Genomic DNA, 56,137 nt, shown 5'->3' with positions numbered 1-56,137 from the left:
TTCCTCGCCCTCGCGTATCTCCTCCCGCGGCCCGCCCGGGGCGGCGCCGCGGAGAACAGTCTCCGCGCTCTCCTCGTGCCCATCGCGGCTTTCACCGTGATCGCCGGATACGCGCAGTACGCGGGCCGTATCGCGCGATCGAAGCTCGGGTACTCCTTTGCGGAGTCGCTGTCCCCGGGCCGGTTCGGCGCCTACCTCGACCTGCCCGCGGAGAAGGGGGCCTGGATCTCGGGACCGGTGATGGCGACGATCCAGCTGGGCCTCTTCGTCCTCGCCGCCGCCCTGCTCGTGGTGCTCCGCGGGCTGCGCGGCCGATCGATGGCGGTCACCGCGGGCGTGGGTTTCGCCCTCGTCCTGCTCGCCGCCACCGCACCGAGCCTCACGTCGTCGGTGGTCGGCATGGACGCCGCGGCCAACCGGGTGCTCAAGCTCGCGCACATCCTGGCGTGCGTCATCTGGCTCGGCGGACTCTTCGTGCTCGCGGCGGCGGGCCTGCGTGCCCGCCGCTCCGGGATCGACGGCGCCGGCGCCTTCGAGCGCATGTGGGTGCGGTTCAGTGCCTGGGCGATGGGCGCGGTGATCGCCGTGGGCGTGAGCGGGCTCTGGCTCACCTGGGTGCACGTGGGCTCGTTCGCACAGTTCGTCACCACGCCCTACGGGCGGTACCTCTCGATCAAGCTGATCCTCGTCGCCGCGATGGTCGGCGCGGGCGCCTACAACGTGCGGGTCCTCATCCCCGCCATCAAGCGGGCGCGTCTCGCCGGCGACGACGACACGGTGATCCGCCTCGCCCTCCATCACTTCCCGAAGGTCGTCGCCGCCGAAGCCGTGGCCGGCGTCGGGGTCCTGCTCATCGTTCCGTTCCTGTCCGGATCGGCGCGCAAGCAGGCCGACGGGGCCGCCGCCGGTCCGTTCGACTGGGAGACCTTCGGGATCGGAGCGCTCCTGGTGGCACTGCTGATCGCCGCGTGCACGGCGGCGGTGCGGGTCGGTGAGCGGCGCGCCGTCGCCGCGTGAGCGCTACCGCCCCGGTGCCTGCAGAACGTCGGCGAGTGTGACGAGCTGCAGGTTCCGGGACCGGATGATTTCGGTGAGCTGCCCGTAGACGTGCGTGACCGGCGCGTGGTTCGCGTGCCCGATCACGATCGCCTGCTCCCGGAAGTACTTGCGGGCGCACTCGAGCAGGTACTTCTCGGTGATGAGGCCGGAGTCCGACAGTGAGCCGTACCAGAGGGTCGGGACCGTGTAGCCCAGGTCGGCCGCCACCGCGTCCACGGCGGCGTTCCGATAGCCGAACGGCGGGCGGTAGAAGGGCGTCCCGTCGACCCCGAAGTTCTGGCGGAGGAAGTCCTTGGTGCGCTGCAACTCCCGCGCCACGCCCTGCCCGCCGAGCGAGACCAGGGAGGGATGACTCCAGGTGTGATTGCCCAGCTGCACCTGCCCGGAGTCGACCAGCGGCCGCAGGATGTCCCGGTGCGCCGTCCATCCGTCGAAACTGCCGGTGACGAAGAAGGTCAGGCGGGCTCCCGTATCGCGCGCGAACCGCGCGTACGCGCCCACCACGTCGGCGTCGGCACCGTCGTCGACGGTCAGTGCCAGGTTGCGGCCCGGGCCGGGGAGGTGCGTGATGGGCGCCGAGGGGATCGCGGTGCGGGGCGTGCCCGGAGCCGGCGGACCGAAGGGCTTCGACGGTGTGGGCGGTGCCGGCGGAGCGCTCGACTTCCCGCCGCCGTTCGGGCTCGCGGTCGTCTCGGTCGCGCATCCGCCCAGGGCGCCGACGGTGCCGGCGGCCAGCAGAGCGAGCAGGGCGCGGCGATCGATCCGCGGGTTCACCGGCCGGCCCCGACGTGAACGACCTCGAGCGGGACGGTGCTCGTGTGGACGAAATCCATCGACTCGTAGAGCCGCTGCGCCGGATTGTCGTCCGAGGTGTGCAGGAAGGGCCTCTCGCCGCGCTCGCGGATGCCGTGGGCCACAGCGCGGATCAGGCGTGAGGCGAGGCCGCGGCCGCGCGCCTCGGGCGCGGTGCACACGGCGCTGATCTCGGTCCACCCGGTCGGGTGCATGCGTTCGCCGGCCATGGCGATGAGAGCCCCGTCGGAGTCGCGGATCCCGAGGTACGTGCCCAGGTCGATGGTGTGCGGGAGGAAGGGGCCGGGCTTGGTGCGCTCGACCAGTGCCGTCATCTCGGCGACGTCCTCGCGCGTGAGCCGGACGGCCTCCGGTTCCGGCGCGGTGTCGATCGCGCCGCCGTCGTACTGGACCAGCCCGATCGTCTCGCGCACCGTCCAGCCCGCGGGGAGTGCGCTCGCCCGGTCGCGGAGCAGTGCGATCCTGTCCGGACCGGCGAGCCGGGCGACGTCGGCGTAGTCCTCGCCGGTGAGCTCGCGCGGGTGGCCGAAGAAGACCGAGACGTCCGGCCGGTACCGCTGGATCCTGCCGCTGACCTCGCGGAACCGGGCGTGCGGCCCGGAGAGTGAGGCGTTCACGGGATCGCTCAGGACGCATTTCTCGGTCACCCGTCGATCATTCCAGACGCCTGCGGACTACGCCTGCGCGGCGACCGTCGCCAGGCGCGGCAGCACCGTGTCGCGCCAGCCCGGTCCCATCCGCTCGAAGGCCGCGGCCATCCGCTTGTCGTCCAAGCCGAACCCGCTGTGCTCGAGGAAGACGCGGGTGCCGCGGCCTTCGGCGCGCAGCGTCCAGGTGAGCGTCCATGCGGTGGTGAAGGTGTAGACGAAGCGCCTCGGTGGCTCCGACTCCAGCACCCGGCAGGGCTGCGCGCCGAAACCGGGCATGTCGAGCGTGAACTCGTGCCCTACCTCCGGGGAGATGTCGCCGTCCGCCCACCATCGACGTACCAACTCGGGCTCCGTGAGGGCGCGCCACACCGAGGCCGGTGTCGCAGCCACGAACTGATCGAGTGAGATCGTGCTCATTCCAACTCCTCGGCGACGTCGGCGAGCGCGGACAGCCGTGCGCGCCAGAATTTCTCGAACGGATGCAACCACTCGCCGAGCTCCGCCAGCGGTTCTGCCGTGAGTCGGTAGATCCGGCGGCGGCCGTCGGGGGAGTCCGTCACCAGTCCGGCGTCGCGGAGCACCTTGAGATGCTCCGCGATCGACGGCCGGCTGAGCGCGAACTTCTCGCTGAGCTCCCCCGCGGCGAGCGGGCCCGTCCGCAGGATCTGCAACAACTCGCGCCGGACGGGATTCGCGAGCGCCAGGAAGACGCGGTCGACGTTGTCCGTCTCGGTGGTCACGGCGTCCACGATATGTCGGAGATCTCCGACGTATCAACTCCTCCCGACGCTTCGAGTGATCGAGATGTCGATTCAGTCGAAGCTGACGCCCTCGAAGTCCTCGGGCGTGTACTCGCGGGCCTCCACCAGCACCATCCAGTTGCCCGAGTTGTCGCGCATCAGGGCTTCGACGCCGTACGGGCGCTCCTCGGGAGGCTGGATGAACTCGACGCCCTTGGCCGTCAGTGCCTCGTACGTCGCGCGGCAGTCGTCGACGGCGAGCCCCAGGCCGGGGAGGCCGCCGTCGGCCTGCGCCCGCTGCATCGCGGCGATGAGATCGTCCGAGAGCGGCTTCGACGGGGTCGTGAGGTGGATCTGCAGCTCCGGCTGCGCTGGGTGACAGACGGTGACCCAGCGGAAATCCGGGCCCATGGTGATGTCGTCCTTGGGCTCGAAGCCGAGGATCTCGGTGTAGAACTTCAGGGATTCGTCGAGGTCTTTGACCCACACCGATACGAGCGAGATGTTCTTGATGATCGTCATGTCGTCGACACTAGGCGGGCTCCGCCGGCGGCGGCTTCTCCTCGATTGCGGAGCCGTGCCGCTCCGCCAGACCCGCCATGAAGACGAAGCAGCTCGGGATCCGCGGCGCACCGTCGGACCACCGGGCCCGGAACTGCGTGGGCGACTCGCCCACCAACTCCCGGAACCGGCTGCTGAACGACCCGAGGCTCGTGAAGCCCACGGCCGTGCAGATCTCGGTCACCGTGAGATTGGTGGCGCGCAACAGGTCCTGGGCGCGTTCGACGCGGCGACGGGAGAGGTGTTCGGCGGGGGAGACGCCGTAGGTCGCGACGAAGAGCCGCTGGAAGTGGTACTTGCTGATCCCCGAGATCGCCGCTAGCGCGGCGAGGTCGAGCGGCTCGGAGAAGTTGCGGTCGGCGTGATCCCGCGCCCGCCGCAGGTGGGGAAGCAGGTCGTCTGAGGCGCGCACCGTCACCGGGATCACCTCCGCGCTCGCTCAATGAGTGGAATCCCCGCTGATCCTCTCACCTCGCGCCCTACGATGGGCGGCTATGGACCTCAAGGGCATCGTCACCACACCGCTGCGCGTCGTCTTCTCCACGGCCGACGCCGCGATGTCGGCGGTCGAGGGCGGCGTGGCCGTGACTCGTTTCGCCGTGCAGAACGTCGAGTCGGAGGTGAGCAACGCGCTCCACGTCGACGCGGAGGTCAGCTCCGTCACGCCCATGCAACTGCTGCAACGCCTGGCGCAACTCCTCGAACCGGATCGACCCGTGGGCATCATCCTCTCCCGCGGCGGGCCGCTGGATCGCGTCCTCAAGCCCGGCGGGGTCGTCGACCGGCTCACCGAGCCCGGCGGCATGCTCGAGAAGCTCACCGCCCCGGGCGGGCTCCTCGATCAGGCCACCAAGGAGGACAGCCCCGTCACCCGGCTGACCACGGAAGGGGGCCCGCTGGATCGGCTCACCCGGCCCGGCGGCGTCGTCGACCAGATCACGGAGTCCGAGGGCGTCCTCGAGCGTCTCACCTCCGAGGGCGGCGTGATCGACAAGCTCACCGCGCCCGACGGCGTGCTCGAGAAGCTGATGTCCAAGGACGGTGTGCTGGACAAGCTCACCGAGAAGGGCGGCGTGCTGGACAAACTGGCCGCCAAGGACGGTGTCCTGGACAAGCTCACCGGCCAGGACGGCCTCATCGACAAGCTCACCGAGCCGGGCGGGGTGATCGACCGCGCGATCGCCGACGGCGGCATCGTCGACCAACTGCTCGGCCAGGAGGGCGCCATCGAGCGCGCGATCGCCCCCGGTGGCACGCTGGACGCCGTCTCCCAGCTGCCCGACGTCGTCGCCGAGCTGAATGAGGCCGTCGCGCTCATGACCGCCGCCGTGAACCCCATGAGCGACCTGGTCAACCGCCTGCCCAAGCGCATCCTCAAGGGCAGGGAGGGGCGCGAGCCCCGGCGCGGCGCCGGGTCGTACGACGGTGCCCCGCCCGCCCGCGCCGACGGCGCACCGTCGGACGGGCCCGAGCTGATCTGAGCGCTCCGGGTGACCGGGCGGGGAAGGCCGGGCGAACACCCGGCGAACGCGACGGTGTCACCGCCGCCCTGCGTGTGAATCCCCGTGTAACCCTTGCCGAACTCCGGCTCGGCGCCCTTCCGTGTCGTGTCCTCCCGCGCTTACCTTCGGCGCATGAAGATCACAGTGCTGGGTACGGGGTACCTGGGAGCCACGCACGCGGCGTGCATGGCGGAGCTGGGCCACGAGGTGCTCGGCGTCGACGTCAACCTCAGCAAGATCGCGGCGCTGTCCGAGGGCAAGGTGCCCTTCCACGAGCCCGGGCTCCCCGCCGTGCTCAAGCGGAACATCGAGGCGGGACGCCTGCGTTTCACCGACTCCTACGAGGAGGCGGGCGCGTTCGGCGACGTGCACTTCATCGCGGTGGGCACCCCGCAGCGCAAGGGCGAGTTCGCCGCCGACATGACCTACGTGAACTCCGTGATCGATTCGCTCGTGCCGCACCTGCACCGCGACACCGTGATCTTGGGCAAGTCGACCGTCCCCGTCGGCACCACCGACCTGCTGCGCGCCCGCGCCGCCGAGCTGGTCCCCGCCGGCGTGAGCGTGGAATTCGCCTGGAACCCCGAGTTCCTCCGGGAGGGGCATGCGGTCAAGGACACCCTCGAGCCCGATCGCCTGGTGCTCGGCGTCGAGCCCGGAGGCCGCGCCGAAGAGGTCGCCCGCGAGGTGTACGCGGAGATCCTGGCCCGCGACACCCCGTTCTTCGTCACCGACACCGCGACCGCCGAGCTGGTGAAGATCTCCGCGAACGCCTTCCTGGCCACGAAGATCTCGTTCATCAACGCCGTGGCCGAGGTGTGCGAGGCGGCGGGCGCGGACGTGGTGGCCCTCGCCGACGCGATCGGCGTCGACTCCCGCATCGGCCGCAAGTTCCTCGGCGCCGGCATCGGTTTCGGCGGTGGCTGCCTGCCCAAGGACATCCGCGCCTTCATGGCCCGCTCGGGCGAGCTCGGCGCCGGCCACATGCACGGCCTGCTCCGCGAGGTCGACGCGATCAACATGAGCCGCCGGACCCGCATGGTGGACCTGGCCCGGGAGGCGTGCGGCGGCTCGCTGCTCGGCGCGAAGGTCGCCGTGCTCGGCGCCGCCTTCAAGCCCGACTCGGACGACGTGCGCGACTCGCCGGCGCTCAACATCGCCGGCCAGATCCAGCTGCAGGGCGCCGCGGTCTCGGTGTACGACCCCGAGGCCATGGACAACTCGCGCCGCGTCTTCCCGACGCTGGACTACGCCACCACTGCACTCGAGGCGTGCGAGGGCGCCGACGTGGTGCTGGTGCTCACCGAGTGGAAGCAGTTCCGCGAGCTGGACCCGGCGGTGGTCGCCGCGGTCGTGCGCAACCCCGTGCTGCTCGACGGCCGCAACTGCATGCCGTCGGAGGCCTGGGTCGCCGCCGGCTGGGAGTACCGCGCCTGACGGAGCCGCTGGACAGTTCGAGTGCACACTCGTACACTCGATCTTCGTGAGCACGCTGGTGGAACGACGACGCGCGGAGGTCCGGGCTCTCGCTGAGCTGGGCTGCACCGAGATCGCCGGCTCCGTCGACGGCGTGCACGGCGTGCACCGGGCGATCTCCGACCGGGTCTTCCGCTCCGTCCGGCTCGGTGTCGGCCCCGCGGTCGCGCCGGTGCGCGCGCTGCACGACGGCATCACCGACGGCGTCTACGCGACCATCAGTACCGTGGCGCGCACCGTCGGGCGGGTCGCCGCCGTCGGCGCGGACTGGCCGGGAGAGCGCCCACCGTCGGAGACGCCCCGCGGCGCAGCGCTGATCGGCGTGCTGCTCGGCCTGATCGGTGACGATCTCGAGGCCACGGGGTCTCCGCTCGCTGCCGACCCCGTGACCGTCCGGGTCGACGGGGCCGTCGTCCATCTCGGCGACGGACCCGTGCCCGCGGATCGGCTCGACCCGGGCGAGGTCTTCGACGGCGCCACCGGTCGCGTCGTGGTGCTGCTGCACGGACTCACCGAGACCGAGCACGCGTGGGGCGTCGGTGGCCTGGAGGCCGAGGACTACGGGGTGCGGCTCGCGGTCGATCTGCGCGCCACTCCCGTGTACGTGCGCTACAACAGCGGCCGGCACATCAGCGAGAACGGACGTGATCTCGCGGACCTGCTCGAGGCGCTCGTCGCGGCGTGGCCCGTACCCGTCACGGACCTCGTACTGATCGGGCATTCGATGGGCGGTCTGGTGGCGCGCAGCGCAGCGCATCGCGCCGACGAGGCGGGGATGGCCTGGCCGGCGGCCGTCTCCGCCACCGTCAGCCTGGGGACGCCGCACCTGGGCGCTCCGCTGGAGCAGGCCGCGCACTACGGCAGCGCGGCGCTGGCGGCGGTGCCCGAGACCGCGCCCTTCGGAAGGCTCCTCCGGCGTCGCAGCGCGGGGATCCGCGACCTGCGCGCCGGCTCGATCGTCGACGAGGACTGGCGCGACCGCGATGCCGATGCCCTCGGGGCCGCGGCCGCAGCCGAGGTCCCGCTGCTCGACGGAGCGGAGCACTTCTTCGTCGCCGCCACGTTCACGCGCGACGCGCGCCACCCGCTGGGACGGCTGCTGGGCGACGGCCTGGTGCTACCGGCGAGTGCGGGCGGCCGCGGGAAGGCCCGGCGGATCGGATTCACCGACGACGCCGGAATGCACCTGGGTGGGGCGCACCACTTCACCCTGCTGCAGTCCGACGTCGTCTACGAGCGGATCCGCGCCTGGCTCGATCAGCCCCGCGAGCGCGCGGGGGTCACGGGCGAGTAGTCCGAGGCGTCGCCCTTGAGCGCCACACCCTCCCGGCCGTCGACGCCGACGGGGAGATCTCCCGCGAGGGTGACGCGGTGCAGCAGGCGCTTGTGGTCGCCGTAGTCGTTGATCCCGAAGTGCTGGGTGGAGCGGTTGTCCCAGATCGCCACGTCGCCCGGCTGCCACGCCCAGCGGACGGTGTTGTCGGGGTTCTCGATCCGGCGCTGCAGGAGCGCGAGGATCGGCGCCGAGTCCTGCGTGCTCAGGCCGGCGAAGGACTTCACGAAATGGCCCAGCAGCAGCGAGCGGCGACCCGTCTCCGGGTGCACCCGCACCACGGGATGCTCGGCCTCGAAAATGTTCCGGATGAACTCCTGGTGGTACTCCGCGCGCTGGTAGGTGGCGTTGTGCCCGGCGTAGTCGTAGTCGTTGGTGTGGATCGCACGCAGGTTCTCCGCCAGCGCCTTGAGCGGCGCCGGCAGCCGGTCGTAGGCGCGCGTGGTGGACGCCCACGTCGTGTTCCCGCCGTGCGGCGGCAGCACGACGGGCCGCAGGATCGACGCCTTGGGCACACGATCGACGAAGGAGACATCTGTGTGCCAGCTGTTCGCCGCTCCCTCGATGGGCAGCAGATCGGAGTCGGAGCGGACCGTCGGGTGCGGGGTGGTGGGCACGCCCAGGCGGTGGGCGAGCGCGTGCTGGCCCGCATCGTCGAGGTGGTGCTGGTCGCGGAAGAAGATCACCTCGTGCTCGGCGAGCAGATCGAGAACGGTGTCCGCCGTCGCGTCGTCGAGGTCGCCGCCGAGCCGCACGCCATGCACGATCGCGCCGATGTGCTCGCCCAGCCGGGTCACGGTGATCTCGGGCGCGGTGGTGGTGGGCTCAAGCGTTGCGGTCATGGCGGCCTCCGTCGGTGGTGGTTGCGGTGTGCCCTCAGCTCACTCGATCCGCGCCGACGGTGCCAGGGTTGCGTTCACCGGGACGCAATCCGCTCAGTCCGCCTCCTCCTCGGCCTCCTGCTGCAGTCGGTCGATGTCGTCCGACGGGACGCCGACAGCACCCGGTGTGTACGTGACCGAGTGCAGCGCACCGGAGTACGGGAAGGCGCCGCGGCGCTCGCGCAGCTCCCAGGCCACCGGACCGCGGGCGTCCAACCCGACCGAGATGCCGGTCCACGGCGCCATGCCGATGAGCTGGACGCGGTCGGGGAGGACGGTCGCCTCCGCGCCGTCGATCTCGACGGCGAAGTCCCACCGGAGGTTCGGGCGCACCGATGCGATGACCGAGACGATCCGTCTACCCGGCGGAACAGGGTCCGTGCGGGTCTCCGTGTAGCGGCCGTAGGCGTTGTAACCGAGCACGACGGACCCGCCCTCGGCGTACACGAGGTAGCCGCCGAGGGCGTCCCCGTGCGCGACGAGGACGCCCTCGGCGCCGCCGGTGATGTCGCTGCCGATCTCCACGTCGATGTCGATACGGAAGTCCCGGTACTGCACGAGCTTCGCCGAGCGGTACCGCTCCAGCACGGGGGTGCCGGTGAGCAGGCGCACGGGCGCGGACAGCCGCTGTTCGGCCGGATTGCGGGTGGAGCCGTCGATCACGATCGGGAAGACGGTGTTGCGCCAGGCCTCGTGTTCCCATTCGGCAGCGAGCTCCGCGACGAGGTCGGGGTGTTCGGCGGCGAGGTCGACGGTCTCGGCCGGATCCGACCGGTTGTCGAAGAGCTGCCAGCGCGGCGCCAGTGGATCGTCGCCGCGGCCGTGCAGGCTGAGCAGCTTCCAGCCGTCGCGGTAGTAGCCGCGATGCCCGCGGAACTCCGAGTACTGGCGTATCCGGGCGGAATCCGCGCGGGGGTCCGCCCACGCGGCGCGCTGCGACACCCCGTCGCGCTCCTGCGCGGGTAGGCCGTGCCGATGCGAGGGCGTCGTGACTCCGGCCAGGTCCAGCAGCGTCGGCGCGACGTCGGTGACGAAGGAGAACTGCTCCCGGACGCCCCGGGCGTCGGGCAGGCCGGCGGGCCAGGACAGCACGAAGGGCACGCGCACGCCGCCCGCGAAGGTCTGTCCCTTGTAGAACCGGAAGGGCGTGTTGGACACCTGCCCCCAGCCGCGCGGGTAGTGCACGCCGAGCCGGGCGGTGCCGATGAGCTCCTCGGGGTGATCGACGTCCCCCTCCCAGCCCTCGGGCCCGACGCCGTCGGCGAACTTCACGAACTCGGCGAAGTAGCTGCGCGTGCCCTCCGGCCCACCCTCGGCGGTGCCGCCGTTGTCGGAGGTGAACACGACGATCGTGTTCTCCAGCTCGCCCGACTGCTCGACGGCGTCCAGCAATCGGCCGAGGCTGTCGTCGACGGTGCGCACCATCGCGGCGTAGACCTGCATGTACTTCGCGAAGCGCCGCTGCCGCTCGGGATCGAGCTCGTCCCAGGCAGGCACGTCGTAGCCGGGCTCACTGTTGCGTCGGGCGGGGCGCACGTCCGGGCCGAAGAGCCCCAGCTCCTGCTGGCGGGCGAACCGCTGTTCGCGCACGACGTCCCAGCCGCGCGCGTAGTCGAGGTCGCCGCGGGGCAGATCCTCGTCTTTGACCTGCAGCGGTCCGTGCATCGCGATGTGCGCGAAGTACAGGAAGAAGGGCTTCTCGGCGTCGTGCGCCCGCAGGTCCTTGATCCACGAGACCGCGGTGTCGGTCAGGGCGTCGGTGACGTAGAAGCCCTCGGGGTACTCGGTCACCGGGTCGACGGTGTTGTCCCGCACCAGCTGGTTCGGGTGGAAGAAGGAGTTCAGGCCCTCGAGGGAGCCGTAGTAGTGGTCGAAGCCGCGCTGCAGCGGCCACGACGACCGGTCGGCGTCCGGGCCGAGCCGGGAGTCCTTCGCGAGGTGCCACTTGCCGACCGCGTACGTGGCGTAGCCGGACGCGCGCAGGATCTCCGGCAGGGTGAGCACGTCGTCGGCGAGGCTCAGTCGCAGATTGGGGAAGCCCGGGTCGGAATTCGCGACCGAGCCGTAGCCGGCGCGGTGCGGGTTGAGGCCGGTGAGCAGCGCCGCGCGGGCGGGCGAACACACCGGAGTCGTGTGGTGATTGGTCGACACGACGCCGCGCGAAGCGAGCGCGTCGAGGTACGGCGTCGGAATCTCGGAACCGTACGGACCGATGTCCGAGAAGCCCATGTCGTCGACCAGGACGACGATGATGTTCGGGGCATCGGGCCGGGCACGGGTCTCGACGGGCCAGGCCGGTTCCGACTCGGCCTCGGAGCGGCCGATCCGCCCGGCGAAACCCTCGTACCCGCGGGCGTGATCGGGGATGCTCATGCGGTCGCGATCACCGCCGCCTCCTGCTCCACGCCGAGCGCGTCGAGCAGCCGGCTCCGGAGCTGCGCGAAGCCGGGCTCGCCGGGACGGCGACCGTCACCGTCGCCGAGGGTGCGGTCCACCGACAGGATCCCGTGATCGAGCACGAGGATCCGGTCGGCGAGCGCGATGGCCTCGTCGACGTCGTGGGTGATGAGCAGGACGCCGGGGCGATGCCGGGCGACCAGCCGTTTGAGCAGGTCGTGCATCTTGAGTTTGGTCAGCGCGTCGAGCGCGCCGAAGGGCTCATCGGCGAGGAGCACCGCGGGCTCCCGGACCAGGCTGCGCGCGAGGGCGACGCGCTGCTGCTGCCCGCCGGACAGCTCGCGCGGCCACGCCTTCTCACGCCCCTCGAGGCCGACCTCGCGCAGGAGCGCACGGCCCACCTCCTCGGCGTCGGCGCCGCCCAGGCCCAGGATCACGTTGGCCAGGACGCGGGACCAGGGGAGCAGCCGCGAGTCCTGGAAGACGACGGCGCGCCGCGGATCGACTTCGAGCACACCGGAACCGGGTACCCCGTCGTCGAGGCCCGCGATGGCGCGCAGGAGCGTCGACTTGCCCGAACCGGACCGGCCGAGCAGGGCGACGAATTCGCCGCGGCGGATGGTGAGGTCGACCCCGCGAAGGACCGCCCGGCCGTCGAAGCCGCGCACCAGGTTCCGCGCCTCGATGACGGGAGCGGTGGTGTCCGGCGAAGCGGTGGGTGCGGTCAGCGGGCCAGGGTGCTCTGCCATGAGAGGGCCTTTCGTGCGGAGAAGCGGACGAGGAGGTCGGTGCCGAAACCGAGGAGCGCGTAGACGGCGAGGCCCACGACGATGACGTCGGTGAGGCCGTACAGGCGGGCCTTGTACATGAGGTAGCCGATGCCGTCGGAGGCGCCGACCTGCTCGACGACGACCAGTGCGAGCCACGCCACCGTCGCGCCGAGGCGCAGCCCCGTGAAGAACCCGGGCAGCGCCCCGGGGATCGCGATGTGGCGGACGAACCCGGCGCGGCTCAGGCCCACCGTCTCCGCGAGTTCCACGTACTTGCGGTCGATTCCGCGTAGGTCGGCGTGTGTGTTGAGGTAGACGGGCGTCGCCACGGCGAGGGTGATGAGGACGATCTTCATCTCCTCGCCGATGCCGAACCACACGATGAACAGCGGCAGCAGCGCGAGGGCCGGGATCGCGCGGTAGATCGTCACGGTGCCGTCGATGAGGGCCTCGCCGGGTCGGGTGAGGCCCGAGAGCAGGGCCAGGACCACCGCCAGGGTCACACCGAGGACGCCGCCGACGATCGCGCGCTGCGCGGACGCCCAGATGTTGGACCACAGCGAACCGTCGAGCGCGAGGTGCCACGCGGTGTTCACCACCGTCCACGGCGCGGACAGGACGGTGTCGGGGATGATTCCGGTCGCCGAGCCCGCGGCCCAGAGCGCGATCACCAGGGCGGGGCCCGCGAGGATCCAGGCCCCGATCGGGCGGGAGTCGACGAGTGCCCGACGGGTGGCGGCCCGCGGGAGGAGCTCGTGATCCGGATCGAGGGCGCCGGGGCGCTGCTCCGGAGGTGTGTCGGCGGCGAGGCCGCTGCCGAGGCGGCCGAGGGGAGGTGAGGTCACGGGAAGGCCTTAGGTCGTGGGGGCGGTGGCGAAACGGAAGTCGACGGAACCGTCGGCCGAGATGCGGCCGCCGGGGATCTCGCCGAACGCGGCGAGGGTGTCGATGGTGTCCTGCTGGCGCGCGACGAGCGCGCGGTCGAGGGGGATGGACCGCCAGGAGCCCTGACCCTCGTAGGCGAGACGGCCGACGGCGGCAGGGATCTTGAGCGCGCCCGCGTAGTAGGTGTCGATCCAGCGGTTCTTGTCGGCGTCCACCCACGCCCGTGCGCGGTCGACCGCGGCGGAGAGCTTCTTCAGCGCGGCAGCGCGCGCGGGATCGGCGAGCGCCGACCGCGGTGAGTAGAGGAACATCAGCCCGGACTGCGCGGCCTGGGACGTCGCGTCGGGGAGCACCTGCGCGTCCGGGTGCGCGAGCCGGTACTTGGTGCTGATCGGTTCCATGAGCGGGGCGATGTCGATCTGCCCCGCCCCGAGCGCCTCGCCCACCTCGGTGAGCTGCAGCGGTACCAACTGCACATCGTGCTTGGTCAGGCCCGCGGTGCGGAGCAGACGCAGCACCATGGCCTGGTGCGCGGTGCCCTCCGCGTAGCCGATCTTCCGTCCGCGCAGGTCGGCCGGGCTGCGGAGCGTGACGCCCGGTCGCGCGACGGTGGAGACGCCGCCCCGCTCGAGCTGCCAGGCCTTGATGATGGGGCTGGGGAAGCGGGCGATCTGCGCGTGGATCGGCGGGACGTCGGCGACGATCGCGACCTGTGTGGCATCGGCGCGGAAGGACTCGAGGATCGCGGGCCCGCCCGCGAAGTCGGCGAACTTCACGGGGAAGCCGAGCTTCGCGGCCTCCCCCGAGGCCGTCAGCATCGTCTTGAGGATGGACTGCTGATCGGCGACGGTGATGACGGTGCCCGCGGGAACGCCGTCGGGGATCGGCGCGGACGGGTCGTAGGCGGGCCCCGTCGACTGCGCGCACGCGGCGACGCCGAGGACGGCGACGAGCGCGGTGGTGAGCGCCGCGGCGCGGCGGGGGAGGCGAAAAGGCATGGGGGCCATTGAAGGGGAGCGGGGCCGCCGCCGGAACCGTTGGACGCAGGCTGAGTGTAGGGCGGCACCGATAGAATCGACTCCGTCATGGGCAAGATCGTGCTGTTCTACGTGTTCGCCCCGCTGGCCGACCCGGACGCGATCCGGCTCTGGCAGCGGGCGCTGTGTGAGGCGAACGGTCTCCGCGGCCGGATCATCGTCTCCCGCCACGGGATCAACGTCACCGTGGGCGGGGAGATCCGCGCCGTCAAGCGGTACGTCCGCGCCACGCGGGAGTACCCCGCCTTCAAGACCGCCGACGTCAAGTGGTCGGACGGCGGCGCCGAGGACTTCCCGAAGCTCTCGGTCAAGGTGCGCGACGAGATCGTCACCTTCGGCGTGCCCGACGAGATCGAGGTGGACGGTTCGGGCGTGCGCGGTGGGGGCGTGCACCTGACCCCCGACGAGGTGCACGCCCTGCTCGAGGAGAAGCCCGACGCCGTCTTCTTCGACGGTCGCAACGCCATCGAGGCGGAGATCGGCCGGTTCGCGGGTGCGGTGGTGACGCCGGCCCGCACGACCCGCGACTTCGTGGAGCTCTTGGATTCGGGGGAGTACGACCACCTCAAGGGCCGCCCCGTCATCACCTACTGCACGGGTGGCGTGCGCTGCGAGGTGCTGAGCGCGGTGATGCGCACCCGCGGCTTCGGCGAGGTCTATCAGCTCGACGGCGGCATCGCGCGCTACGGCGAACGGTTCGGCGACCGCGGGCTCTGGGAGGGCTCGATGTACGTCTTCGACCGGCGGATGCGCATCGACTTCTCCGACGGGACCCGGCGGATCGGGCGCTGCACGCAGTGCGGTGCACCCACGTCGAACGTCGCGAACCTCGCGCCGCCGCAGGACCGCGAGCTCGCCGTCCTGTGCGAGGGCTGCGCGCCGTGAGGACCGGCTCGTGAGAGGCGGCCCCGTCCCCGTCGTCGTGGTGGCCGGGTACCTCGGCGCGGGTAAGTCGACGCTGCTCAACCACCTGCTCTCGGGCGCGGGCGACGCGCGGATCGGCGTCGTCGTCAACGACTTCGGTGCGGTGAACATCGACGCGATGCTGGTCTCCGGCGCCACGGGCGGCGGCTCCGTGCGCAGCGTCTCGCTCAGCAACGGCTGTGTGTGCTGCACCGTCGACGACGAGGAACTCGAAGACGTCCTCGGCACGCTCGCGGCGCGCGGCCTCGACCTGATCGTGGTCGAGGCCTCCGGTCTCGCCGAGCCGGCCGCGATGGTGCGGCGGGTGGTGCTGGCGCAGGAGCCGCGGATCGACTACGGCGGACTCGTCTACGTCGCCGATGCCGCGCACCTCGCCGGAACCATGGAGCGGCATCCCTCCTTGCGGCACCACCTGGCGCTCGCCGACCTCGTCGTCCTCAACAAGGTCGACCTCGCCGCCGATCCCGACGCGGCGCGGGAGCTGGTGCGCCGCTACGCGCCGTCCGCCCCGGTGGTGGCGACCGTCGACGCCGTGGTGCCCGTTGAGCTGCTCATCGACGCCGAGGTGCTCGCGCGCCGCGCGGCGGAGCGGCGCGACTCACCGCGTCAACTCACGCTCGATGAGGCCCTGCGCGAACACGCGCATGACGACGGCGGGGCGGAGCACCGGCACGCGCACCTGCACGACGCGTACACCGCGGTGACGGTCGAGACCGGCCCGCTGGACGCCCGGGCCACTGCGGCGCTGCTCGCCGATCCGCCGCTGGGCGTCTTCCGGGCCAAGGGCTTCGTGACCGTCGCGGACGGCACGCGGTTGGAGGTGCACGCGGTGGGTAGGCACGTCCGGACCGCCGTCGAGCGCGGCCGGAGGGGAGGGGCGGCGTCGGTGCTGGTCTTCCTGGGGATCGGGCTCGACGAGGACGCCGTTCGCGCCCGGGTTCAGGGTTGCGTGGCAGATCCTCATGCTCCCGCTGATCCGCAGGCGGTGCTCTCGCTCTTGCGCTACTCGGCTGCAGCACAGTCGGATTCGGCGATCCTCGAGGACTGACGTCCGCTCGAATCGGATAACGTTTCGGTAACGATCGAGGATGGGATTTTCCTAAAGTCTCAATTGATGGTTGACTGTTTCTCGTGTGACTGATGTGACGAAAGTTGCACAAGAGACTTGGAAGGAGAGCGGCGCCACTTCCCCGGCGCCCAGCTACCCATGAAGAAGACCCGTGTTCTCGCAGGCTCGCTCGCGACCGCGGCCGTCGCACTGTTCGGTGCGCCCGGCTTCGCGTCCGCCGACCCCGCCCCCGCAGCTCCGGCACAGCCGCTGTCCGGCAAGACCGTGTTCCTCGACGCCGGTTCCTCCGTCGCTTCGGCCGTCGACCAGGCCCGCAAGGTCGCCGACGGCCGCGGCGGCCAGGTGCCCTGCGTCAACCCCGTGGCGATCGCCTCGAACGGCACGCCCGATCACTCCGTGAACTTCGCCGTGGCCAAGATGGTCGAGGCCGCGCTCAAGACCCAGGGCGCCAAGGTCATCATGTCCCGCGCGGACGACGCCGGCTTCGGCGGTTGCGTCGACCAGCGCGCCACCGCGGCCAACAAGTCCGGCGCCGACCTCGCCGTGAGCATCAACAGCGCGGTGCAGGAGGCCACCCAGCGCGGCTTCCTGCTCGAGACCGCCGCCCCCGGCGCCACCGACCCCAAGGTGACCGCGCAGCAGGCGGTCAGCGATCCGGCCACCACGGTGCTCCGCGACGTCTCCCGTGCGGGCGGCTTCGTTCCCGCCCAGTACCTCGGCGGCCAGGACGGCATCGCGAAGACCACCAATGCCTTCGCGTCGCTGGTCAACATCCCGCTCGTCTACGCCAACCTCGGCAACCTCGCCAACGCGGACGATGCCGCGCTGCTCACCTCCCGGGAGGGGCAGACCCAGTACGCGTCCGTTCTCACGAACGGTGTGATCCAGCAGCTGACCGGCAAGATCAAGCCGGGTGGCGTCGTGGATCAGCCCGTCGCGGCGCAGCCCGTCGCGCCGCAGGTCGATCCGGCTGTGCCGGTCACTCCCGCCGCCCCGGCGGCTCCGGCAGCGAGCCCCGTCGCCCCCGCCGCGGCTCCCGCCGCTGCAGCGCCGGCCGCCCCGGCGGCCACGGTGCCGACGGCACCGGCGCAGACGCCGCTCGTGCCCGCCGTGCCCGGTGCTCCCGCCGCGGCGGCGCCCGTGACCCCGGCCACCGGGACGGCGGCCTCGCCGATCGTCGCCGGCGTGCCGATGCTGCAGGGCGGTGCGCCTCAGGCCGGCACCGCTGTTCCGCAGGCGACGGCGCCCGCGGCGGGCGCGCCGCAGGGCACCTCCGTGACCATTCCCGGTCTCGGCCAGCTCGCACTGCCGCAGCTGCCCACCGTCTCGATCCCCGGGCAGGCCCAGCCGCTGGGTGTGAACACGCTCTTCGAGATGGGGCCCAAGGCCGCTGAGTTCCTCACCAGTGCGCAGGGGACCCAGCTGGTGAACACCCTGATCTCGAGCCCGCAGGCGTTCAACTCCCTGCAGGCCGCGCAGGGGCCGGCCGCCGCCCAGGAGATCCTCAAGGCGATCCTGAGCGCCGGCGCGATCCTGCCGAAGTAGGGATCACACCGCACCGACTTCCGCCGGGGACGTCACGCCCCGGCGGGAAGCGGTAGCGCGGCCCGATCTGGCAAGCTGGCTGATATGGCACTCCGCGATATCGTCCGGCTCGTCCACATGGCCCCGCCGATCAAGGACCTGAAGGGGAAGAAGGTCCTCGTCACCGGCGCGGCCAGCGGGATCGGCCGTGCTACCGCGAATCTTCTCGCGGCGCACGGCGCCGAGCTGGTGTTGACCGACATCAACGCCGAACAGCTCGACGCCGTCACCCGCCACGTCACCGCCCTGGGCGCGAAAGTCATCGCGTCCAGGGCGTTCGACGTTTCCGACTACGACGCGGTACGTGCTTTCGCCGAGGAGGTGCACGCCGCCGCGGGGGCACTGGACGTGGTGATGAACGTCGCCGGAATCGCCGTCTGGGGCACCGTCGAGAACCTCACGCACGAGCAGTGGCGCAAGACCGTGGACGTGAACCTCATGGGCCCGATCCACGTGATCGAGACCTTCGTCCCGCCGATGATCGCCGCCGGGCGCGGTGGCCAACTCGTCAACGTCTCGTCCACGGCCGGCCTCATCGCCCTGCCCTGGCACGCCGCGTACTCCGCGGCCAAGTTCGGCCTCGTCGGCGTCTCGGAGGTGCTCCGGTACGACCTGCGCCGGCACGGCATCGGCGTCTCGGTGGTCGTGCCCGGGGCCGTGGAGACCGGGCTGGTGAAGACCGTCGAGATCAACGGGGTCGATCGCTCGAACCCGAAGGTGAACAAGGGGATCGACGCTTTCCCCAAGGTCACGGCCGAGAAGGCGGCGCAGGCGATCATCGACGGGGTGCTGCGCAACCGGTTCATCGTCTACACGTCGTTCGACACCCGCTTCGGCTACTTCTGGAAGCGTAAGTTCGCGCTGCCCTACGAGATCGCGATGCGCATCGCGAACGACCGGTTCGCGTACCTGGCCAAGATCTCAGAGCGCGGTCAGTAGACGCACGTGCTCGGCCCACACCGCCTCGAGGGCGTCCTGTGAGACGCCGCTCGCGAGTTGGTGGAGCACCCAGGCCGGGCTCAGCGTCGCCATCAGCGCGGCGGCCCACACCTCGGCGTCGGCGGTCCGTCCGGCCTCGACGAGCATCGACCGCACCGTCATCGCGGAGACGCGCCACGGCGGCTCGTCGTAGGGGTCACGCGCGGCCTGTTCGGCGCCGCGCAGCAGGTCCCCGTGGCGCGCGATGAGCTGCATCCGCGCCGCGCCGTACTCGGTGAGGCGGTGCACGGGATCGCCGCCCGGACCCAGCGGGGGCGGGCCGAACATGAAACGCTGCTGCAATTCGGTCTCGTCGTGGTCGAGCAGGGCCTGCAGTAGGCCGGCCCGCGAGCCGAACCGGCGGAAGACGGTGCCCTTGCCCACCCCGGCCGCCTGAGCGACCGCGTCCATGCTCACGGCGTCGACCCCGCGCTCGGCGAACAGCCGCTGCGCCGCGTCGATGAGCAGCTCGCGGTTGCGCGCGGCATCGCGCCGCGGCTCGGCGGGCGGCTGTGCGAGAGGGAGGAGTGGTCCGGTCATCGGGAGGAGCCTACCGTGCGGGTATTGGAGTCACCATGATCCCGGGGAAGAAATCCGGACCGAAGTCCGTTACTTTGTTCCGGGATGCGATCCGGGAGGGTCGCCCGAGAACGCCAGGAGAACTGAGGAATCATGTCGGACATCACCGTGCTCGCCGTCGTCGGATCGCTGCGCAGCGGCTCGCTCAACCGGGAACTGGCCGAAGTGGTCGCCGCGAACGCCCCCGAGGGCGTGCGGGTCGAGATCGCCGAGGGTATCGGGGACGTGCCCTTCTACAACGAGGACATCGACGGCGACGCCGCCCCGGCCACCGCGGCGGCGCTCCGGGACCGGATCGCGGCGGCGGATGCCCTCCTGTTGCTCGCCCCGCCCAACAACGGCACCGTCAGCGCCGTCCTGAAGAACGTCATCGACTGGGGCTCGCGGCCCTACGGTGCGAGCGCACTGTCGGGCAAGCGCGTCGCGCTCGCGGGTGTGGGGCACCGCCTGGACACCACCCTCGCGGATGCCGAGCGGGCCGTGACCATCGCCGGCGGCGAGGTGCCGGAGGGGCTCGTCGAGGAGTTCCCCATCTCCGGTCTCGACGGCAAGTCGGTACGAGAGCACGACGTCGTCGCGCAGCGCGCGGGGGACCTCCTCGAGCGTCTCGTGGCACCCGTCCGATAGGGCCTCGGAGCGGTACTCGGGTGGTGTCGGGCGTGTCCGATCGGCGTGTCGTCGATCCTCGGCGTGTCCTGGGGATTCACGATGAAAAACGGCCGAAAGAGCGTCTTGCGAGCTGGTAATTTCACGAATGTGGTTCGCAAGTGCTTGTGTCGCTTCCCGGTGGGCACCACTAGGTGTAGTGTTCTCTCCACTGCGCGATCCGAAACCCCGCCGGGGCGATCGGAAGGCTCGAGGGTGATCTGAAGTGCCCGGTCGGCTGTCCGAGTTCACGCAGGCAAAGCTCGCTGAAAACTTGTCAGTCGTCAGGTCCATACTGGAGTTCCGAGGCAGCCTCCGTGCTGCCGGGCGCTCAGTCGAACGAAGGGGAGCCACCATGAGCCAGGCCGAGATCACCGTCTACACCAAGCCCGCCTGCGTGCAGTGCAACGCGACCTACAAGGCTCTCGACAAGGCGGGACTCGAGTACCGCGTGGTGGACATCACCGAGGACTCGGACGCCCGTGACTACGTCATGGCTCTCGGCTACCTGCAGGCCCCCGTCGTCGTCGCCGGCGATGCGCACTGGTCGGGTTTCCGCCCGGACCGGGTCAAGGCGCTCGCCGCCGTCGCCGCCACGGCGTAGCGATGGCTTCGCCGCTCGTCGTCTACTTCTCTTCGGTGTCGGAGAACACGCACCGATTCGTGGAGAAGCTGGGTATGCGCGCCCTGCGCATCCCGGTGGCGCGGGCAGCGGAACCGCTCACCGTCGACGAGCCCTTCGTCCTGATCACCCCCACCTACGGCGGGGGGAAGCAGGCCACCGCGGTCTCGGGCGGGGGATACGTCCCCAAGCAGGTGATCCGGTTCCTCAACGACAAGCACAACCGCTCCCTGATCCGCGGCGTGGTCGCGGCGGGGAACACGAATTTCGGCGAAGAGTTCTGCTACGCGGGCGACGTGATCTCCCGCAAATGCCGGGTCCCGTACCTGTACCGCTTCGAACTGATGGGCACCAGCGAGGACGTGGACCGCGTCCGCACCGGCCTCGAAGAGTTTTTCTCCAGCAACAACAGCAAGGAAAGTGCGCACGCATGACCGCCACCCAGGAAGACCTCGTCCCCTCGGCAAGCCAGTCCGGTGTCCACACCGGCCCCGGCCACAGCGAGCTCGATTTCCACGCCCTGAACGCGATGCTCAACCTGTACGACAAGGACGGGCGCATCCAGTTCGACAAGGACCGGGAGGCCGCGCGGCAGTACTTCCTGCAGCACGTCAACCAGAACACGGTCTTCTTCCACAACCTGGACGAGAAGCTCGACTACCTCGTCGAGGAGAACTACTACGAGCCCGAGGTGCTGGACAAGTACAGCCGCGAGTTCGTCAAGGGACTCTTCGACGCGGCCTACGCCAAGAAGTTCCGGTTCCCCACCTTCCTGGGCGCGTTCAAGTACTACACCAGCTACACGCTCAAGACCTTCGACGGCAAGCGCTACCTGGAGCGCTTCGAGGACCGGGTCTGCATGGTCGCGCTGACCCTGGCCGACGGTGACGAGAAGCTCGCCGTCAACCTGGTGGACGAGATCATCGCCGGCCGGTTCCAGCCCGCCACCCCCACGTTCCTCAACTCGGGTAAGAAGCAGCGCGGCGAGCCCGTGTCCTGCTTCCTGCTGCGGATCGAGGACAACATGGAGTCGATCGGTCGCTCCATCAACTCCGCGCTGCAGCTGTCCAAGCGCGGTGGCGGTGTGGCCCTGCTGCTCAGCAACATCCGCGAGCACGGCGCCCCGATCAAGAAGATCGAGAACCAGAGCTCGGGCGTCATCCCGATCATGAAGCTGCTGGAGGACTCGTTCAGCTACGCCAACCAGCTGGGCGCGCGGCAGGGCGCGGGCGCGGTGTACCTGCACGCGCACCACCCGGACATCTACCGCTTCCTCGATACCAAGCGCGAGAACGCGGACGAGAAGATCCGTATCAAGACCCTGTCGCTGGGTGTGGTGATCCCGGACATCACGTTCGAGCTCGCCAAGAACAACGACGACATGTACCTGTTCTCGCCGTACGACGTGGAGCGCGTCTACGGCGTGCCCTTCGCGGACGTCAACGTGACGGACAAGTACCACGAGATGGTCGACGATTCGCGGATCCGCAAGACCAAGATCAACGCGCGCGAGTTCTTCCAGACCCTCGCCGAGCTGCAGTTCGAGTCGGGCTACCCGTACATCATGTACGAGGACACGGTGAACCGCGCGAACCCGATCGCCGGCAAGATCACCCACTCCAACCTGTGCAGCGAGATCCTGCAGGTCTCCACCCCGTCGACCTACAACGACGACCTGTCCTACGCGGAGGTGGGCAAGGACATCTCCTGCAACCTCGGCTCGCTGAACATCGCGAAGACCATGGACAGCCCCGACTTCGGCGCCACCATCGAGACCGCGATCCGCGGACTCACGGCCGTCTCCGATCAGACGGACATCAGCTCCGTCCCGTCGATCGAGTACGGCAACAAGCTGAGCCACGCCATCGGCCTGGGACAGATGAACCTGCACGGCTACCTGGCGCGCGAGCGGGTCTTCTACGGCTCCGACGAGGGTGTCGACTTCACGAACATCTACTTCTACACGGTGCTGTTCCACGCGATCCGCGCGTCGAACCGCATCGCCCGCGAGCGCGGCCAGTCCTTCGGCGGTTTCGAGAACAGCAAGTACGCCTCGGGCGAGTTCTTCGACAAGTACACCGAGCAGGAGTGGAAGCCGGCCACCGACAAGGTCGCCGCGCTCTTCGCCGACGCGGAGATCCACATCCCGACGCAGGACGACTGGCGCGAGCTCAAGGCCGACGTGCAGCAGTACGGCCTGTACAACCAGAACCTGCAGGCGGTGCCGCCCACCGGTTCGATCAGTTACATCAACCACTCCACGAGCTCGATCCACCCCGTCGCGGCGAAGGTTGAGATCCGCAAGGAGGGCAAGATCGGCCGCGTGTACTACCCGGCGCCGTACATGGACAACGACAACCTGGAGTACTACCAGGACGCGTACGAGATCGGCTACGAGAAGATCATCGACACCTACGCCGCCGCCACGCAGCACGTGGATCAGGGCCTGTCGCTGACGCTGTTCTTCAAGGACACCGCCACCACCCGTGACGTGAACCGCGCGCAGATCTACGCCTGGCGCAAGGGCATCAAGACCCTCTACTACATCCGCCTGCGGCAGATGGCGCTCGAAGGCACTGAGGTGGAGGGCTGCGTCAGCTGCATGCTCTAGGAACGACGAACACGAAGCGCCGGTCGGGGACACCCGGACCGGCGCTTCGTCGTTGCGGCGAACGGGCGGTCGTTCACCAGGGGCGACGACCGGCGGGCCCTGCGAAGACGGATAGAATCGCGGTCATGAAACCGTGGCTGATCCGTGGCCTCGCCCTTGCGGCGGTGCAGGTCGTCGTGCGCTCCGCGCTGGCGTGGGGCATCGTGGCCTTCCCGACGCAGGGGACGGCGCAGCGATTCGCCGCAGTCGCGGTCGTGATGGCCGTGGCCATCGTCTTCGGTGGCTACGACGGACTCACCGACGCCAGGGCGAACCCGGTCGCGGAGCAGGGCATCGACCTCGTGGGCCGCTGGTTCAAGGCGGCGCTCTTCGCCGGGGTGGTTTCCGGCGCGGTGTGCTGGGCGGTCGGGACTTGGCTGCTGCCGGGGATCGGACAGGGCTCGTTGCCCTTCGAGCTGGTCATCGGTGCGTGCTTCACCGCGCTGCTCATCGTGATCCCCGCCTCCCTCGGCACCGTCGTCGGGCGACGACTGGCCGCGAAGCGTCCCGCCACCGCCTGATCGGCGGCCCGCTCACAGCGGCGTGATCGAGCTGACCTTCCACGTCCCGTCGAAGCGATCCAACACGAACTTCATCGGCGACTGCATCGTCGCGAAGGGGACGCCCTGCGTCGATACCTGCTGTCGTACGTTGAGCAGCACCTCGGCGTGGTCCTTGCGCGCGAGGGAGACGCCGGCCGTGAGATCGCCGTCATCGACCTTGACCTTCACGTCCTGCAGCGCGCCGGCGGTCTGGGTGATCGCCGTCCGGAGCTTCTTCGCCTCCGTGATCATGCCCGGCGTCAGCACCGCGTCGAGGCGCTTCTCCCACGGGCCGAGGTCGTTCATGTCGATCGTGTAGATGTCCTTCGCGGCCTGCTTCGCGACGGATGTGACCTGCGTCGTCAATCCGGTGTCTACGAAGGCGCGATTGTCCACCGCCGCCGCCCACGGCCGGAGCCACGCGACGAGAGCCGCGACGACCAGGATCGCCACCGCCGCCACGCCGATCGCGATCGGCAGGCGGTTCGCGGAGATCGCACGTCCCGGAACGGCGTCCTTCGGCGCCTCCTCAACGGCCTTCTCCTCGGGCTCGTCGGTGTCCGACACGGCAGCGGTACGTGCCTCGGCTGTGCCGGCCTCGGACGGCACGGGGGTGGCGGGGCGACGCAGCGACGTCCCGCGCGCGACCGGGCGCCGCTTCGCCGCTGCGGATTCCAGGTCGGGGGCTCCTTCCGGGGGGAGCGTGGTTGTGGCCTCGTCGGGGTCGGTGCTCTCCGGCTTCGCATCGTCGGTCACGGTGTGCCTCCTTCGCTCTGCGCCGGCGCGGCAGTCGACGGTGCGGCGGTCGACGGTGCGGGCGTTGCCGTCGCCTCGGGGGCGGCACCGGTCGCGGGCTTCGACGGGTCGGCGGGGCCGATCGCGGCGCGCTCCTGGAGCGGCTGCATCCCCGACGCCTTCCAGGCGCCGTCGACCTTGGCCATCGACATCACGTAGGTCCAGCGGTAGGCGTTGTCCGCCTGCTTCCCGTTCTCGGACTGGCGGACCACGAGGTACACCAGCACCTTCGCGGCGCCGCCGGCCTCGTCGAACTCGATCGGCGCGGCGGAGGCGACCACCGGATCCGTCTGCAGCGCCACGCCCGTGTACTGCTTGAGCATGTCCTCGGTGGACACCCGCTCGCGCTCGTCCCAGTCCTTGCGCAGGTCGCCGGTCATCGCCTCGCCCATGCGGCGCAGCGTGCCGTCGACGTCCTTGGTGTCGATCTTCTGGATGTCGATGACGGCCTGGCGGGCACCGTCGACGGCGGCGTCGCGGGCGGCGGCGCGCTCGTGGTCGGTATGCCGGCCCCACCAGTTCACGCCCACGACGACGGCGACGACCACGGCCACCGCGAGGAGGACGAGGGCCAGGGCGAGGGGCTTGCGGTCGGCGGCGGGCTGCGTCACTTCGGGTGCCCTCCCAGGATCGTGGCGGCGGCCTGGGCGACCGGGCCCAGATCGAGACGGTCCGGCGCGATCACCTTCGGCTTGCCGTCCCAGGGCTGCGGGACGCGCGGATCGGCGTAGCGGGCCCGATCCGCGCTGCGGACGCCGGTGGGATTGCCCTGCGGCACGTCACAGCCGACCTGCGTGTTGAACGGGAACGGATCCCGGTTGATGTCGAAATCCGGGTTCTGCTTCTTGATCGCGTCGATCATCTTCTGCGTCGATTCGTAGCCGACGGTGCACGCCGGAGGGTTGTTCACTTCGAGGACCACACCGTAGTGCAGCAGACCGTCGCCCGGCGAGGTGGCGAAAGCGCCGGACGCGATCATCGGGAACAGGATCAGGATCTGCTTGAGGTTGGGCGCCACGGGGTCGACTGCCGTCAGCTGGGCCGCCAGATCGTGGACGACCTTCGTCACGTCGCCACCGGACTGCTGGACCAGCGCGCTGAGCTGCGTCGCCGACAGGTTGCCGGTCTGGAGCAGCTTGCGCAGGTCGGGATCGCTGTTCGCGAGGGTCGCGGTGACCACCTTGAGGCTGTCCGCCCACTGCCGGATGGCCGAGGACTGCTCGGCCTGCGTCGCGAGTGCGGTGCGGCCGTTGGTGATGAGCGAGAGCGTGGGATCGAGCGTGTCGCTGCCGGTCTGCGCGAGGCGCGACAGCGATTCGACCAGGGCCCGCAGGTTCTGCCCGTTGCCGCCGAGCGCCACCGACAGCTCCGTGACCACCGTCTTGAGCTTCGCCGGATCGACGGACTCGCTGAGCACGGTCACGTGCCCCAGGAAGTCCTCGATCGGCTCCTGGACCCGGGTGTCCCGGATGACGGCGCCGTCCGCCAGCACTGTTTTCGACGGTGTGCCGCCCTCCGGCAGCTTCTTCGGCACGAGGTCGAGATACTGCTCGCCGATCGACGAGCGCTCGGCGACGACGGCCTGGACGTCATCGGGCACCGACGGCCGGCTCTTGTCGAGCTGCAGGTCCACCTGCACGCCGTCGGGGACGAGGTGCAGCTGCCCCACCCGGCCGACGGGCGTGCCGCGGTAGGTGACCTCGGCGTTGGTGAAGATCCCGCCGGAGTCCTTGAGCATGACCTTGACGGTGTAGACGCCGAATCCGAGCATCTTGTCGATGCGGGCGTACTGGGCGCCGACGAAGGCGATGCCGACCACGGCCAGCACGGCGAAGACCAGCAGCTGGCGTCGCTGCAGCTTGGGGATCATCGCGTGCCTCCCTGCGTGGTGGTCGTCGCCCGACCGGAGCCGGGACCGTACTTCGGGGCGACCGGGGTCGGGGGACCGGCACCCGCGCCGAGCGCCTCGAGCTGGTTGATCAGGCGGGTGTCGAGCGAGATGAACAGGTTCATCGAATCGCCCTTGATCGCGTCGACACCGGCGTCCGGGAACGGGAAGGTGGCGATGAAGGGCAGGGCGGTGACGATGTCGTCGGCGGCGCCGGCGAGCGCGCGGAGCGTGGGACGCAGTGACAGCAGGTCCTCGATGAGTTCCTTCTGCGACTTCGACAGCACCTCCGTTCCGACCTTGCCGAGCCGGTCGAGCTGCTTGATCATCTCGATGATCTCGGGCCGCTGCTCGTTGAGGACCGCGGTGCCGCGCGGCAGCTCCGCGAGGATCCGGCTGATCTGCACGGTCTGGCCGGCAGCCCGTTCGGACAGCTTCGCGACCCCGTCGATCGCGGTGGTGATGTCCGAGCGCTGCTTGTTCAGCCCCGCGATGAGGAGGTCGGTCTGCGTGATGAGCGAGCGCACCCGCTGCGGGTTGCTCGTCGCGGTGTTGAGTTCGTCGACGATCGGCTTGAGCTTGCCCACGCCACCGTCGTTGAGCACCAGCGAGAGAACGCCGAGCACCTGCTCGATGGACGCGTTCGTCTTGTTCGCCGCGGCCCGCAGGGTCGCGCCGCTCTGCAGTGCGGCACCGTCGGATCCGCCGGAGGAGACGAGCGTGACGTACTTCTCGCCCAACAGGTTCGACTGCTCGATCGCGGCCCGGCTGTCGGCGGGCACCTTCACCCCGTCGCGCACCTTGACTACGACGTCGGCGGTCCACCCGTCCTCCGCGAGGCCGATCGATTCGACCTTGCCGACCGTGGCACCGCCGATCCGCACGGAGGACTCGGGCACGAGATCCATCACGTTCTCGAACTGCAGGTGGAGCGTCGTCGGGTGCGCGCCGAGCGCGGGGCCGCCGGGCAGCGGCACCGAGTAGATACCGCCACAGGCCGTGAGTAGGACCGAGGTCATCGCCAGCGCGCCGCCGGCCAGGAGCCGCCGCTTCATCGCGCGCCTCCCGTCGCCGGCGGTGCCGCGGGCTTCGCCGAACCGCTCGGAGCCGGCTTCGCCGACGTGCCGGGCGCGACCGAGGTGCTGGGCGCGGCCGCGGTGGTCGACGGGCCCGTACCCGCCGGGGTCGGCGGGAGCACACCGTCGACCGACGGTGCCGTGCGCCCCGGCACCGTGCCGGGCACCGAGCCGCGCTGCAGGTTGGCGCCGGAGAGGATGCCGAGCGGCAGGTTGAGCGAGGGCACCCGCACGCCGTCGGTGATCTGCTTGGCGATGGTGGTGCACTGGGAGAGCAGCGGACCGAGCGTCGTGGTGATCTGCGCGAACTGCGGGTTCCCGGGCATGAGCTTGCCGAGATCGGCGAGCTTGCACGCCGTGCCGAGTGGGTCCTGCAGGTCGGGGAGGTTGGGGCGCAGGGTCAGCGTTCCGGAGTCGGGGTCGTAGGCCTGGTCCAGGTTGCTCGCGGCGACGGGCAGGTAGGAGAGGATCTGCGCCTGTGCGGTCTTCGTATCGTTGAGCACCTTCGTGATCTCGGTGAGACCGTGCACGTTCGAGCTCAGCGCGTCGCGGTTGTCCCGGACGAAGGCGCCCACGTCGCCGAGGGCGGTCGCCAGCAGGTTCAGCGCCTTCGTGAAGTCGTCGCGTTCACCGGCCAGGTACTTGGTGAGGTCCGCGAGCTGGGTGTTGAACGTACGCACCTGCTTGTCGTTCTCGGCCAGCATGGTGACGAAGGTGTTGAGCCCCTTGACGGTCGCCGCGATGTTGTCGCGGGAGTTCGAGAGGGTCGTGCTCGCCTTCGACAGCCCGGCGATGGCATCGGCCATCGCCCGACCGTTGCCCGCGAGGTTCTCGGCGGAGACGTCGAGCAGGTCGGTCAGCGCGCCCTGTTCGCCCGGCTTCGCCTTGTTCGCGCCCTCGGGGCCGAGGGCCTGGGCGAGCGTGCTGATCGACGCGTACACCTGGTCGATCTCGACCGGTGTCATGGTGTGGTCCTGGTTCACGACGGCGCCGCTGCTCGCGGTGGGGCCGTCGGTGTAGACGGGCAGGAGCTGGACGTAGCGGTCCGAGATGACCGACGGGGTGACCTGCGCGGCCCAGAGATCCTTGGGCAGCTTCACCCCCCGATTCACCTGCAGCTGCACCCGGACGCGGTCGCGCTCGGGCGTGACCTCGTCGATCTCGCCGACCTTGACGCCGAGGATCCGCACGTCCGAGCCGGCGTAGATGCCCACACCGCGGTCGAAGTACGCGGTGACGCGGGTGGCGCCCATCGTGCGCACCAACCACCAGCCGCAGCTCGCGATGACGACGACCGCCACTAGCGCGGCCGCGGCGTAGGCGAGCCGACGCGGGGTCAGGCCGAACTTCTCGAGGCTCGTCATTTCTGGCCTCCTGGGAAGGACGTCGAGGGGGCTCCGAACGGGTAGCTGCGCGCCATCACTTCTCGCCCCCGTTGGTCCGCAGATCAGTACGGATCGGAGGGCGGCTGCCGGGGATCACCGGCAGACCGGGCGGCGTGAGGTTGGTGACCACCGACTCCTGCCACCGGCCGTTGCCGAAGACGTTGCTGTAGACCTTGTAGAACGGCGCGAGCAGCGTGATCGTGCTCTCCAGGCCCTTCTTGTTGTCCTGCAGCAACTGCACCACCTGGCGCAACGAGGTGAGCGCCGGACCGATCTGCTTCTCGTTGTCGCGCACGATGCCGGTGAGCGTCGTCGAGAGCGACTGCGTGGTCTCGAGCAGCTGCGTGATGTCGTCCTGGCGCTGGTTCAGGGTGGTGAGCAGCGCTCCCGCGTCGCCGATCAGCTTGCGGAAGTTCTCCGTGCGGTCCGCCAGCAGCTTCGACGTCTTACCGGTCTCGGCCAGCAGGCGCTGCAGGTCCTCGTCGCGCTTGTTGATGGTCTCGGACAACCGCGTGATGCCGGTGAGCGATGCACGCACGTTCGGCGGCGTCTCGCGGAAGGCGTCCGCGAGGGTGTGCATGCTCTGCGCGAGCCGCTTCGTGTCGGTCTTGTCGATGGTGCTGGAGGCGTCGGAGACGGCGGCGACCACGTCGTACGGGGAGGTGGTGTCGGTGATCGTGTGCTTCGGGTCCAGACGGTTCGCGCCGCGGGGGTCCAGGGCCAGGTACTTCTGGCCCAGCACCGTCTTGATCTGGATGCTCGCGGAGGTGTTGTCGCCGAGCCAGACGTCCTTGGCGCGGAACTTCACCCGTGCCTTCGCGGCCTTGAGGTCGAGGTCGACGGACTGGACGGTGCCGACCTTGACGCCGGCCACGCGGACCTCGTTGCTCGGCAGCAGGCCTGCGGCCTCACTGAACAGGGCGGTGTAGGTGGTTCCCGCGCCGATCAGAGGGAGGCGGTCGATGAGGAACGCCGAGGCCGTCGCCATGAGCAGCAGGACGATGCCCATGGCGCCGGTCTGGATCGGGGAGCGCCGCTGACCGCGTCGCCGTTCGCCGGTGGAGGTCGTGGAGGAGTGGGTCATCGCGGATTCCCGTCCCGGTAGCACCGCGTGGCGGTGTTCGTGTACACGGGCTGGTTCACCGACGGGACGTCGATCGCCAGCGAGAGGCGGTCGCCCTTGCCGGTGCCCGCCACCAGGTCGACGCCGCACAGGTAGAACTGGAACCAGCCACCGAAGGAGGCGAGGCGGCCGACGGCCTCGATCTTGCCGGGGAGGAAGTTCAAGGTGTGGGCGACGTCGGCGCTGCGCCCGTTGAGCTTGTCCGTGAGGGCCTTCAGACCGGCGATGTCGTCCTTGATCGCGCCGCGCGTGGGCGTGAGGATCGATTCGGTCACCGTCGTCAGCTGCGCCAGCGAGCCGAGCGACGAGCCGATGGCGCCCCGGTCCTGCGACAGCCCGGTCACGAGCTGCTGGGTGGTGGTCAGCAGGTCGGTGAACTGCTTGTCGCGCTCGTTGATCGTGCCCAACACTGTGGTCAGGTTCGCGATCAGCTCGCCGATCACGCGGTCCTTGTCGGCGATGGTGTTGGTCAGCGACGCGGTGTTCACCAGCAGGTCGTTCACCGTGCCGCCCTGCCCCTGGAAGACGGTGATGATGCGGTTCGCGAGCGTGTTCACGTCGTCGGCGGTCAGCTGCTTGAACAGTGGCCGGAATCCGTTGAACAGGTCGGTGAGGTTCACGGCCGGCCGGGTGCGCTCGATCGGGATCGTGTCGCCCGGCTTGTAGGGCGAGGTGCGCGCGGCGCCGCGCGCGGGTTCGTCATCGGTGGGGCTCTGCAGCAGCTCCAGGTAGCGCTGGCCGACGAGGTTTTTCAGCCGCAGCGCAGCGGTCGCCGTGCCGGGGATGGAGTCGCGGTCGGTGAGGGTGAAGGCCACGTCCGCCTGGCCCCGGTCGTGGATCGTCACGTCCTTGACCTGACCGACGCGGACGCCCGCGATCCGCACGTCGTCGCCGGACTGGACCATCGTCGCGTCGGAGAAGATCGCGTGGTACGCCCGCGAGAACGACAGATCGCTCTGCGCGATCGCCGAGCCGAGGACGCCCGTCGCCGCCGCGGTGATGACGGCGAAGGCGATCAGCTTCAGCAGCGGACCGGTGATGGGTTTCATCGGATCTCCACCTCCTTGCCCGCGAGCGCGGGGACGAACGCCGCGGTCAGCCATTCGGGGACGTCGTTCGCGTCGGTGCCGGACGCCGCGGCGAAGGCGATCCGCGTCGCCCGCGAGTTCTGCGCGGCGACACCGACCGTCGGCATCTGCGACGGTGCCGAGACGTTCGGCTCGGGCAGCTGGAACCGGCCGTCCTGGGGGCCGACGTTGCGCAGCGGCGGCGCGAAGGAACCGCCGGCGTGCGGCCCGCCCTTGTATCCGGGAGTCGGCTTGCCCTTGGCGGCGTTGTAGCAGGCCGGCCCGCGATCGTCGAACCACCGCGGCTCGTCCTGGTTGGGGAGGTAGCGGCCGCGGGAGTTCGCGATGATCATCGAGATCCGGGCGCCCGGCTGGTTCGTGCCCTCGCCGACGATGCGGTTGGCCTCGGGCAGGAGCGTCGCGAAACGCTCGAAGGTGCACCCGAATTCGGGGGAGTAGCGGGCCAGGATGGTCAGCGTCGTGTGCGACTTGTTGGCGACCGTGACCAACTCGGACCGGTTCGCCTCGAGCAGCCCGGCGGTGCGCCCGGCACCGTCGGCCACCGAGGTCCAGAAGGCGTGGAAGGCCTGCCTCCCGGAGACGACGGTCGTGTTCGTGGTGCGGAAGGTGTCGAGCGCGGTGATCAGATCGGGGAGGGCGTCGGCGTAGGTGTCCGTGACCGTGGCGAGCGAGCGCAGCGATGCCTGGAGGTCCGGCATCACGGCGTTGACCCGGGTGAAGATGGTGGTGAACTGCTCGAAGGCGGTGTTCAGGTTCTTCCCGTTGCCCGATAACCCGTTCGCGAGCGCACCCAGCGTGGCGTTGAGGTCCTCCGGCGGCACGGCTCGCAGGAGGGGGAGGAGCTTGTCGAAGAGCTGGTTCAGCTCGGTCGCGTTGCCGGAGGTGTCGGTGCGGATCGTCGCGCCGTCGCGCAGCGCCGACGCAGCGGGGGTGCCGGTGCCGCCCTGCCCGGCCGGAACCTGCAGCGCCACGTAGCGCTGGCCGAACAGGGTCTTGGGCAGGATCCGGGCGGTGACGTCGCCGGGCAGCTGGCGTGCCTGCTCGGGCTTGAGGCCCATGCGGATGACCGTGTGCCCGTCGCGGACGAAGACGTCACGGACCGTGCCCACCTCGACCCCGCGAGCCCGGACCTCGGAGTTCACCGGTAGCGACGCACCGGCGGTGTCGGTGTTCAGCTCGACCCAGGTGAAGGTCTCGAAGCGCTGCTGGTACTTGCCGATGGTGACGACGAGGAACAGGGCGCACACGCCGAAGAAGGCGAGGCCCAGGAGGCGGCGGCGGAGCGTGCGCATCACGCGATCTTCACCGTCGTCGTGGTGCCCCAGATGGCGAGGCTGAGGAAGAAGTCGAGCAGCGCGATCGCGACCAGGGAGGTACGCACGGCGCGGCCCACCGCGACGCCGACGCCCGCGGGGCCGCCCGATGCGTGGTAGCCGTAGTAGCAGTGCACGAGGACCAGCACGAAGGCGAAGACCAGCACCTTGCCGAAGGACCACAGCACGTCGGCCGGTGAGAGGAACAGGTTGAAGTAGTGGTCGTACGTGCCCGTCGATTGGCCCAGCAGTGTGGTGTTGACGAATCTCGTCATCACGTAGGACGAGAGCAGACCCACGATGTACAGCGGGATCACCGCGACGAAGCCCGCGATCACGCGGGTCGCGGTGAGGAAGGCGATCGACGGGATGGCCATGGCCTCGAGAGCGTCGACCTCCTCGGAGATCCGCATGGCGCCGAGCTGCGCGGTGAAGCCGCAGCCGACCGTCGCCGACATCGCCAGCGCCGCGACCAGCGGCGTCAGCTCACGGGTGTTGACGTACGCGGACAGGAAGCCGGTCATCACGGACGCGCCGAGCTGCTGGAGGGCGGCGTTGCCCTGCAGGCCGACGACGACACCGGTGAAGCCGCAGAGCATGAGGACGACGCCCACGGTGCCGGCGATCACGGCCAGCGCGCCGCTGCCGAAGGCGACCTCGGCGAGGACGCGCCCGACCTCCTTGGGGTAGCGGCGCAGCGATTGTGGGATGAAGCCGATCGAGCGCGCGTAGAAGGACATCTGCTCGCCGGCACCGTCGAGCACCTTGAGCGGGGCCTCGACGGCCCGACGGGCCCTGCTGGGGAAGTTCGTCATGGTCTCTACGAGCCCTTCGCCGGGACGATCTGCAGGTACACCGCGGTGAGGATGATGTTCGCGAAGAACAGCAGCAGGAAGGTGATCACCACGGACTGGTTCACGGCGTCGCCGACGCCCTTCGGGCCGCTGCCCGGGTTGAGGCCCTTGTAGGCGGCCACGACGCCGGCGATGAGGCCGAAGACGAGCGCCTTGAGCTCGCCGACCAGCAGGTCCGGGAGCTGAGCCAGCGCGGAGAAGGAGGCGAGGTACGCGCCGGGGGTGCCGTGCTGCAGGACGACGTTGAAGAAGTAGCCGCCCACGACGCCGACCACCGAGACCAGGCCGTTGAGGAAGGCGCTCACCAGCATCATCCCGAGGACGCGGGGCACGACCAGGCGGTGGACGGGGTCGATGCCGAGCACCTCCATCGCCGCGATCTCCTCGCGGACGGTGCGCGCGCCGAGGTCGGCGCACACCGCGCTGCCGGCGGCGCCGGCCACGAGGAGAGCCGTGACCACCGGCGCGCCCTGCTGGACGACGGCGAGGACGCTCGCGGCACCGGTGAAGCTCTCGGCGCCGAGCTGGCCGATGAGCGACCCGGTCTGCAGCGAGACGATCGCGCCGAAGGGTACGGCCACCAGTGCCGTCGGCAGGATGGTCACGCTCGCGATGAACCAGGACTGCTCGATGAACTCGCGGAACTGGAAGGGGCGCCGGAAGGTGTTGCGGACGATGCTCGCGAACAGCTGGAAGATCATGCCCACCTGGGTGAGCGCGGAGACGCTGCCCTGCGCGACCTTGGTGACGCCGGATTGAATGATCGACACGGGCCCTCACACTGCTAGCTGCACGGAGGTATCCGGGGAGCCGGACCACCGTGCCCCGAACCTCCTCGGAGCAGGGGTAGACTAGCTCCTGGCGCTGGCGAAACACACCTTCGTTACGCGATGGAATCCCGAATGCGGAGCGCTGCGAGTGGTATCCCGTTCGCGCCGAGTCGCCGGTGTGCGGGATCGCGCCGGCGGCGCAGTCCGCTCGTCCGCCGCAGTCTCGCCCCCATCGATTTCCTTCTGACCTGCCGGATTGTCGAACAGTGTTGCTGCGCAGAGCGATCACTTCCGTCGCCGACCGGGGAAGGACGCGTGTGGTCGTCGCCGCTGAAGGGCGCGACCTGCTTGATGAGATGGGCATCACATTTGTTCTTTACGTGTGAGTAAGATCATCGTTCCGCACGGTCGGGGTGTGATCGCGCTACGCGGGTGGCGGGGTCGGATCTGCCGCCGAAATCCAGTCGATCAAGAGGCTGGCACTCTCGCCCGGAGAGTGCTAAAACTGGAACTGCACAGTTGAAGAGTCGCTCGTCAGAGTGGCGGGCGGCCTGGAGTTCACGGGAGGTGTTTGCTGTGCTGAGGTTCGATCCATTCTCCGAGTTGGATGCTGTGGCCCAGGGGCTTCTCAGTGCGGGCCGGGAAGCGGGATCGCCGCGTTCGCCGCGATTCATGCCGATGGATCTCTACCAGGTGGACGACCACTACGTCCTGACGGCCGATCTGCCCGGCGCGGACCCGGGTTCGATCGACGTGGACGTCGAGAACGGTGTTCTCACCCTCACCGGCCGGCGAACGCCGATGTCCGACACCGGCGTCCGATGGCTGACCAGTGAGCGCTTCGCGGGCGTGTACCGCCGACAGCTCACCCTCGGCGAGAGCATCGACACCGCGGGGATCGCCGCGCGCTACGACAACGGCGTTCTCACGGTGACCATCCCGATCGCCGAGCGCGCCAAACCGCGCCGGATCGTCGTCGAGCAGGGCTCCGACGAACCGCAGTGCGAGCAGCTGGCCGTCGCCTCGAGTACCGCTGTCGACGACGAAGCGCGCACGGACACAACCGGATAGTCCCGGAGCGGCGGCGGGACGACCCGCCCCGCCGCCGCACCCGACGAGGATCGGAGGGCGAGCATGCCGTACACCATCGATCATCACGAGCCGGGGGAGGGCGTGCTCGACGCCGATCCCGCGGATCTCGCCGAACAGTCGCGCGCCGTCGACCTCGACGCCGTGGTCGAGGACTATCCCTGGGTGCGCCGCGACGAGGTGCTGACCATCGGCGGCCGGCGCTTCTTCATCTAGCCGACTGCGACACGGACCACGTTGCGAGGGTCGGGGGCCCCTTGACGGGCTGGTCGGAGCCCCCGACCCGACTTTCTCCTCTCGTTCCGACCGGCCCTGGAGTCCATGAGGGAAGACGACATCATGAGAACTCTGCATCGGCTCTCCGCGACGATCGACGCCGAGCATCCGCTGCCCACTGAGGACGGCGCCCGCGTCGCCGGCACGGTGGAGGTGGTGACCGAGTGCACGCCGACCGGCCGGGCGCACATGCGCTGCCGTGTAGTGGGCGACGACGACTGGCATCGGATCGCAGGCGGGAGCGCCGATCTGGCCGATCCGGCGGACCTGCCGTTCCACCATTCGGTGACGCTGTCCCGGCTGCTGGCCCGACCGCCGCGCCCTACCCCGGTCCGGGAGGACGCGGCAGCGTTCTACTTCTGTGACGACCTCGACGGGCCGCCGTCCGCCGCGGCCTGAAACGTCGGGGCGGGGATGCCTTCTACTGCAGTCGGAATCGCAGGGTGGCGATCACGTCGTCGAGGGCCTCCGTGAGCGCGCGCACGCGGTCGGCGGGACCGGGCGCGGCCAGCGCCCGGTGGCGGTCCGCATCGGAGAGGGGGAGCGCGCGGGCGAGGTAGTAGCTGCGCTCCACCGGGTTCTCGGGGAGCGTGAGCTTCGGCCACGCCCGTGGTCGTGCGCCCTCGCTGCGCGCCAATCGCGCTGCGAGTCGCTCGATCTCGTCGCGCTTGCTCAACAGCGGGATCAGGTCGACGGCGGGTTGTACCTCGTCGGGCCAGGGCTCCGCCTCCGCGAGGGGATAGGGATCGTCGGGGAGCCACCGCGTGACGCGCACGCGCTCCGTACCCCGACAGATGAGGGTGAACTCCCCACCCATCTTCCGGACGTAGCGATCGATCAGGGCGACGGTGCCGACATCGGTGCGGACGTCCCCGCCGCCTACCTCGCTGCCGCGCTCGATCAGCACCACGCCGAACCGGCCGTCCGTCGCGAGGCAGTGCTCCACCATTCGCCGGTACCGGGATTCGAAGACGCGCAGTGGCAGCTCCTCGCCGGGCAGCAGCACGGCGCCGAGCGGGAACATCGGCAGTTCGGTCACCGCTACAGCATGCACCCCGACGGGTGCCGCGCGTCAGCGCACCTGTAGTCCGCCGATCACCGCATCGACCTTGGCGCGGGCCTCCGTGTTCGCCTTGTTGGAACCACCGAGGAAGTAGGACGTCGGCGCCGTGTCGAGGACGATGACCGTGAACCAATCGGTTTCGGCCGGTTTGCCCTGCCGAGGTGCGATATTGATGTTCAGATCCAGCCTCGTGCCGTTGACGCCACCGATGCTCACCTGGGACATCCGGCGGTCGGTCGTATCCCGCGACTTGTCCCCCGTCATCGCGCCGTCGGGGAACCTGCACAGCGAGAAGGCCAATGCCATCGCCATGGTGTCGTGGCTACCCGGCTCCACCCGCAGGCGGCCGACTTCGACCAGATTCATGACGTTGCCGCCGGGCGAGTAGCGGGCGGACGCGGTGGTCGCGGCACCGCGGGAGTATCCCGAGCCCAGGTTCCAGTCCGTGACGAGCTGGGCGGGGAAGGTCAGGGGCGCAGTGCCGAACCGGCCACCGGCGGTCGACGGTGCGCCGACATCGGGTGAGGATATGCACGAGACGCCGTTCGGCTCGGCCTGCGCCGCGCCCGGAGCGATGGTGGTCAGCGACGCTGCCGCGGCGGCCGTGCACGCAGTGACGGCGAGGTTCCGGAAACGCATGTATTCCCCCTGAGGCAGGTTCTGTTTGCGATCGAACATTCGGACGGTATCACTAAAGGGTCTATTTGTCCTCATGAATTCGCGACAGGGTCCGCGCCGCGCGCTGTGCCGCTCGTAGGGTCGTGGCATGACGAAGCAGCTCTGGCTCGACTCCATCGCGGCCGACGGCGCCCGCATCGCCGCCATCGACCCCGCCCACCTGAAACTTCCCGTCCCCAGCTGCCCGGGGTGGACGGTGCGCGACGGCATCGTCCACACCGCGGGCGCGCACCGCTGGGCGACCGCTTTCCTGCAGGCCGGCCCCGATTCGAAGGAGCGGTTCGTCCCCGACGTCTCGGACGCACCCGACGGTGACGCAGTGCTGCAGTGGTACGCGGGGGTCAACGCCGCCCTGCTCGACGAGCTCCGGCGGCACCAGCCCGACGAGCCCGCCCGTGCCTTCGTCGGCCGCACCGTCGCCGCGTTCTGGATGCGGCGGATGACGCAGGAGGTCTCCATCCATCGCTGGGATCTGCAGAACGCGCTTCCCGACGGTGCCGAGCCCCTCCCGGCGTGGACGGCCGCCGACGGCGTCACGGAGCTGACGCAGATGCAGTTCCCGCTGATCGTCGGTAAGAAGGGGCTGCCCGATGCCCTGGTGGGGAAGGTCGTCGTGATCGAGGCCACCGATACGGGCGACCGGTGGACGCTGCGCCTGCGCGCCGATGGCATCGACGTTCTCGACGAGCCCGTTCCCGGCGACGTGACGCTGCGCGGCACCGCGTCGGACCTGGATCTGGTGCTGTGGCGCCGGACCGAGCCGGGCACCGTCGACCTGGAGGGGGACCGGTCCGTGCTCGACGGCCTGCTGGACGTCGTGATCATCTGACGACACGCCGAACTGGCGCAATGCACTAAATCTTGCGCCTCACGGACTTGTCGGCCCCAAGGGGTAGTGTCATGGACGTTGAAATCCAGCTCCGCGAAAACCGAGGTGTCATGTCTGAAACCGCCGCTCACAGCCCCGCCGACGGAGCCCCGCTCAAGCTGGTCAGCCGGGTTTCGGCGATCAACTGGAACCGGGTGCAGGACGAGAAGGACGCCGAGGTCTGGGACCGGTTGACGGGCAACTTCTGGCTGCCCGAGAAGGTGCCGGTCAGCAACGACATCCCGTCGTGGGGCACGCTCACCGACCATGAGAAGCAGCTCACGATGCGGGTCTTCACGGGCCTGACGCTGCTCGACACCATCCAGGGCACCGTCGGCGCCGTCTCTCTGATCCCCGATGCGGTCACGCCGCACGAGGAGGCGGTGTACACCAACATCGCGTTCATGGAGTCGGTGCACGCGAAGAGCTACAGCTCCATCTTCTCCACGCTGTGCAGCACGCGGGAGATCGATGACGCCTTCCGCTGGTCGGAGGAGAACGAGCACCTGCAGTCCAAGGCGCGGATCGTCATGGACTACTACCGCGGTGACGACCCGCTCAAGCGCAAGGTGGCCTCGACGCTGCTCGAGTCCTTCCTGTTCTACAGCGGCTTCTACCTGCCGATGTACTGGTCTTCGCGCGCCAAGCTCACCAACACGGCCGACATGATCCGCCTGATCATCCGCGACGAGGCGGTGCACGGCTACTACATCGGGTACAAGTACCAGCGCGGCCTGGAGACGCAGAGCCCGGAGCGCCGCGAGGAGCTCAAGGACTACACCTTCGACCTGCTCATGGAGCTGTACTCCAACGAGGAGGACTACACCGAGTCGCTGTACGACGAGGTCGGTCTCACCGAGGACGTCAAGAAGTTCCTGCGCTACAACGCCAACAAGGCCCTGATGAACCTGGGCTACGAGGCGCTGTTCCCCAAGGACGCCACCGACGTGAACCCGGCGATCCTGTCGGCTCTTTCCCCGAACGCCGACGAGAACCACGACTTCTTCTCCGGCTCCGGATCGTCGTACGTGATCGGCAAGGCCGTCAACACCGAAGACGAGGACTGGGACTTCTGATCGGGTCGTTCGAAGCGCGACAGCAGGTTTCGCTGAAGACGATCCTGCTGATGGTGGTCGGGCCGGCTGCGTTCGTGGCGCTCGGCGTACTGATCCTGGTGATGCCGGACCCGGGTGCGAAGGGGATCATCGCCGGCGTGCTGTGCGTCGTCTTCTTCGGTGCGTGCCTGGTGATCGGGCCGTGGATGCTGTTCGGGAAGCCGATGATCCTCACCGTTGACGGCGACGGGATCCGTTCGCAGCGGCAGGGTTTCGAATTCGACTGGCCCGCTGTGACGGGGGTGTACGTGGTCACCCAGAAAGCGGGCTTCTCGACGCAGACGCATCTCGCCGTCGACGGGGCGCCGCGGGTCGCGCGGGGGTACATGCGCAAGCTCGGGCAGATCAATGCGAGCCTCGTTCAGATCCCCGCGAGCGCGTCCGCCGGCACGGTGACCTGGGTGGCGGGCACCGCCCCGTCGATCGACGGGGCACTCGCGGCGATCCATGCGTTCGCGCCGCGGGTTCCGATCTTCGACCGACGGTGACCGTGCTCCGTCCGACCAGAGCGGATCTCTGGTGGCTGTTCGGGGCATGTGCACTCGTGTTCGGATTCTTCGCGGTGCCTCCGTGGGGGGTCGGGACCGGATTCGATGAGCGTGCGGCACGGGAGTTCCCGCGGTACCTCCTCGCGGACTCCGCCACCCCGACCCCGGGCCTGCAGGCTCTCGTGGACGACTGGTCGCGCTACCACGCGGTCAAACTCGTGTTCGCAGGCTTGCTGGCGTTGATGGCGGTGCAGCTCGGGCACCGTCTGCTGGCCCTGGCGCCGACGGTGCTGGTACTCGCCAACGTGCAGGGCACCGTGGCACCGTTGTCGTCGGCGCTGTCGCTTCTGGATCCGCACGACCGGTTCCTCGCTCCTGACCTGGCGCGCGGGCTGTACCGGATGCGGATGGATTTGACGGGGAGCCGATCGGCGCCCGTCGACGAGCTGACCCGCGACTTCGCCTGGTACCACGCGGTGTTGGCGGGGATGGCGATCGCGTTGGCCGTTGTTCTGGTGGTCGCGGCCGTCCGTGCGTGGCGCCGGGGGCGCCGGTGGTGGTGTGCAGCGACCGTGGTCGCCGTCGTCGCTTGCGGTGTGCTCACCGCCGCGAACGTCTCCACCGCTCTCGACCCGGTCCGAGGGCTGCTGGACTTCCTCGGCGGTTCCTAGAGCCGACAGGCGGAGGTCAGTAGCCCTCTGCGTCGACCGCGACCCGCGCGGTCGCGGGCGTGCGGGCGTGCGCCGACGCGCACATCGTAGTGCGACAGCGATCACCGACACCGAATATCTCCTCGGCGCTCGCTCGTGCCGCGACCGGCTTCTACTGGATCTGCCCGTATTCGAAGGCCACGCGGGGCAACATCGAGGTCACGATCGACGTGGACGTCGCGTGAGCGGGGCGCGGATACTGATCGAGGATCACGTGGTGAAGGGGGAGCGATGAACCGGAAAGACGTCGATGTCGTCGTGATCGGCGCGGGACCGGTCGGCGAGAACGTCGCCGACCGCACGGTGCAGGGCGGCCTGACGACGGTCATCGTCGAGGCCGAGCTCGTCGGCGGTGAGTGCTCGTACTGGGCGTGCATGCCGTCGAAGGCGCTGTTGCGTCCGGGCCAGGTGCTCGACGCGGCCCGGGCGATTCCCGGCGCGGCGGAGGCGGTCACCGCCGGCCTGGACGTCGCGGAGGTCCTGTCCCGGCGCGACCGCTTCACGAGCGGCTGGTCGGACGCCGGACAGGTGTCGTGGCTCGAAGGCGCAGGCATCGAGCTCGTGCGCGGGCACGGCCGGATCAGCGGCGAACGCGAAGTGACCGTCGTCGGCGGCGACGGCACGCGGACCGTGATCACCGCGCGGCACGCCGTGGTCGTCGCGACCGGATCGGTGGCGAGCGCGCCGCCGATCCCCGGGCTCGCGGAGGCGGGAGCGTGGACGAGCCGCGAGGCCACGAGCGTGCGCACGGTGCCCGACAGCGTCGCCGTGATCGGCGGCGGAGTGGTCGCCACCGAGATGGCGACCGCCTTCGCCGCCCTGGGCAGCGAGGTCACGGTCATCGCGCGGCACGCGCTGCTCAGCGGCATGGAGCCCTTCGCCGCCGAGGCGGTGCTCGAGGGTCTGCGCGAGCGCGGCGTCACCGTCCTCACGGACACGGCGACCGCGCGCGTCGACCGCGACGAGAACAGCGTCACCATCGCCACGAGCGCTGGAACGGTCACTGCCGCGGAGGTGCTGGTGGCCACCGGCCGATCGGCCGCGACCGCGGACATCGGCATGGAGCACGTCGGCCTCACGCCGGGAGACTGGCTGGACGTCGACGACACCCTGCGCGTGACCGGCGTCGACTGGCTCTACGGCGTGGGGGACGTGAACCACCGGGCGCTGCTCACGCACCAGGGCAAGTACCAGGGCCGGGCCGCGGGCGACGTCATCGCCGCCCGCGCGGCGGGGCGTCCCGTCGACGACGGACCGTGGGGCACGCACGTCGCCACCGCGGACCACGCCGCGGTCCCGCACGTGGTGTTCACCGCGCCCGAGGTGGCGTCGGTGGGGCTCACCGCGGCCGGGGCGACGGACGCGGGCCTGACAGTCCGCGTCGTCGACTACGACCTCGGCCGGGTCGCCGGGGCGAGCCTGTCCCGCGACGGCTACACCGGGCGCGCGCGGATGGTGGTCGACGAGGACCGCCAGGTCGTCGTGGGCGCCACCTTCGTCGGCCCCGAAGTCGCTGAGCTCCTGCAGACCGCGACCACGGCGATCGTCGCGGAGATTCCGCTGAGCAGGCTCTGGCACGCCGTGCCGGCGTACCCGACGGTCAGCGAGATCTGGCTGCGGCTGCTCGAGGCGTACGGCCGGCCCGCGTAGTCAGTCCGCGAGGGGGAGATCGTCGCGGTCGGCCCACTCGACGAGGGTGTCGAGGGAGTGCGCGACGTCGTCGACCTCCGCGTGCAGGTCGCCGATCTCGGCGAAGCGCGCGGGCAGGGTGCGGATCGTGAAGTCGTCCGGGTGCACGCCGGGGATCTCGTCCCACGTGACCGGGGCGGACGCGGTGGCGATCGGGGTGCCGCGCAGCGAGTAGGCGCAGGCGATCGTGTGGTCGCGGGCGTTCTGGTTGTAGTCCAGGAACACGGTCGACGGGTCGCGGTCCTTGCGCCACCACGTCGTCGTGACCTCCGACGGTGCCCGGCGCTCCACCTCCCGCGCGAAGGCGAGGGCGCACCGTCGGACCTCCGAGAAGGTCCAGCGGGGCTCGATCCGCACGTAGACGTGCAGGCCCGAGCCGCCCGAGGTCTTGGGGAAACCGCGGATCCCCAACTCGTCCAGCACCTCCCGCACCACACCCGCGACGCGCTGCACGCGGGACCAGGAGCAGTCGGGCATCGGATCGAGGTCGATGCGCCACTCGTCGGGGTGCTCGAGGTCGCCGGCGCGACAGTTCCACGGGTGGAACTCGACCGTCGACATCTGCGCCGCCCAGATCACCGAGCCGAGCTCGGTGACGACCACCTCGTCGGCGGTCCGGCCGAACCGGGGGAAGAAGATCTCCACCGTCTCCAGCCAGTCCGGCGCGCCCGCGGGAATCCGCTTCTGGTGCACCTTCGGACCGTCGACGCCCTTCGGGTAGCGGTGCAGCATCGTCGGGCGATCGCGCAGGGCACGGACGATGCCCGGGCCCACGGCCTCGTAGTACCGGACCACGTCGAGCTTGGTCGCGCCGATCGCCGGGAAGTACACGCGATCCGGGCTGGAGACGCGCACGACGCGCTCGCCGATGGTCAGTTCGATCGGCGCGCCGTGCTCGGAGGGGGCCACGGCGACGAGGTTACGCGCCGAGGATCCTGCTCAGCGGCCGCTTGCGCTTACCCGACGGACGGCCCTTGACGATCCCCGCGGCGACGTCCTCGGCGAACTTCTCGACCGTCTCCTGCGAGTCGGTCTTGTTGGTGCCGATGAAGCCGTTGGGGCCGCGCTTGATCCAGCCCGTGACGTACACGCCGGGCAGGGGCGCACCGTCGTCACCGAGGACCCGGCCGGCCTCGTTCGGCAGCACCGCGCGGCGGTCGTCGAAGGGCAGGCCCGGAACCGGGACGCCCCGGTAGCCGACGGAGGTGAGCACCATGCCGACCGGCAGGTCGACGGCCTCGCCCGTGACCGAGTGCTTGGCGTGCAGCACCAGGCCGTCGTCGGTCGCCTCGATGGACTCCGGCGTGGTCAGGAAGCGCAGGCGGATGCGGCGGGGCACGTCGGACTGCGTCGGAAGCGACTCGAGCAGCGCCAGCTTGTGTCCGATGAGCTCGGATTCGCTGCCGGCCACGATCGTCTCGGCGACGTCGGGATCCGGATGCACGACGACGGTGCGCTCGTCCGCGAGACCGAGGGCCTCGGGAAGGGTGAAGGCGGCGTGTTCGGGGCCGCGGCGGGCGACGATCACGACCTCCTCGACCTTCGACTCGCGCAGCGCGGCGAGCGCGGCGGGGGAGATGGTGGTGCCCTCGAGCTCCTCCGGAGACGCGGTGAGAATGCGGGCCGCATCGAGCGCGACGTTGCCGTTACCGATGATGACGATGCGGTCGTGCGTCAGGTCGACGGCATCGCCCTTGTGCTCGGGGTGACCGTTGTACCAGGCGACGAAGTCGGTCGCGCTGCGGACGTTCAGCAGGTCCTCGCCGGTGATGCCCAGCTTCTTGTCGGTGCTGGCGCCGACGGCGACGACGATCGCGTCGTGCCGGTTGCGCAGCTCCTCGAGGCTGACGTCGGTGCCGACCTCGGTGTTCAGGTGGATCCGGAAGTTCGGATCGGCCGCGACCTTGTCGAACAGGCCCGAGACCTTGCGCGTTCGGGTGTGGTCCGGCGCGACGCCGAACCGAGCCAGGCCGTACGGCGTCGAGAGCTTCTCGTAGACGTCGACGGTGACGCCGGGGTAGCGCAGCAACTCGTCCGCGGCGTACATGGCCGCGGGGCCGCTGCCGATCACGCCCACGCTGATGACGGTCCCGTCGGCGATCGGGAGGATCTTCGGGGGCACCGTGTGCGCCATCGGCGGCCGGCTGCGCTCCTGCGGGTTGGGGCCGCCGAGCGACGAGTTCGCCGGGTCCGCGGCGGCGAGCGAGCGGTTGAGCTCGATGTAGACCTTGTGCTCCTCGGGCAGGCGGTGCGCCGGACCGATCGCGTCGACGGGGCACGCCGTCACGCAAGCGCCGCAGTCGACGCACGTCGTGGGATCCACGTACAGCATCTCGGCCGTCGCGAAGCCCGGCTCGTCGGGCGTCGGGTGGATGCAGTTGACGGGGCACGCGAAGGTGCACGACGCGTCGCTACAGCAGGACTGGGTGATGACGTGGGGCATGAGGAATCTCCTCCGGTGTGATCCGTAACCGGGCCGGGATACGGGTCCGGCTCGGCGGGTGACCGCCGAGCCGGATTGCGGGGTGCTTCGAGACTACTGCGCGGCGTAGGAGGGCTCGCTACGGAACCGCGAGGTCCGCCCGTGGATGCCGAGGACGCGCCACAGCACACGCGCGACCGGATTCATGAGGTTCGTGCGCTCGGCCAGCAGCCGGACGTCGCCGAAGATCTCCTGACGCATGGCCTTCGACTCGGGCGAACGCCAGAAGATGTCCTTCTTCACCTCACGCGGGATGTCGAAGGTGTCCCAGAACTGCTTCGGCGGAACCATGATCGCGCCCAGCAGGATGCGCATCACCAGCGGCATCGCCAGCGACAGCAGGAAGCGGGGGATCGGGCCGCGGGTCGGGATCTTGTGCTCGAGCAGCTGGTGCGCGAAGGAGATGTGCCGGGCCTCCTCGGCGACGTGGATCTGCATCACCGCGGTCATCGCCGGGTGCTGCGTGTCAGCGGAGCGCAGGAACTGCTTCTGCAGGTGGTCGATCGGCTCCTCGCCGGCCAGCACGCCCATGTAGAAGATGTTCGGGAAGGTCGTGGCCGCGAGCGGGATGATCGGCGACAGGCGACGGAACCACCACGCACCACCGGGCACGTCCATGCCCACCCGGTTCACGAACTCCTGGAACATCAGCGTGTGCTGGCACTCCTCCTTCGCCTCGTGCGTGGCGTAGCGGAACTCGGGGGAGTTGTTCGGCTGCACGGCGGTGTACTGCATGATGCCGCGGATCAGGATCGACTCGAACTGCAGGCCGACCTTCGCGACGTTCGCCTGGCGCCACATGCCGATCTCGATCTGCTTCTCGAGCGGCTGCGCCTGGTACCACGGGTGGCGGCCGATGGGATCGAACCGGGGGTTGCAGACCCACCGCGGATCGTCGGGGACGATCGCCAGCTCGGGCGCGTCCCAGTCGATGTCGATGTACGGGTCGAAGTTGCGGTTGACCGACGCCTCCGACAGATCGTGCAGGGTCTGCTCGTACTCCGTCTGACCGGGGAACGAGCGACCGCGCATCCGCGCCATGTGCGTCATCCGGGGCATGTTCAGCAGGGCCATGATTGATCCTTTCCTGGCACCTCTGTCGGCTCGTACCTGCTTGTTTCCGCGTGGATCCTGTGGGAAATCCCACAGGCATCTGTGCTGGTAGAAGCCGCGTATGAGATTCAATCGTCGTCAGACTATCACTTGCGACAAGCATGAATGAAGGGTCTAACGGCAGGAATCCGTGAACAGGTGTACACCGAGCGCTGGGCCAGCGGTTTTACCTGATGGATGTGAGGGGCGTCACGGAGGAACGTTCGCGTTCCGGGTGCGCGTGCGCGGTGTGTCGGGGTGAGGCGGAGCGGCTAAGAGGAGGCCTTGATCGTGTTGCTCACGTCGTGCAGCACGATGCCGGCCGCGACGGGGCCGCCCGCGGAGAACCACGCGGAGTCCTGCACCAGCAACTGCCGCTTGGCCACGACGGCGCGCAGGTCCTTCCAGGCCTTCGAGGTCATGACGGCCATGCCGTGCTCGCGGCCCTTCTCGCCCTCGTAGCCCACGTAGATCAGGTCGCCCTCGGCGGCGGCCAGGTCGCCGTCGGACATCTCGACGGCCTCCGCCTTGCGCTGCAGCTCGGGGCGCACGACCTTGAGGTCCGCGAGGACCTGTGCGGCGAGCGGCGCCGTCCCCAGGGCCAGGGACTTGCCGTCGGCGGTGAACCGCACCAGCGAGACGGTGTTGTGCACCGCGTCGATCTTCACCGACTTCTCGGCCGCATCGCGCTGGTACCTGTCGAGCACCGCCCGTGCCTCGGCGGGCATGCGGACCGCGTCGGCCAGGGCGAGGAAGCTGCGGCGCCAATCGGCCGACGGTGCCGGGATCGTCACGGTCCGGCCCGCCCGGCGGTTCGCCTCGGCGGACTGAGCGGTCCCGAGGGCCACGTCGGCCTGCACCCCGTCGGCGAGCTTCGGGGCCTTCGCGAGGGTGGCGCCGAGGTAGGCGGGAACGTCGCCGGCGACGGCCTTCACCCGGTCCTGCAGGCCCAGGGCGCACAGTCCGTCGAGGAGTGCGGGGTCGGCGACGACGATCGCCGCCGGCGCGGCGGTGCCGGCGACGGGCGCGGCGCAGGCCTCGTCCGGCTTGCGGTCCAGGCCGATGATGTTCGCCGACGCGAGACGCGTGGTGGTGGTGGCGATCGAGGCGAAGGGCTGCTGGATCGGCTCCGAGCCGCCGCACGCGCTGAGGAGGGTGCCGGTGACGACGGTGAGTGCGATCGCGGCACCCGCCCTGATAGTTCCGACCCTGTTCACGACGACTGTCCTCACCTGTAGTTCCGGCCGTGCGCCACGGTAGCAGTAGCGGCCGTTCCGGCCGGCTCCGCGACGCGAGTACGACGCAGAGTAGGACCGCGAAGACAAGCCCGGGGGCGAGGGGCTACGCTTACCCCACAAGGGTGGCGTCCGCCGTGAGCGAACACCGCCCGAAAGACCTGATTGAAGAGGCCTGAAGCCGGTACCGACAGCCGCGGTGCAGGTGGCCCAGGGCAGGAGGATTTGTGACCGCGCAAGCGCATCGTCCGGCAGTCGAGGTGACCGCCGCACGTCCGTACCCGCAGCGGACCGGGCCCAAGGGGTCGTTCATCTACAAGCTGGTGACGACGACCGATCACAAGACGCTGGGCATCATGTACATCGTCACGTGCTTCGCGTTCTTCCTCATCGGTGGCCTGATGGCGCTCCTCATGCGCGCCGAGCTGGCCAACCCGGGCCTGCAGTTCCTCTCCACCGAGCAGTTCAACCAGCTGTTCACCATGCACGGCACCGTGATGCTGCTGCTGTACGCGACCCCGATCGTCATCGGCTTCGCCAACTTCGTGCTGCCGCTGCAGATCGGCGCGCCCGACGTCGCCTTCCCGCGCCTGAACGCCTTCGGTTACTGGCTGTTCGTCTTCGGTGCGCTCATGGTGATCGCCGGCTTCATCACCCCCGGCGGTGCGGCCGACTTCGGTTGGACGGCCTACACGCCGCTGACCGACGCGCTGCACTCGCCCGGTCCCGGTGCCGACCTGTGGATCATGGGGCTCGGCGTGGGTGGTCTCGGCACCATCCTCGGTGCCGTCAACATGGTCACCACCGTGATCTGCATGCGCGCACCCGGCATGACGATGTTCCGCATGCCGATCTTCACCTGGAACATCCTGGTGACCTCGCTGCTGATCCTGCTGGCCTTCCCGCTGCTGACCGCGGCCCTCATGGGCCTCGAGGTCGACCGCCAGTTCGGCGCCCACATCTACGATCCCGCCAACGGCGGCGTCATCCTGTGGCAGCACCTGTTCTGGTTCTTCGGCCACCCCGAGGTCTACATCATCGCGCTGCCCTTCTTCGGCATCGTCTCGGAGATCTTCCCCGTGTTCAGCCGCAAGCCGATCTTCGGCTACAGCGGTCTGGTCCTGGCCACGCTGGCCATCGCGGCCCTGTCGGTCGCGGTGTGGGCGCACCACATGTACGCCACCGGCGCGGTGCTGCTGCCCTTCTTCAGCTTCATGACCTTCTTGATCGCGGTGCCCACCGGCGTGAAGTTCTTCAACTGGATCCTCACCATGTGGAGAGGCCACATAACATTCGAATCGCCGATGCTGTTCTCGATCGGCTTCATCGTGACCTTCCTCTTCGGTGGCCTCACCGGTGTGCTCCTCGCGTCGCCGCCCCTCGACTTCGCGGTGTCCGACACCTACTTCGTGGTCGCGCACTTCCACTACGTGCTCTTCGGCACCATCGTCTTCGCGACGTACGCCGGCATCTACTTCTGGTTCCCGAAGATGACGGGCCGCATGCTCGACGAGGGCCTGGGCCGCTGGCACTTCTGGCTCACCTTCATCGGCTTCCACATGACCTTCCTGGTCCAGCACTGGGTCGGCGCCGAGGGCATGCCGCGTCGCTACGCCGATTACCTCGACACGGACGGCTTCACCACGCTGAACCAGATCTCGACGGTCGGCGCGTTCATCCTGGGCGCATCGACGCTGCCCTTCGTGTGGAACGTCTTCAAGAGCTACCGCTACGGCGAGGTCGTCACGGTCGACGATCCGTGGGGCTTCGGCAACAGCCTCGAGTGGGCCACCAGCTGCCCGCCGCCGCGGCACAACTTCACCGAGCTGCCGCGCATCCGCTCCGAGCGCCCCGCGTTCGAGCTGCACTACCCGCACATGGTCGAGCGCATGCGCACCGAGGCCCACTCGGGTCCCGGCGTGGGTGACAAGCACTCGCAGGAGCGCGGCGACGCGAAGGTGTGATCCGCGGCTCGTGACCCGACCGGAACGGCGTCTCCCACAGGGGAGGCGCCGTTCGGCGTCGGTGCAGGCGGCGACTACGATTTGCCCCGTGCACGATGCGACCTCGGACCCCACGATCCTCATCACCGTGACCGGCGGCGACAAGCCCGGTGTCAGCTCGGTCCTCTTCGGAGTCCTCGCCCGCAACGAGGTCAGCGTCCTCGACGTGGAGCAGACCGTCATCCGCGGGCGCCTCACCCTGGGCGTGCTCGCCGCGGTGCACGGCGACCCCGAACACGTCCAGGAGCTCGTCGAGCAGGCCATGGCCACCGTCGGGATGGACGTCGCGGTGGAGATCACCGCGGAGCAGCCGGCCCGCCCGGCCGTGCCGACGCACGCCGTCGTCCTGCTCGGCGCGCCCGTCAGCGCCCGCGCCCTCTCCGCCCTCACCACCGCACTCGCCGCGCGCGATGTCAACATCGAGTCGATCGCCGGCCTCGCCGACTACCCGGTCACGGCGCTCGAGCTGATGGTGACGGTGCCCGACGGGGCCGACGAGGCCGCGTTCCGTGCGGGTCTCGCGATCGTCGCGAAGGAGCAGGGCGTCGACATCGCCACCTCCCGCGCGGGCATCGCGCGCCGTTCCAAGCGCCTCATCTGCTTCGACGTGGACTCCACCCTGGTGCAGGGCGAGGTCATCGAGATGCTGGCCGCCCGCGCCGGTAAGGAGGCCGAGGTCGCCGCGGTCACCGAGGCGGCGATGCGGGGCGAGCTCGACTTCGAGCAGTCCCTGCACGCCCGCGTGCAGAACCTCGCCGGACTGCCGGCGTCCGTCATCGACGACGTGGCCGCCGGCCTGCAGCTGACCCCGGGCGCGCGCACCACCATCCGCACGCTCAAGCGCCTCGGCTACCGGTGCGGTGTCGTCTCGGGCGGTTTCACCGCCGTCATCGAGCCGCTGGCGCGGGACCTCGAGCTGGATTTCGTGCGTGCCAACACGCTCGAGGTGATCGACGGTGTGCTCACCGGCCGGGTGATCGGCGAGGTCGTCGACCGGCCGGGCAAGGCACGCGCGCTGCAGGAGTTCGCGGAGACCTACGGCGTGCCCGTCGAGGAGACGGTGGCCGTGGGCGACGGTGCCAACGACATCGACATGCTCTCGGCCGCAGGCCTGGGCGTGGCCTTCAACGCCAAGCCCGCGCTGCGCGAGGTCGCCGACGCGGCGCTCTCGCACCCCTACCTCGACGCCGTGCTGTTCGTGCTCGGCGTGACCCGGGACGAGATCGAGGCCGCCGATGCCGTCGACGGGCAGGTCCGCCGCGTACCGATCGAGTACTGAGCGCGTCAGGCCTGCTGGAAGGCGAGCACAGTCGGGCCGGAGACCTTGACCTCGGCGCGTGACGGGAAGACGGTCCGGCTTGTCGTGGCACCATCCGGAGCGGCACCCGGATCGCCCGTCGGCAGGGTGGTGTCCACGATCAGCTCCCAGTCGTGCGTGCACGATTCGGGGCCGCCCAGCACCACGGTGGCCTCGCCGCCCGCGTGCCAGACGATGAGCGCGTCCTTCTCGGCGAGCGCGGCGTCGCGGCCGGGCGCGCGGACGTCCGACCCGTCGACCCAGGCCTGCAGCGTGCGCACCTCCGGCGACTGCCAGTCCTCACCCGGCATCTCGGTCCCGTCGGCGCCGAACCACGCGAGGTCGGGCTCGCCGTCCTTGGTCGCGCGACCGTCGAAGAACTCGTGCTGCCGCAGTACCGGGGCCGCGCGCCGGACCGCCGCGACGCGGGCGACGAAGGCGATCAGGTCGGCGTCGGCGGCGTCCCAGTCCACCGCGAAGGCCTCGGCGGCCGGAGTGCCCTCGGGGACGCAGTAGGCGTTGTTGTTGCCGTACTGGGTGTGCCCCAGCTCGTCGCCGCCGAGCAGCATCGGCGTGCCGGTCGACAGCAGGAGCGTCGCGAGCAGCGCCCGGACGTGCGCCGCGCGGGCCGCGAGGATCGCGGGATCGGTGGTGCCGCCCTCGAAGCCGTGGTTCACGGAGTGGTTGTTGTCGGTGCCGTCCCGGTTGTTCTCGCCGTTGGCCTCGTTGTGCTTGCGCTCGTAGCTGACCAGGTCCCGGGCCGTGAAGCCGTCGTGGGCGGTGATGAAGTTGATCGACGAGAAGGGCGTGCGGCCCTGCGCGCCGAACAGGTCCTGGCTGCCGGAGACCCGGGAGGCCAAGGCGCCCACGGTCGCGCCGCCGGCGAAGAAGTCGCGGACCGTGTCGCGGTAGCGGTCGTTCCACTCGGCCCAGACGGGCGGGAATCCGCCCACCCGGTAGCCCTCGCCCGTGGCGTCCCAGGGCTCCGCGATGAGCTTGCGGGTGCTGAGCACGGGATCCGCGGCGATCGCCGTCAGCAGCGGCGCGCGGTGATCGAAGGGGATCACGGGCCCCTGCGGTCCCGTGCCGGTCCGGCCGCGGCCCAGGACGCTCGCGAGGTCGAAGCGGAAGCCGTCCACCCCGAACTCCCCGGCGAAGTACCGCAGGCTGTCGAGCACCATCCGCACCGCGGCCGGTGAGGCGCAGTCAACGGTGTTGCCGCAGCCCGTGTAATCCAGGTCCTCGCCGTCCTCGAGCAGGTAGTAGCCGGGGGCGTCGAGTCCGCGCCAGGACAGCGACGGACCGGAGACGGACTCCTCGGCGGTGTGGTTGTAGACCACGTCCATCAGCACCTCGAGTCCGGCGGAGTGCAGCGCGGAGACGAGCTGCGCGAACTCCTCGACCTCGTGCCCGGGCCGGGCCGCGTACCGGGGATCCGGGGCGAAGTAGGCCCCCGTCGAATAGCCCCAGTGGTTGCGCATCCCGCGGTCCCGGACGCCCGGCTCGGTGAGGCAGGCCTGCACCGGCAGGAGCTCGACCGCGGTGACGCCGATCCTGCGCAGGTGCTCGATCACCGCCGGCTGGGCGAGGCCCAAGTAGGTGCCGCGCAGTTCCTCGGGCACTCCCGGATGCCGCGCGGTGTAGGAGCCCACGTGCACCTCGCAGATCACCGTCCGGTCCCACGGGATGCCGGGTCCGGGTTCGGGCGCCGGGGGCGCTCCTGTGACGACCGAGAGGGGGATGTCGCCGAGTGAATCCGTCTCCGACGGTCCGCCGTCCTCGCCGTAGGGGAGGAGGGCCGCTCCGTCGCCGAGGGCGCCGTCGAGCCGTCGCGCGTACGGGTCGACGAGCGCCTTGTGCTCGTTGAACCGGAGTCCGCTCTCCGGCTGCCACGGCCCCGTGGCGCGCAGGCAGTACCGCGCGCCCTCTCCGATGCCCGCGACGAATCCGTGGTGCACGCCGGCGGTCTGGGCGGGGAGGCGGAGGCGCTGCTCGCGGCGCGCGCCGGAATCGTCGGTCTCGACGAGGCAGACCCAGACGTCGGTCGCCTGTGGCGCGTGCACGGCGAAGTTCACGCCGCCGGGCTGCGGGACGGCGCCGAGGGGGTGAGCGGCGCCGGGGGTGGGGGAGCGGTGGTCTGTGGACACGGGGACCATCCTGCCAACCGCGACCGGTCCCGTGCGGCAGGATGGTGATGTGTCCGATCCCGCCGCCGTTTCCACCGCGCCCGCCGCCCCCTCCGACGAACCCGACCAGGATCTGTTGATCGACTTCCGCGGCGTGAGCCTGCGGCGCGACGGCCGGACCCTGGTGGGCCCCATCGACTGGCGGGTCGAACTGGACGAGCGCTGGGTCGTGATCGGCCCCAACGGCGCGGGCAAGACCTCGCTCATGCGCCTCGCCTCGGCGCAGGACTTCCCCAGCGCGGGTACCGCGCACATCCTGGGCGAGGTGCTGGGGAAGACCGTCGTGCAGGACCTCACCGCGCGGATCGGCGTGTGCTCGGCGGCCCTGGCCTCGCGGGTGCCCGACGACGAGCTCGTGACCGATCTCGTGGTGTCCGCCGGGTACGCGGTGCTCGGCCGCTGGCGCGAGCGGTACGACGAGGTGGACATCGGCCGCGCCGTCGACGTGCTCGAGTCGATGGGGGCCGAGCACCTGGCGAACCGCCGGTTCGGCACGCTCTCGGAGGGCGAGCGCAAGCGCGTGCTCATCGCCCGGGCGCTCATGACCGACCCGGAGCTGATGCTGCTCGACGAGCCCGCCGCGGGCCTCGACCTCGGCGGCCGCGAGGAGCTCGTCGCCCGGCTCGACACGCTGGCCCACGACCCCGACGCGCCGGCCACGGTGCTGGTGACGCACCACGTCGAGGAGGTGCCGCCCGGCTTCACCCACGCGCTGCTGCTCAAAGAGGGCGGCGTGGTCGCGCAGGGCCTCATCGGCGACGTGCTCACCGCCGAGGTGCTCTCGGAGACCTTCAGCCAGCGCATCCTGCTCGACGAGGTGGACGGCCGGTTCTTCGCCCGACGGGCCTCGCGCCCCGGACGCCGGAGGCTGCAGGCATGAGCGGGCAGGGGGCGGGGCACCGCAGGGATCTCGCCGACGTCCCGATCCGGCCGGCGGCCACCGTACTGCTGCTGCGCACGGCGCCGGAGGGCCTGGAGGTCTTCGTGCAGACGCGGGCGAGCGGCATGGAGTTCGCACCCGATGTGACGGTGTTTCCGGGCGGTGGCATCGAGCCGTCGGACGGCGACGACCTGCGCGTGACCGCGGCGCGGGAGACGCACGAGGAGTGCGGCGTGCGGGTGGATCCCGACGATCTGGTGCCGCTCTCGCGGTGGGTCACCCCGCCCGGCAGGCCGCGCCGGTACGACACGATGTTCTACCTCGCCCCGCTGCCCGCGGGCCAGGAGGCGACGTGCGTGACCACCGAAGCGGTCTCGGCCGGCTGGCACCGGCCGCAGGCCGTGATCGACGCTTGGCTCGCGGGCCGCAACAAGCTCATGGCGCCCACCTATTCGCAGCTGTTCCAGCTGCTGCCCTTCGACACGGTCGAGGACGCGCTGGGCTGGGCAGCGGAGGGTGCGGACCTGACGCCGGTCGCGATCGTCGACGGGATGACGCGTGAGGAGCGGCGCTTCCCGGGGTGGGCGGAGTACGCCGCCGGCTCGACGATCTACTGAGCGGGCCCGGATTTACGTGGACGTCCAACTAATCGGGTCGGCACCCGGTAATCTCTGGGGTCATGACTGAATTCGTGACCCTCGAGACCTCCGACGAGCACCCCGGCATCGGCACCATCCGCCTGAACCGGCCGCCGATGAACGCGATCAACTCGCAGGTGCAGACCGAGCTGCTGCAGCTCGCCGCCGAGGTGAACCGTCGCGACGACATCAAGGCCGTCGTCGTCTACGGCGGACCGAAGGTCTTCGCGGCCGGCGCCGACATCAAGGAGATGCAGGCGATGGGCTACACGGACATGAGCGAGGCCATCGCCCTTCTCCAGAGCGGCCTGTCGGCGATCGCCTCGATCACCAAGCCCACCGTCGCGGCCATCACGGGCTACGCGCTCGGCGGCGGCCTCGAGGTCGCGCTCGGCGCCGATCGCCGCATCGTCGGCGACAATGCCAAGGTGGGCGTGCCCGAGATCCTGCTCGGCGTGATCCCCGGGGGCGGCGGCACCCAGCGCCTCGCGCGCCTGGTGGGCCCGGCGAAGGCCAAGGACATGGTCTTCACCGGCCGGTTCGTCGGCGCCGACGAGGCCCTGCAGATCGGTCTGGTCGACGAGGTCGTCGCACCCGACGAGGTCTACAACGCCGCCCTGAACTGGGCGAAGCAGTTCTCGGGTGCGGCCTCGCAGGCGCTGCGGGCCGCGAAGCAGGCCATCGATCAGGGCCTCGACACCGACCTGAACACGGGCCTCGCCATCGAGCGTCACCTCTTCGCCGGGCTGTTCGCCACCGAGGACCGCACCATCGGCATGACCTCCTTCGTCGAGAACGGGCCGGGCAAGGCGAAGTTCGTCGGCAAGTAGTCCCGCGGCGTCCGCGACGGCCGGCTGCGGCAGAACCTGTTCTCATCACGCGGGTTGGCGGTGATCTGACCGGGCGGTAACCTGACGGGAACAATCTTCTCGAAAGGCCTTCATGACCGACCAGCAGCCGGCTCCCAACCCGCACGCCACGGCGGACGAGGTTGAGGCCGCATTCTCCGATACGAAGCTCGCCCAGGTGCTCTACCACGACTGGGAGGCCGAGACGTACGACGAGAAGTGGCACATCAGCTTCGACGAGCGGTGCATCGATTACGCCCGCGATCGTTTCGAGGCCGCCACCGGCGGGGAGAACGAGAAGCCCTACGGCCGTGCCCTGGAGCTGGGCTGCGGCACCGGCTTCTTCCTGCTCAACCTCATGTCGGCGGGGGTCGCGGAGACCGGCTCGGTCACCGACCTCTCGCCCGGCATGGTGAAGGTGGCGCTGCGCAACGGTGAGGCCCTCGGCCACACCGTCGACGGCCGCGTCGCGGACGCCGAGACCATCCCCTACGAGGACAACACCTTCGACCTGGTCGTCGGCCATGCCGTGCTGCACCACATCCCCGACGTGGAGCAGTCGCTGCGCGAAGTGCTGCGCGTGCTCAAGCCGGGCGGCCGCTTCGTCTTCGCGGGCGAGCCCACCACCATCGGCGACTTCTACGCGCGCTGGCTGGGGCGGATCACCTGGGGCATCACCACTAACGCGACGAAGCTCCCCTTCCTCGCGGACTGGCGCCGGCCGCAGGCCGAGCTCGACGAGTCCTCGCGTGCCGCGGCGCTCGAGGCGGTCGTCGACATCCACACCTTCGATCCGGACCAGATGGAGGCCATGGCGGCGCGCGCCGGCGCCGTCGAGGTCGAGGCCACCACGGACGAGTTCACCGCGGCCTTCCTCGGGTGGCCGGTGCGCACCTTCGAGGCGGCCGTGCCGCCCGAGAAGCTGGGCTTCGGCTGGGCCGGGTTCGCCTTCGGCGGCTGGAAGAAGCTCTCCGCCCTCGACGAGGCCGTGATGCGTCGCGTCGTTCCGCGCAAGTTCTTCTACAACCTGGCCATCACGGGCATCAAGCCCGAGTAGTCCGGGCGGGCGGATTGGACGGGGCGGATCTCGCCTATCTCCGCACGGCCGACGGCGCCGCAGCCGTGGCCGCGGCGGGCCACCTTGCGCTGACGGACGCCTCGCTCCTCGCGGACGTCGCGACGGTGCGCGGCATCGCCGGCGTGCACGCCTCCGCGGTGATAGAGCAGGTGCGGGCGCGTCGTCGCGCGGCCGCCAAACTCGGTGACGTCGACGGCTGGCTGCTCACCGACGAGGCGGTGCAGCAGGCCACGCCGGCGGCGGTCGCCGAGCACCGCGCGCGCCGGCTCGCGTGGCTGTCCGTGCACGACGTGACCTGCTCGATCGGTGCGGAGCTGCGTGCGCTGGTGCCGGTGTGCCCGCGGGTCGTCGGCAGCGACCTCGACCCGCTCCGGGCGCGGATGGCCGCGCACAACGTGCCGCGCGCGATGGTCCACGTCGCCGATGCGCTGGC

57 protein-coding genes (2 of these 57 only partly in view) are annotated in these 56,137 nt (G+C 70.0%); 28 read left to right on the top strand and 29 right to left on the bottom strand.

Annotation, left to right across the window (positions count from 1 at the left end; genetic code table 11):
* A protein-coding gene (locus FK268_RS03035) for a CopD family protein (protein ID WP_146430966.1) crosses the window boundary here: on the top strand, nt 1-1,017 show its 3' portion. 111 nt of this gene lie to the left of the window's left edge; the window shows 1,017 of its 1,128 coding nt (coding positions 112-1,128); its start codon lies beyond the left edge, outside the window; it ends in the stop codon at nt 1,015-1,017.
* Between the two features lie 3 nt (nt 1,018-1,020).
* Here the strand turns inward: FK268_RS03035 and FK268_RS03030 are convergent, their stop codons facing one another.
* From FK268_RS03030 to FK268_RS03005, 6 genes are all read right to left on the bottom strand, one after another.
* Nucleotides 1,021-1,821 (bottom strand): polysaccharide deacetylase family protein, encoded by an 801-nt coding sequence (locus tag FK268_RS03030; protein ID WP_146431855.1) that lies wholly within the window; start codon nt 1,819-1,821, stop codon nt 1,021-1,023.
* A gap of 8 nt (nt 1,822-1,829) precedes the next feature.
* Nucleotides 1,830-2,519 (bottom strand): GNAT family N-acetyltransferase, encoded by a 690-nt coding sequence (locus tag FK268_RS03025; RefSeq protein WP_146430962.1) that lies wholly within the window; start codon nt 2,517-2,519, stop codon nt 1,830-1,832.
* 27 nt (nt 2,520-2,546) lie between these two features.
* The gene (locus FK268_RS03020; protein WP_146430959.1) at nt 2,547-2,939 is read right to left on the bottom strand and encodes an SRPBCC family protein; all 393 of its coding nucleotides are present in this window, start codon (nt 2,937-2,939) and stop codon (nt 2,547-2,549) included.
* Nucleotides 2,936-3,262, bottom strand: coding sequence for an ArsR/SmtB family transcription factor (locus tag FK268_RS03015; protein ID WP_146430956.1), 327 nt, complete (start codon nt 3,260-3,262; stop codon nt 2,936-2,938). The genes FK268_RS03020 and FK268_RS03015 overlap by 4 nt, the downstream gene beginning before the upstream one ends.
* 72 nt (nt 3,263-3,334) lie before the next feature.
* Nucleotides 3,335-3,778 carry a VOC family protein gene (locus tag FK268_RS03010; RefSeq protein ID WP_146431853.1) on the bottom strand — a complete coding sequence of 148 codons (444 nt, stop codon included), beginning with the start codon at nt 3,776-3,778 and terminating at the stop codon, nt 3,335-3,337.
* Nucleotides 3,779-3,794: 16 nt separating this feature from the next.
* Nucleotides 3,795-4,241 carry a helix-turn-helix domain-containing protein gene (locus FK268_RS03005; protein ID WP_146430953.1) on the bottom strand — a complete coding sequence of 149 codons (447 nt, stop codon included), beginning with the start codon at nt 4,239-4,241 and terminating at the stop codon, nt 3,795-3,797.
* 76 nt (nt 4,242-4,317) lie between these two features.
* Here FK268_RS03005 and FK268_RS03000 point away from each other — a divergent pair, with 76 nt between their 5' ends.
* From FK268_RS03000 to FK268_RS02990, 3 genes are all read left to right on the top strand, one after another.
* Complete coding sequence (locus tag FK268_RS03000; protein WP_193560231.1) at nt 4,318-5,304, top strand: hypothetical protein; 987 nt, start codon at nt 4,318-4,320, stop codon at nt 5,302-5,304.
* A 153-nt stretch (nt 5,305-5,457) separates the two neighbouring features.
* Entirely contained in the window at nt 5,458-6,762 is a 1,305-nt protein-coding gene (locus FK268_RS02995) for a UDP-glucose dehydrogenase family protein (protein ID WP_146430951.1), read from the top strand.
* A 46-nt stretch (nt 6,763-6,808) separates the two neighbouring features.
* Nucleotides 6,809-8,095 (top strand): esterase/lipase family protein, encoded by a 1,287-nt coding sequence (locus FK268_RS02990; RefSeq protein ID WP_146430949.1) that lies wholly within the window; start codon nt 6,809-6,811, stop codon nt 8,093-8,095.
* Here FK268_RS02990 and FK268_RS02985 read toward each other — a convergent pair.
* The 5 genes from FK268_RS02985 to FK268_RS02965 form a co-directional block, all read right to left on the bottom strand.
* Nucleotides 8,059-8,976 carry a TauD/TfdA dioxygenase family protein gene (locus FK268_RS02985; RefSeq protein ID WP_146430947.1) on the bottom strand — a complete coding sequence of 306 codons (918 nt, stop codon included), beginning with the start codon at nt 8,974-8,976 and terminating at the stop codon, nt 8,059-8,061. The genes FK268_RS02990 and FK268_RS02985 overlap by 37 nt on opposite strands.
* A gap of 93 nt (nt 8,977-9,069) precedes the next feature.
* On the bottom strand, nt 9,070-11,388 hold the full coding sequence (locus tag FK268_RS02980; protein WP_146430946.1) for an arylsulfatase: 2,319 nt from the start codon (nt 11,386-11,388) through the stop codon (nt 9,070-9,072).
* Nucleotides 11,385-12,161 (bottom strand): ABC transporter ATP-binding protein, encoded by a 777-nt coding sequence (locus FK268_RS02975; protein ID WP_146430944.1) that lies wholly within the window; start codon nt 12,159-12,161, stop codon nt 11,385-11,387. The genes FK268_RS02980 and FK268_RS02975 overlap by 4 nt, the downstream gene beginning before the upstream one ends.
* On the bottom strand, nt 12,137-13,027 hold the full coding sequence (locus FK268_RS02970) for an ABC transporter permease (RefSeq protein ID WP_146430942.1): 891 nt from the start codon (nt 13,025-13,027) through the stop codon (nt 12,137-12,139). The genes FK268_RS02975 and FK268_RS02970 overlap by 25 nt, the downstream gene beginning before the upstream one ends.
* Before the next feature lie 9 nt (nt 13,028-13,036).
* A complete protein-coding gene (locus tag FK268_RS02965; protein ID WP_158636025.1) occupies nt 13,037-14,065 on the bottom strand; it encodes an ABC transporter substrate-binding protein in 1,029 nt (342 codons plus the stop codon).
* Between the two features lie 87 nt (nt 14,066-14,152).
* Between FK268_RS02965 and trhO the strand changes: the two genes are divergently transcribed.
* The 4 genes from trhO (at nt 14,153) to FK268_RS02945 (ending at nt 18,620) form a co-directional block, all read left to right on the top strand.
* Entirely contained in the window at nt 14,153-14,989 is an 837-nt protein-coding gene (trhO, locus tag FK268_RS02960) for an oxygen-dependent tRNA uridine(34) hydroxylase TrhO (protein WP_146430938.1), read from the top strand.
* Nucleotides 14,990-14,999: 10 nt separating this feature from the next.
* Nucleotides 15,000-16,076: a CobW family GTP-binding protein gene (locus FK268_RS02955; protein ID WP_146430936.1), complete on the top strand. Its 1,077-nt coding sequence runs from the start codon at nt 15,000-15,002 to the stop codon at nt 16,074-16,076.
* A gap of 159 nt (nt 16,077-16,235) precedes the next feature.
* Entirely contained in the window at nt 16,236-17,642 is a 1,407-nt protein-coding gene (locus tag FK268_RS02950) for an N-acetylmuramoyl-L-alanine amidase family protein (protein WP_146430934.1), read from the top strand.
* A gap of 84 nt (nt 17,643-17,726) precedes the next feature.
* Complete coding sequence (locus tag FK268_RS02945) at nt 17,727-18,620, top strand: SDR family oxidoreductase (protein WP_146430932.1); 894 nt, start codon at nt 17,727-17,729, stop codon at nt 18,618-18,620.
* Here the strand turns inward: FK268_RS02945 and FK268_RS02940 are convergent.
* Entirely contained in the window at nt 18,603-19,199 is a 597-nt protein-coding gene (locus tag FK268_RS02940; RefSeq protein WP_146430930.1) for a TetR/AcrR family transcriptional regulator, read from the bottom strand. The two genes, FK268_RS02945 and FK268_RS02940, sit on opposite strands and share 18 nt — an antisense overlap.
* 132 nt (nt 19,200-19,331) lie before the next feature.
* Here FK268_RS02940 and FK268_RS02935 point away from each other — a divergent pair, with 132 nt between their 5' ends.
* The 5 genes from FK268_RS02935 (at nt 19,332) to FK268_RS02915 (ending at nt 23,676) form a co-directional block, all read left to right on the top strand.
* Nucleotides 19,332-19,865 carry an NAD(P)H-dependent oxidoreductase gene (locus FK268_RS02935; RefSeq protein WP_146430928.1) on the top strand — a complete coding sequence of 178 codons (534 nt, stop codon included), beginning with the start codon at nt 19,332-19,334 and terminating at the stop codon, nt 19,863-19,865.
* Nucleotides 19,866-20,238: 373 nt separating this feature from the next.
* On the top strand, nt 20,239-20,487 hold the full coding sequence (nrdH, locus tag FK268_RS02930; RefSeq protein WP_146430926.1) for a glutaredoxin-like protein NrdH: 249 nt from the start codon (nt 20,239-20,241) through the stop codon (nt 20,485-20,487).
* 2 nt (nt 20,488-20,489) lie between these two features.
* Entirely contained in the window at nt 20,490-20,939 is a 450-nt protein-coding gene (gene nrdI, locus FK268_RS02925; RefSeq protein ID WP_146430924.1) for a class Ib ribonucleoside-diphosphate reductase assembly flavoprotein NrdI, read from the top strand.
* On the top strand, nt 20,936-23,116 hold the full coding sequence (gene nrdE, locus FK268_RS02920; RefSeq protein WP_146430922.1) for a class 1b ribonucleoside-diphosphate reductase subunit alpha: 2,181 nt from the start codon (nt 20,936-20,938) through the stop codon (nt 23,114-23,116). The genes nrdI and nrdE overlap by 4 nt, the downstream gene beginning before the upstream one ends.
* A gap of 125 nt (nt 23,117-23,241) precedes the next feature.
* Nucleotides 23,242-23,676, top strand: coding sequence for a B-4DMT family transporter (locus tag FK268_RS02915; protein WP_146430920.1), 435 nt, complete (start codon nt 23,242-23,244; stop codon nt 23,674-23,676).
* Nucleotides 23,677-23,688: 12 nt separating this feature from the next.
* Here the strand turns inward: FK268_RS02915 and FK268_RS24110 are convergent, their stop codons facing one another.
* From FK268_RS24110 to FK268_RS02865, 10 genes are read right to left on the bottom strand one after another with little or no spacing between them, the layout of a single operon-like run.
* Entirely contained in the window at nt 23,689-24,453 is a 765-nt protein-coding gene (locus FK268_RS24110) for a hypothetical protein (RefSeq protein ID WP_158636024.1), read from the bottom strand.
* Nucleotides 24,450-25,103: an Rv1363c family protein gene (locus FK268_RS24105; protein WP_158636023.1), complete on the bottom strand. Its 654-nt coding sequence runs from the start codon at nt 25,101-25,103 to the stop codon at nt 24,450-24,452. Before FK268_RS24105 ends, FK268_RS24110 begins: the two co-directional genes overlap by 4 nt.
* Nucleotides 25,100-26,362 carry an MCE family protein gene (locus FK268_RS02900; RefSeq protein WP_146430918.1) on the bottom strand — a complete coding sequence of 421 codons (1,263 nt, stop codon included), beginning with the start codon at nt 26,360-26,362 and terminating at the stop codon, nt 25,100-25,102. The genes FK268_RS24105 and FK268_RS02900 overlap by 4 nt, the downstream gene beginning before the upstream one ends.
* Nucleotides 26,359-27,435, bottom strand: coding sequence for an MCE family protein (locus tag FK268_RS02895; protein ID WP_146430916.1), 1,077 nt, complete (start codon nt 27,433-27,435; stop codon nt 26,359-26,361). The genes FK268_RS02900 and FK268_RS02895 overlap by 4 nt, the downstream gene beginning before the upstream one ends.
* Nucleotides 27,432-28,820, bottom strand: a complete 1,389-nt coding sequence (locus FK268_RS02890) for an MCE family protein (RefSeq protein ID WP_146430914.1) — start codon at nt 28,818-28,820, stop codon at nt 27,432-27,434. The genes FK268_RS02895 and FK268_RS02890 overlap by 4 nt, the downstream gene beginning before the upstream one ends.
* 55 nt (nt 28,821-28,875) lie before the next feature.
* Nucleotides 28,876-29,925 carry an MlaD family protein gene (locus tag FK268_RS02885; RefSeq protein ID WP_146430912.1) on the bottom strand — a complete coding sequence of 350 codons (1,050 nt, stop codon included), beginning with the start codon at nt 29,923-29,925 and terminating at the stop codon, nt 28,876-28,878.
* Nucleotides 29,922-31,013 carry an MCE family protein gene (locus tag FK268_RS02880; protein ID WP_146430910.1) on the bottom strand — a complete coding sequence of 364 codons (1,092 nt, stop codon included), beginning with the start codon at nt 31,011-31,013 and terminating at the stop codon, nt 29,922-29,924. Before FK268_RS02880 ends, FK268_RS02885 begins: the two co-directional genes overlap by 4 nt.
* Nucleotides 31,010-32,344 (bottom strand): MCE family protein, encoded by a 1,335-nt coding sequence (locus FK268_RS02875; RefSeq protein WP_146430908.1) that lies wholly within the window; start codon nt 32,342-32,344, stop codon nt 31,010-31,012. Before FK268_RS02875 ends, FK268_RS02880 begins: the two co-directional genes overlap by 4 nt.
* Entirely contained in the window at nt 32,344-33,180 is an 837-nt protein-coding gene (locus FK268_RS02870) for an MlaE family ABC transporter permease (protein WP_146430906.1), read from the bottom strand. The genes FK268_RS02875 and FK268_RS02870 overlap by 1 nt, the downstream gene beginning before the upstream one ends.
* Nucleotides 33,181-33,185: 5 nt before the next feature.
* Nucleotides 33,186-33,920: an MlaE family ABC transporter permease gene (locus FK268_RS02865; protein ID WP_146431851.1), complete on the bottom strand. Its 735-nt coding sequence runs from the start codon at nt 33,918-33,920 to the stop codon at nt 33,186-33,188.
* Between the two features lie 645 nt (nt 33,921-34,565).
* Between FK268_RS02865 and FK268_RS02860 the strand changes: the two genes are divergently transcribed.
* From FK268_RS02860 to FK268_RS02855, 3 genes are all read left to right on the top strand, one after another.
* Nucleotides 34,566-35,060 carry an Hsp20/alpha crystallin family protein gene (locus tag FK268_RS02860; protein WP_146430904.1) on the top strand — a complete coding sequence of 165 codons (495 nt, stop codon included), beginning with the start codon at nt 34,566-34,568 and terminating at the stop codon, nt 35,058-35,060.
* A gap of 63 nt (nt 35,061-35,123) precedes the next feature.
* Nucleotides 35,124-35,294: a hypothetical protein gene (locus FK268_RS24100; protein WP_158636022.1), complete on the top strand. Its 171-nt coding sequence runs from the start codon at nt 35,124-35,126 to the stop codon at nt 35,292-35,294.
* Nucleotides 35,295-35,417: 123 nt separating this feature from the next.
* A complete protein-coding gene (locus FK268_RS02855; RefSeq protein ID WP_146430902.1) occupies nt 35,418-35,753 on the top strand; it encodes a hypothetical protein in 336 nt (111 codons plus the stop codon).
* A gap of 22 nt (nt 35,754-35,775) precedes the next feature.
* Here FK268_RS02855 and FK268_RS02850 read toward each other — a convergent pair whose 3' ends face one another.
* The gene (locus FK268_RS02850) at nt 35,776-36,378 is read right to left on the bottom strand and encodes an LON peptidase substrate-binding domain-containing protein (protein WP_193560240.1); all 603 of its coding nucleotides are present in this window, start codon (nt 36,376-36,378) and stop codon (nt 35,776-35,778) included.
* Nucleotides 36,379-36,426: 48 nt separating this feature from the next.
* On the bottom strand, nt 36,427-37,056 hold the full coding sequence (locus tag FK268_RS02845; protein WP_146430899.1) for a hypothetical protein: 630 nt from the start codon (nt 37,054-37,056) through the stop codon (nt 36,427-36,429).
* 127 nt (nt 37,057-37,183) lie between these two features.
* Between FK268_RS02845 and FK268_RS02840 the strand changes: the two genes are divergently transcribed.
* From FK268_RS02840 to FK268_RS02820, 5 genes are all read left to right on the top strand, one after another.
* Nucleotides 37,184-37,924 carry a maleylpyruvate isomerase family mycothiol-dependent enzyme gene (locus tag FK268_RS02840; RefSeq protein WP_146430897.1) on the top strand — a complete coding sequence of 247 codons (741 nt, stop codon included), beginning with the start codon at nt 37,184-37,186 and terminating at the stop codon, nt 37,922-37,924.
* A 110-nt stretch (nt 37,925-38,034) separates the two neighbouring features.
* Nucleotides 38,035-39,039 (top strand): class 1b ribonucleoside-diphosphate reductase subunit beta, encoded by a 1,005-nt coding sequence (gene nrdF / locus FK268_RS02835; protein ID WP_146430895.1) that lies wholly within the window; start codon nt 38,035-38,037, stop codon nt 39,037-39,039.
* 50 nt (nt 39,040-39,089) lie between these two features.
* Nucleotides 39,090-39,566, top strand: a complete 477-nt coding sequence (locus FK268_RS02830; RefSeq protein WP_146430894.1) for a hypothetical protein — start codon at nt 39,090-39,092, stop codon at nt 39,564-39,566.
* Between the two features lie 74 nt (nt 39,567-39,640).
* Entirely contained in the window at nt 39,641-40,237 is a 597-nt protein-coding gene (locus tag FK268_RS02825; protein ID WP_146430892.1) for a hypothetical protein, read from the top strand.
* Between the two features lie 270 nt (nt 40,238-40,507).
* Entirely contained in the window at nt 40,508-41,926 is a 1,419-nt protein-coding gene (locus tag FK268_RS02820; RefSeq protein WP_146430890.1) for a dihydrolipoyl dehydrogenase family protein, read from the top strand.
* On the opposite strand, the gene ligD is transcribed toward FK268_RS02820, so the two are convergent.
* The 4 genes from ligD to FK268_RS02800 form a co-directional block, all read right to left on the bottom strand.
* A complete protein-coding gene (gene ligD, locus FK268_RS02815; RefSeq protein WP_146430888.1) occupies nt 41,927-42,874 on the bottom strand; it encodes a non-homologous end-joining DNA ligase in 948 nt (315 codons plus the stop codon). It abuts the gene before it with no gap.
* A 10-nt stretch (nt 42,875-42,884) separates the two neighbouring features.
* Nucleotides 42,885-44,408: an FAD-dependent oxidoreductase gene (locus FK268_RS02810; RefSeq protein WP_146430886.1), complete on the bottom strand. Its 1,524-nt coding sequence runs from the start codon at nt 44,406-44,408 to the stop codon at nt 42,885-42,887.
* A 93-nt stretch (nt 44,409-44,501) separates the two neighbouring features.
* Entirely contained in the window at nt 44,502-45,497 is a 996-nt protein-coding gene (locus FK268_RS02805; protein WP_166443451.1) for an AurF N-oxygenase family protein, read from the bottom strand.
* A gap of 314 nt (nt 45,498-45,811) precedes the next feature.
* A complete protein-coding gene (locus tag FK268_RS02800; protein ID WP_146430883.1) occupies nt 45,812-46,756 on the bottom strand; it encodes a TroA family protein in 945 nt (314 codons plus the stop codon).
* 245 nt (nt 46,757-47,001) lie between these two features.
* Here FK268_RS02800 and ctaD point away from each other — a divergent pair, with 245 nt between their 5' ends.
* Together ctaD and serB are read left to right on the top strand one after the other, a co-directional pair.
* The gene (gene ctaD, locus FK268_RS02795) at nt 47,002-48,738 is read left to right on the top strand and encodes an aa3-type cytochrome oxidase subunit I (protein ID WP_231706888.1); all 1,737 of its coding nucleotides are present in this window, start codon (nt 47,002-47,004) and stop codon (nt 48,736-48,738) included.
* An 88-nt stretch (nt 48,739-48,826) separates the two neighbouring features.
* Entirely contained in the window at nt 48,827-50,056 is a 1,230-nt protein-coding gene (serB, locus tag FK268_RS02790) for a phosphoserine phosphatase SerB (RefSeq protein ID WP_231706887.1), read from the top strand.
* A 5-nt stretch (nt 50,057-50,061) separates the two neighbouring features.
* On the opposite strand, the gene glgX is transcribed toward serB, so the two are convergent.
* Nucleotides 50,062-52,230: a glycogen debranching protein GlgX gene (gene glgX, locus FK268_RS02785; RefSeq protein ID WP_146430880.1), complete on the bottom strand. Its 2,169-nt coding sequence runs from the start codon at nt 52,228-52,230 to the stop codon at nt 50,062-50,064.
* Between the two features lie 40 nt (nt 52,231-52,270).
* On the opposite strand from glgX, the gene FK268_RS02780 reads away from it, so the two are divergent.
* The 5 genes from FK268_RS02780 to FK268_RS02760 all read left to right on the top strand — a co-directional run.
* A complete protein-coding gene (locus FK268_RS02780; protein ID WP_146430878.1) occupies nt 52,271-53,140 on the top strand; it encodes an ABC transporter ATP-binding protein in 870 nt (289 codons plus the stop codon).
* Complete coding sequence (locus tag FK268_RS02775; protein ID WP_146430877.1) at nt 53,137-53,757, top strand: NUDIX hydrolase; 621 nt, start codon at nt 53,137-53,139, stop codon at nt 53,755-53,757. Before FK268_RS02780 ends, FK268_RS02775 begins: the two co-directional genes overlap by 4 nt.
* A 62-nt stretch (nt 53,758-53,819) precedes the next feature.
* A complete protein-coding gene (locus FK268_RS02770; protein WP_146430875.1) occupies nt 53,820-54,608 on the top strand; it encodes an enoyl-CoA hydratase/isomerase family protein in 789 nt (262 codons plus the stop codon).
* A 112-nt stretch (nt 54,609-54,720) separates the two neighbouring features.
* On the top strand, nt 54,721-55,683 hold the full coding sequence (locus FK268_RS02765; protein ID WP_146430874.1) for a class I SAM-dependent methyltransferase: 963 nt from the start codon (nt 54,721-54,723) through the stop codon (nt 55,681-55,683).
* Nucleotides 55,684-55,697: 14 nt separating this feature from the next.
* Nucleotides 55,698-56,137: the 5' portion of a class I SAM-dependent methyltransferase gene (locus tag FK268_RS02760; RefSeq protein WP_146430872.1), read on the top strand. Its footprint extends 715 nt past the window's final position; only the first 440 of its 1,155 coding nucleotides appear in the window; the start codon lies at nt 55,698-55,700; its stop codon lies off the right edge, out of view.

Source organism: Tsukamurella sputi, from assembly GCF_007858445.1.
Taxonomy (GTDB): Bacteria; Actinomycetota; Actinomycetes; order Mycobacteriales; family Mycobacteriaceae; genus Tsukamurella; species Tsukamurella sputi.
Note: the sequence above shows the minus strand (reverse complement) of the source record. Positions and strands in the feature narration are given on the sequence as shown.

Excerpts from the sequence above, each read along its gene's own strand:
- FK268_RS03020 (WP_146430959.1), bottom strand. The coding sequence starts at position 2,939 with ATGAGCACGATCTCACTCGATCAGTTCGTGGCTGCGACACCGGCCTCG.
- FK268_RS03000 (WP_193560231.1), top strand. The coding sequence starts at position 4,318 with ATGGACCTCAAGGGCATCGTCACCACACCGCTGCGCGTCGTCTTCTCC.
- FK268_RS02995 (WP_146430951.1), top strand. The coding sequence starts at position 5,458 with ATGAAGATCACAGTGCTGGGTACGGGGTACCTGGGAGCCACGCACGCG.
- FK268_RS02985 (WP_146430947.1), bottom strand. The coding sequence starts at position 8,976 with ATGACCGCAACGCTTGAGCCCACCACCACCGCGCCCGAGATCACCGTG.
- FK268_RS02980 (WP_146430946.1), bottom strand. The coding sequence starts at position 11,388 with ATGAGCATCCCCGATCACGCCCGCGGGTACGAGGGTTTCGCCGGGCGG.
- FK268_RS02975 (WP_146430944.1), bottom strand. The coding sequence starts at position 12,161 with ATGGCAGAGCACCCTGGCCCGCTGACCGCACCCACCGCTTCGCCGGAC.
- FK268_RS02965 (WP_158636025.1), bottom strand. The coding sequence starts at position 14,065 with ATGCCTTTTCGCCTCCCCCGCCGCGCCGCGGCGCTCACCACCGCGCTC.
- trhO (WP_146430938.1), top strand. The coding sequence starts at position 14,153 with ATGGGCAAGATCGTGCTGTTCTACGTGTTCGCCCCGCTGGCCGACCCG.
- FK268_RS02950 (WP_146430934.1), top strand. The coding sequence starts at position 16,236 with ATGAAGAAGACCCGTGTTCTCGCAGGCTCGCTCGCGACCGCGGCCGTC.
- FK268_RS02945 (WP_146430932.1), top strand. The coding sequence starts at position 17,727 with ATGGCACTCCGCGATATCGTCCGGCTCGTCCACATGGCCCCGCCGATC.
- FK268_RS02940 (WP_146430930.1), bottom strand. The coding sequence starts at position 19,199 with ATGACCGGACCACTCCTCCCTCTCGCACAGCCGCCCGCCGAGCCGCGG.
- FK268_RS02935 (WP_146430928.1), top strand. The coding sequence starts at position 19,332 with ATGTCGGACATCACCGTGCTCGCCGTCGTCGGATCGCTGCGCAGCGGC.
- nrdH (WP_146430926.1), top strand. The coding sequence starts at position 20,239 with ATGAGCCAGGCCGAGATCACCGTCTACACCAAGCCCGCCTGCGTGCAG.
- nrdI (WP_146430924.1), top strand. The coding sequence starts at position 20,490 with ATGGCTTCGCCGCTCGTCGTCTACTTCTCTTCGGTGTCGGAGAACACG.
- nrdE (WP_146430922.1), top strand. The coding sequence starts at position 20,936 with ATGACCGCCACCCAGGAAGACCTCGTCCCCTCGGCAAGCCAGTCCGGT.
- FK268_RS02915 (WP_146430920.1), top strand. The coding sequence starts at position 23,242 with ATGAAACCGTGGCTGATCCGTGGCCTCGCCCTTGCGGCGGTGCAGGTC.
- FK268_RS02900 (WP_146430918.1), bottom strand. The coding sequence starts at position 26,362 with ATGATCCCCAAGCTGCAGCGACGCCAGCTGCTGGTCTTCGCCGTGCTG.
- FK268_RS02895 (WP_146430916.1), bottom strand. The coding sequence starts at position 27,435 with ATGAAGCGGCGGCTCCTGGCCGGCGGCGCGCTGGCGATGACCTCGGTC.
- FK268_RS02890 (WP_146430914.1), bottom strand. The coding sequence starts at position 28,820 with ATGACGAGCCTCGAGAAGTTCGGCCTGACCCCGCGTCGGCTCGCCTAC.
- FK268_RS02885 (WP_146430912.1), bottom strand. The coding sequence starts at position 29,925 with ATGACCCACTCCTCCACGACCTCCACCGGCGAACGGCGACGCGGTCAG.
- FK268_RS02880 (WP_146430910.1), bottom strand. The coding sequence starts at position 31,013 with ATGAAACCCATCACCGGTCCGCTGCTGAAGCTGATCGCCTTCGCCGTC.
- FK268_RS02875 (WP_146430908.1), bottom strand. The coding sequence starts at position 32,344 with ATGCGCACGCTCCGCCGCCGCCTCCTGGGCCTCGCCTTCTTCGGCGTG.
- FK268_RS02870 (WP_146430906.1), bottom strand. The coding sequence starts at position 33,180 with ATGACGAACTTCCCCAGCAGGGCCCGTCGGGCCGTCGAGGCCCCGCTC.
- FK268_RS02865 (WP_146431851.1), bottom strand. The coding sequence starts at position 33,920 with ATGATCTTCCAGCTGTTCGCGAGCATCGTCCGCAACACCTTCCGGCGC.
- FK268_RS24100 (WP_158636022.1), top strand. The coding sequence starts at position 35,124 with ATGCCGTACACCATCGATCATCACGAGCCGGGGGAGGGCGTGCTCGAC.
- FK268_RS02855 (WP_146430902.1), top strand. The coding sequence starts at position 35,418 with ATGAGAACTCTGCATCGGCTCTCCGCGACGATCGACGCCGAGCATCCG.
- FK268_RS02850 (WP_193560240.1), bottom strand. The coding sequence starts at position 36,378 with ATGTTCCCGCTCGGCGCCGTGCTGCTGCCCGGCGAGGAGCTGCCACTG.
- FK268_RS02845 (WP_146430899.1), bottom strand. The coding sequence starts at position 37,056 with ATGCGTTTCCGGAACCTCGCCGTCACTGCGTGCACGGCCGCCGCGGCA.
- FK268_RS02840 (WP_146430897.1), top strand. The coding sequence starts at position 37,184 with ATGACGAAGCAGCTCTGGCTCGACTCCATCGCGGCCGACGGCGCCCGC.
- nrdF (WP_146430895.1), top strand. The coding sequence starts at position 38,035 with ATGTCTGAAACCGCCGCTCACAGCCCCGCCGACGGAGCCCCGCTCAAG.
- FK268_RS02830 (WP_146430894.1), top strand. The coding sequence starts at position 39,090 with ATGGTGGTCGGGCCGGCTGCGTTCGTGGCGCTCGGCGTACTGATCCTG.
- FK268_RS02820 (WP_146430890.1), top strand. The coding sequence starts at position 40,508 with ATGAACCGGAAAGACGTCGATGTCGTCGTGATCGGCGCGGGACCGGTC.
- FK268_RS02810 (WP_146430886.1), bottom strand. The coding sequence starts at position 44,408 with ATGCCCCACGTCATCACCCAGTCCTGCTGTAGCGACGCGTCGTGCACC.
- FK268_RS02805 (WP_166443451.1), bottom strand. The coding sequence starts at position 45,497 with ATGACGCACATGGCGCGGATGCGCGGTCGCTCGTTCCCCGGTCAGACG.
- glgX (WP_146430880.1), bottom strand. The coding sequence starts at position 52,230 with ATGGTCCCCGTGTCCACAGACCACCGCTCCCCCACCCCCGGCGCCGCT.
- FK268_RS02775 (WP_146430877.1), top strand. The coding sequence starts at position 53,137 with ATGAGCGGGCAGGGGGCGGGGCACCGCAGGGATCTCGCCGACGTCCCG.
- FK268_RS02770 (WP_146430875.1), top strand. The coding sequence starts at position 53,820 with ATGACTGAATTCGTGACCCTCGAGACCTCCGACGAGCACCCCGGCATC.
- FK268_RS02765 (WP_146430874.1), top strand. The coding sequence starts at position 54,721 with ATGACCGACCAGCAGCCGGCTCCCAACCCGCACGCCACGGCGGACGAG.